This window comes from Leptothoe sp. LEGE 181152, from assembly GCF_032906605.1.
In the GTDB taxonomy this organism is placed as follows: Bacteria; Cyanobacteriota; Cyanobacteriia; order Phormidesmidales; family Phormidesmidaceae; genus Leptothoe; species Leptothoe turfae.
Map to the genome: position 1 here is coordinate 115,344 of NZ_JASATU010000062.1, position 57,671 is coordinate 173,014.

General features: G+C 48.2%; 44 protein-coding genes (2 of these 44 cut by a window edge). 19 read left to right on the forward strand and 25 right to left on the reverse strand.

The window, feature by feature from the left end:
• From QGP82_RS28060 to tmk, 10 genes are all read right to left on the reverse strand, one after another.
• Positions 1-1,317, reverse strand: the beginning of a protein-coding gene (locus QGP82_RS28060) for a two-partner secretion domain-containing protein (protein ID WP_499061670.1). 2,355 nt of this gene lie to the left of the window's left edge; the window shows 1,317 of its 3,672 coding nt (coding positions 1-1,317); it begins with the start codon at positions 1,315-1,317; the stop codon falls past the left edge of the window.
• 314 nt (positions 1,318-1,631) lie between these two features.
• Positions 1,632-3,665, reverse strand: coding sequence for an elongation factor G (locus QGP82_RS28065; RefSeq protein WP_163668007.1), 2,034 nt, complete (start codon positions 3,663-3,665; stop codon positions 1,632-1,634).
• A gap of 301 nt (positions 3,666-3,966) precedes the next feature.
• Positions 3,967-4,935, reverse strand: a complete 969-nt coding sequence (locus QGP82_RS28070; protein ID WP_163702625.1) for a sulfotransferase family protein — start codon at positions 4,933-4,935, stop codon at positions 3,967-3,969.
• 427 nt (positions 4,936-5,362) lie between these two features.
• Complete coding sequence (locus QGP82_RS28075; protein ID WP_499061671.1) at positions 5,363-5,845, reverse strand: T3SS (YopN, CesT) and YbjN peptide-binding chaperone 1; 483 nt, start codon at positions 5,843-5,845, stop codon at positions 5,363-5,365.
• Positions 5,846-5,858: 13 nt separating this feature from the next.
• Positions 5,859-6,647, reverse strand: a complete 789-nt coding sequence (locus QGP82_RS28080; RefSeq protein ID WP_499061672.1) for an ATP-binding cassette domain-containing protein — start codon at positions 6,645-6,647, stop codon at positions 5,859-5,861.
• A 35-nt stretch (positions 6,648-6,682) separates the two neighbouring features.
• Positions 6,683-7,852, reverse strand: coding sequence for an ABC transporter permease DevC (devC, locus tag QGP82_RS28085; RefSeq protein ID WP_163702628.1), 1,170 nt, complete (start codon positions 7,850-7,852; stop codon positions 6,683-6,685).
• Between the two features lie 11 nt (positions 7,853-7,863).
• A complete protein-coding gene (gene devC / locus QGP82_RS28090) occupies positions 7,864-9,009 on the reverse strand; it encodes an ABC transporter permease DevC (RefSeq protein ID WP_499061673.1) in 1,146 nt (381 codons plus the stop codon).
• A 2-nt stretch (positions 9,010-9,011) separates the two neighbouring features.
• The gene (locus tag QGP82_RS28095) at positions 9,012-10,190 is read right to left on the reverse strand and encodes an efflux RND transporter periplasmic adaptor subunit (protein WP_250565090.1); all 1,179 of its coding nucleotides are present in this window, start codon (positions 10,188-10,190) and stop codon (positions 9,012-9,014) included.
• 76 nt (positions 10,191-10,266) lie between these two features.
• Positions 10,267-11,250, reverse strand: coding sequence for a DNA polymerase III subunit delta' (locus tag QGP82_RS28100; RefSeq protein ID WP_499061674.1), 984 nt, complete (start codon positions 11,248-11,250; stop codon positions 10,267-10,269).
• A complete protein-coding gene (tmk, locus tag QGP82_RS28105; RefSeq protein ID WP_163668021.1) occupies positions 11,240-11,902 on the reverse strand; it encodes a dTMP kinase in 663 nt (220 codons plus the stop codon). Before tmk ends, QGP82_RS28100 begins: the two co-directional genes overlap by 11 nt.
• Positions 11,903-12,157: 255 nt before the next feature.
• On the opposite strand from tmk, the gene QGP82_RS28110 reads away from it, so the two are divergent.
• Positions 12,158-12,493 (forward strand): hypothetical protein, encoded by a 336-nt coding sequence (locus tag QGP82_RS28110; RefSeq protein ID WP_499061675.1) that lies wholly within the window; start codon positions 12,158-12,160, stop codon positions 12,491-12,493.
• 106 nt (positions 12,494-12,599) lie between these two features.
• Here QGP82_RS28110 and QGP82_RS28115 read toward each other — a convergent pair whose 3' ends face one another.
• Both QGP82_RS28115 and QGP82_RS28120 read right to left on the reverse strand, forming a co-directional pair.
• Entirely contained in the window at positions 12,600-13,037 is a 438-nt protein-coding gene (locus QGP82_RS28115; protein ID WP_006515552.1) for an FHA domain-containing protein, read from the reverse strand.
• A gap of 413 nt (positions 13,038-13,450) precedes the next feature.
• Positions 13,451-14,461 (reverse strand): phosphoribulokinase, encoded by a 1,011-nt coding sequence (locus QGP82_RS28120; protein WP_163668023.1) that lies wholly within the window; start codon positions 14,459-14,461, stop codon positions 13,451-13,453.
• Between the two features lie 509 nt (positions 14,462-14,970).
• Here QGP82_RS28120 and QGP82_RS28125 point away from each other — a divergent pair.
• The 4 genes from QGP82_RS28125 (at position 14,971) to ftsH (ending at position 19,581) form a co-directional block, all read left to right on the forward strand.
• A complete protein-coding gene (locus QGP82_RS28125) occupies positions 14,971-15,552 on the forward strand; it encodes a photosystem I assembly protein Ycf4 (RefSeq protein ID WP_499061676.1) in 582 nt (193 codons plus the stop codon).
• Between the two features lie 92 nt (positions 15,553-15,644).
• Positions 15,645-16,388 carry a peptidylprolyl isomerase gene (locus tag QGP82_RS28130; RefSeq protein WP_499061677.1) on the forward strand — a complete coding sequence of 248 codons (744 nt, stop codon included), beginning with the start codon at positions 15,645-15,647 and terminating at the stop codon, positions 16,386-16,388.
• Between the two features lie 29 nt (positions 16,389-16,417).
• Complete coding sequence (locus tag QGP82_RS28135) at positions 16,418-17,533, forward strand: beta-ketoacyl-ACP synthase (RefSeq protein WP_163668029.1); 1,116 nt, start codon at positions 16,418-16,420, stop codon at positions 17,531-17,533.
• 128 nt (positions 17,534-17,661) lie between these two features.
• Positions 17,662-19,581: an ATP-dependent zinc metalloprotease FtsH gene (gene ftsH, locus QGP82_RS28140; protein WP_499061678.1), complete on the forward strand. Its 1,920-nt coding sequence runs from the start codon at positions 17,662-17,664 to the stop codon at positions 19,579-19,581.
• Positions 19,582-19,713: 132 nt separating this feature from the next.
• Here the strand turns inward: ftsH and QGP82_RS28145 are convergent, their stop codons facing one another.
• Complete coding sequence (locus QGP82_RS28145; protein WP_163668033.1) at positions 19,714-20,004, reverse strand: hypothetical protein; 291 nt, start codon at positions 20,002-20,004, stop codon at positions 19,714-19,716.
• A gap of 224 nt (positions 20,005-20,228) precedes the next feature.
• Positions 20,229-20,918 (reverse strand): M23 family metallopeptidase, encoded by a 690-nt coding sequence (locus tag QGP82_RS28150; protein ID WP_163668035.1) that lies wholly within the window; start codon positions 20,916-20,918, stop codon positions 20,229-20,231.
• 356 nt (positions 20,919-21,274) lie between these two features.
• On the opposite strand from QGP82_RS28150, the gene QGP82_RS28155 reads away from it, so the two are divergent.
• The 3 genes from QGP82_RS28155 (at position 21,275) to mnmH (ending at position 25,108) form a co-directional block, all read left to right on the forward strand.
• Complete coding sequence (locus QGP82_RS28155) at positions 21,275-21,682, forward strand: tetratricopeptide repeat protein (RefSeq protein WP_163668038.1); 408 nt, start codon at positions 21,275-21,277, stop codon at positions 21,680-21,682.
• A gap of 116 nt (positions 21,683-21,798) precedes the next feature.
• Positions 21,799-24,036 (forward strand): selenide, water dikinase SelD, encoded by a 2,238-nt coding sequence (gene selD, locus QGP82_RS28160; RefSeq protein ID WP_163702631.1) that lies wholly within the window; start codon positions 21,799-21,801, stop codon positions 24,034-24,036.
• A gap of 40 nt (positions 24,037-24,076) precedes the next feature.
• On the forward strand, positions 24,077-25,108 hold the full coding sequence (mnmH, locus tag QGP82_RS28165; RefSeq protein ID WP_431732031.1) for a tRNA 2-selenouridine(34) synthase MnmH: 1,032 nt from the start codon (positions 24,077-24,079) through the stop codon (positions 25,106-25,108).
• 311 nt (positions 25,109-25,419) lie between these two features.
• On the opposite strand, the gene QGP82_RS28170 is transcribed toward mnmH, so the two are convergent.
• A complete protein-coding gene (locus QGP82_RS28170; RefSeq protein WP_163668042.1) occupies positions 25,420-27,081 on the reverse strand; it encodes a B12-binding domain-containing radical SAM protein in 1,662 nt (553 codons plus the stop codon).
• A gap of 247 nt (positions 27,082-27,328) precedes the next feature.
• Here QGP82_RS28170 and QGP82_RS28175 point away from each other — a divergent pair, with 247 nt between their 5' ends.
• Positions 27,329-28,360 (forward strand): tetratricopeptide repeat protein, encoded by a 1,032-nt coding sequence (locus QGP82_RS28175; RefSeq protein WP_163668044.1) that lies wholly within the window; start codon positions 27,329-27,331, stop codon positions 28,358-28,360.
• A 111-nt stretch (positions 28,361-28,471) separates the two neighbouring features.
• On the opposite strand, the gene QGP82_RS28180 is transcribed toward QGP82_RS28175, so the two are convergent.
• Positions 28,472-29,488, reverse strand: coding sequence for a type I glyceraldehyde-3-phosphate dehydrogenase (locus QGP82_RS28180; protein WP_163668046.1), 1,017 nt, complete (start codon positions 29,486-29,488; stop codon positions 28,472-28,474).
• 409 nt (positions 29,489-29,897) lie between these two features.
• Between QGP82_RS28180 and murC the strand changes: the two genes are divergently transcribed.
• The 4 genes from murC (at position 29,898) to QGP82_RS28200 (ending at position 33,345) form a co-directional block, all read left to right on the forward strand.
• A complete protein-coding gene (gene murC / locus QGP82_RS28185; RefSeq protein WP_499061679.1) occupies positions 29,898-31,349 on the forward strand; it encodes a UDP-N-acetylmuramate--L-alanine ligase in 1,452 nt (483 codons plus the stop codon).
• Positions 31,350-31,425: 76 nt separating this feature from the next.
• On the forward strand, positions 31,426-32,337 hold the full coding sequence (gene murB, locus QGP82_RS28190) for a UDP-N-acetylmuramate dehydrogenase (RefSeq protein WP_163668050.1): 912 nt from the start codon (positions 31,426-31,428) through the stop codon (positions 32,335-32,337).
• A gap of 97 nt (positions 32,338-32,434) precedes the next feature.
• Entirely contained in the window at positions 32,435-32,782 is a 348-nt protein-coding gene (locus tag QGP82_RS28195) for a YbaB/EbfC family nucleoid-associated protein (protein WP_163671767.1), read from the forward strand.
• Between the two features lie 95 nt (positions 32,783-32,877).
• Positions 32,878-33,345 carry a low molecular weight protein-tyrosine-phosphatase gene (locus QGP82_RS28200; protein ID WP_163668053.1) on the forward strand — a complete coding sequence of 156 codons (468 nt, stop codon included), beginning with the start codon at positions 32,878-32,880 and terminating at the stop codon, positions 33,343-33,345.
• Between the two features lie 6 nt (positions 33,346-33,351).
• Here QGP82_RS28200 and QGP82_RS28205 read toward each other — a convergent pair whose 3' ends face one another.
• The gene (locus QGP82_RS28205; protein ID WP_163668055.1) at positions 33,352-33,882 is read right to left on the reverse strand and encodes a hypothetical protein; all 531 of its coding nucleotides are present in this window, start codon (positions 33,880-33,882) and stop codon (positions 33,352-33,354) included.
• A gap of 159 nt (positions 33,883-34,041) precedes the next feature.
• Here QGP82_RS28205 and QGP82_RS28210 point away from each other — a divergent pair, with 159 nt between their 5' ends.
• The 3 genes from QGP82_RS28210 to QGP82_RS28220 all read left to right on the forward strand — a co-directional run bounded on the left by QGP82_RS28210 (position 34,042) and on the right by QGP82_RS28220 (position 39,185).
• A complete protein-coding gene (locus tag QGP82_RS28210; protein WP_499061680.1) occupies positions 34,042-35,682 on the forward strand; it encodes an FAD-binding domain-containing protein in 1,641 nt (546 codons plus the stop codon).
• 98 nt (positions 35,683-35,780) lie between these two features.
• A complete protein-coding gene (locus tag QGP82_RS28215) occupies positions 35,781-37,379 on the forward strand; it encodes a glycosyltransferase family 39 protein (protein ID WP_499061681.1) in 1,599 nt (532 codons plus the stop codon).
• A 702-nt stretch (positions 37,380-38,081) separates the two neighbouring features.
• Positions 38,082-39,185 carry a hypothetical protein gene (locus QGP82_RS28220; RefSeq protein WP_499061682.1) on the forward strand — a complete coding sequence of 368 codons (1,104 nt, stop codon included), beginning with the start codon at positions 38,082-38,084 and terminating at the stop codon, positions 39,183-39,185.
• A 289-nt stretch (positions 39,186-39,474) separates the two neighbouring features.
• On the opposite strand, the gene QGP82_RS28225 is transcribed toward QGP82_RS28220, so the two are convergent.
• A complete protein-coding gene (locus tag QGP82_RS28225; RefSeq protein ID WP_499061683.1) occupies positions 39,475-41,727 on the reverse strand; it encodes a glycosyltransferase in 2,253 nt (750 codons plus the stop codon).
• A gap of 344 nt (positions 41,728-42,071) precedes the next feature.
• Between QGP82_RS28225 and QGP82_RS28230 the strand changes: the two genes are divergently transcribed.
• On the forward strand, positions 42,072-42,773 hold the full coding sequence (locus QGP82_RS28230) for a DUF4079 domain-containing protein (protein ID WP_163668066.1): 702 nt from the start codon (positions 42,072-42,074) through the stop codon (positions 42,771-42,773).
• 607 nt (positions 42,774-43,380) lie between these two features.
• Here the strand turns inward: QGP82_RS28230 and QGP82_RS28235 are convergent.
• Complete coding sequence (locus tag QGP82_RS28235; RefSeq protein ID WP_499061684.1) at positions 43,381-48,003, reverse strand: NB-ARC domain-containing protein; 4,623 nt, start codon at positions 48,001-48,003, stop codon at positions 43,381-43,383.
• Positions 48,004-48,261: 258 nt separating this feature from the next.
• On the opposite strand from QGP82_RS28235, the gene QGP82_RS28240 reads away from it, so the two are divergent.
• Positions 48,262-48,537 carry an HNH endonuclease gene (locus tag QGP82_RS28240; protein WP_499061685.1) on the forward strand — a complete coding sequence of 92 codons (276 nt, stop codon included), beginning with the start codon at positions 48,262-48,264 and terminating at the stop codon, positions 48,535-48,537.
• 399 nt (positions 48,538-48,936) lie between these two features.
• Here QGP82_RS28240 and QGP82_RS28245 read toward each other — a convergent pair whose 3' ends face one another.
• From QGP82_RS28245 to QGP82_RS28260, 4 genes are all read right to left on the reverse strand, one after another.
• On the reverse strand, positions 48,937-50,049 hold the full coding sequence (locus QGP82_RS28245; protein WP_499061686.1) for an alkene reductase: 1,113 nt from the start codon (positions 50,047-50,049) through the stop codon (positions 48,937-48,939).
• Positions 50,050-50,196: 147 nt separating this feature from the next.
• Entirely contained in the window at positions 50,197-50,985 is a 789-nt protein-coding gene (locus QGP82_RS28250; protein WP_499061687.1) for an LmeA family phospholipid-binding protein, read from the reverse strand.
• A 54-nt stretch (positions 50,986-51,039) separates the two neighbouring features.
• Complete coding sequence (gene proS / locus QGP82_RS28255) at positions 51,040-52,845, reverse strand: proline--tRNA ligase (RefSeq protein ID WP_499061688.1); 1,806 nt, start codon at positions 52,843-52,845, stop codon at positions 51,040-51,042.
• Positions 52,846-52,969: 124 nt separating this feature from the next.
• Positions 52,970-54,268: a GAF domain-containing sensor histidine kinase gene (locus QGP82_RS28260; protein WP_499061689.1), complete on the reverse strand. Its 1,299-nt coding sequence runs from the start codon at positions 54,266-54,268 to the stop codon at positions 52,970-52,972.
• A gap of 908 nt (positions 54,269-55,176) precedes the next feature.
• Between QGP82_RS28260 and QGP82_RS28265 the strand changes: the two genes are divergently transcribed.
• Positions 55,177-55,932: a response regulator gene (locus QGP82_RS28265; RefSeq protein ID WP_499061690.1), complete on the forward strand. Its 756-nt coding sequence runs from the start codon at positions 55,177-55,179 to the stop codon at positions 55,930-55,932.
• 45 nt (positions 55,933-55,977) lie between these two features.
• On the opposite strand, the gene ybaK is transcribed toward QGP82_RS28265, so the two are convergent.
• A complete protein-coding gene (ybaK, locus tag QGP82_RS28270) occupies positions 55,978-56,445 on the reverse strand; it encodes a Cys-tRNA(Pro) deacylase (RefSeq protein ID WP_499061691.1) in 468 nt (155 codons plus the stop codon).
• A gap of 27 nt (positions 56,446-56,472) precedes the next feature.
• Positions 56,473-57,671: the 3' portion of a diguanylate cyclase domain-containing protein gene (locus tag QGP82_RS28275; protein WP_163670301.1), read on the reverse strand. The gene runs 484 nt beyond the window's last position; only the last 1,199 of its 1,683 coding nucleotides appear in the window; the start codon falls outside the window, past its right edge; the stop codon is at positions 56,473-56,475.

The window sequence follows — 57,671 nt, forward strand, 5'->3', positions numbered from 1 at the left end:
ACCAAGCACATTACTGTTAATCCTGGTATCAATGTCTTCTTCTAGTTGAGACATCGAGAAGTTGTCTGTGATGTTAGCGATAATTTTCCCAGTATTTCCATTTCCATAAGTGCTAGTGCTAAGCTGTCCTCCATTCTTTAAAATGAGTGACTCAGCAATAATAATAATATTACCACTGTTGCCTGTAGCATTTGGATTAACGTCATTTTCAACAATGCTAATAGGATCGGCAATTCTAACAGTTTCTAATGCATCAAAAACGATATCACCTGCTTGGCTTTGGATTGTTCCGAAATCAGTAGCCTGACTACCACAAGATGGAGTAGAACCAATACCTGCACAAATATCACTACCACCTAAAATATTAATATTGTTGGCATAAATATTGATGCTACCACCATTTCCACTAGTCACATCTAGGTCTGCAAAGCCATTGACCTCACCGGTCATTGTGAAGTCTATGCGGGAGATGTTTTCGGGTTGAGAAATACTGATAGCAGTTTTGTCCGTAGTGAGCCCGACTCTACCAACATTAGTTATCCCTCCAATCTCAATATTGCCTCCAGGTGCACGTAAACGTCCTTCTCGGATAACAATATTGCCAGTGGCGGTTTCGGTAGGATTAATGTTGCCACCGACCAAAACTAAGCTTCTTTGTTCTGGTAATGTTAGGGTTGCTCTACTCTCTATGGAATTGAGTGGCTGAGACGTATTGAGTTGATTAAACAGCAATGCTGATGGATCAATGACTAACTGCTGTGATGGAATCAGAGGTTTCGTTGCACTAAAAATGCCTTGTTCTCCGAATTCAATTTCGTTAGCCGTTGTAGCTACAAATGAACCACCAACATCAAGTTCTGCATTGGGACCAAACATAATCCCGTTAGGATTCATTAGATAGAGTGTTGCGTCGGTTCCATTATTGGGACAGTTACCTAGATTGCAGGTTCCGAGAATACCTTGGATATCTGAAAGTGAATTACCAGTGACTCGGGCAACAATGTTTGAGATCGCATCACTGTCGACCCCAAAGTAAACCGCATCACCATTCCCAATACTAAATTCACTAAAACTGTGAAAAAGGTTACTATCCCGTGTTGCTCCTCCTGAAATTTGAAAAGTGGAGCCACCTATGTTAACAATGCGAGACATTTCAGCCCCCAGAGTATCATCAGGAATAGGTATGACTTGAGCCGTAGCACTTGAGAAAACTACGCCTTGAAGCAGTATAGATACAGATAAGCTAATCCACTTAGAGAAACACCTAGATTGACCGATGAGATATCTAGAAAAATCACGAGCCGATACTAAAGTCATACAGAAGATTTGGCAAATTAAAAGCCGATAAAGAGGCTTTTGTAGTGAAACAACTTATTTCTTATCAAACCTGGCCTGGAGCATTGTAGTTTGATCAAGAAATAAGCTAGATTCTGCCAAAAATGTTCGTTAAAACATATAGACCATAGTCTAAAATCTGTAAAATAAGTAAAGCTGTGTTTACCCAAGTGTTATGCTCTGCGGTAGCGTGGCTGTAATGAGAAATATTGAGTAAGAGGAATAAAAACTATAGGTGCGCTGTTATTCAAATGAATAACAGCGCACCTATGCTCGAATCGTGAGAGTTTGTGCGGTTACTTATGGTTGCTAGCCTCAGCCACAATTTTCTCCTTTAATCTCTCAGGTACAGTATTCAGATGGTCGTACTGCCAGCTGAAGAAGCCCACACCCATACTCAACGAACGCAGTTCCAGGATCAGCGTTTGCATTTCAGCAACCGGTAGCTGTGCAGACACCTCATCCCAACCAGGCCAGTTAGCCTTGTTGGTATACCCCATCACCTGACCCCGACGACCGCTAATCAGAGTGAGCACGTTAGAGGTAAACCGATTCGGAACGGATATAGACAGAGAGGCAATCGGCTCTAACAGCGCAGGTTTGCACTCGGGTAGACCCGTTTGCATGGCAATGCGTGCAGCCTGCTTAAATGCCTGGTCAGAACTGTCTACATGGTGGTACGACCCGTTCTTAAGGGTGACCGAGACATCCACCACTGGGAAGCCTAATGGCCCTTGCTTGAGAAACTCTCTCACACCTGTTTCAACGCTGGGAATGTATTGTTTAGGAACAACACCGCCAACAATTTTCTCAGCGAACTTAAACCCTTCTCCGCGCGGTAGGGGCTGAATGTCGATGTAAATATCACCAAACTGTCCATGGCCGCCGGTCTGGTGCTTATAGCGTCCGCGAATGTCCTCTTTGGCATTGCGAATGGTCTCTTTATAGGCCACCTGGGGAACGTGAGTGACCATGGATAGATTGTACTTACGGCGGAGCCAGTCCATGGCAATTTTGAGATGGACGTCTCCTTGTCCCCACAAGATTACTTCGTGGGTGTCGCCATGTTGTTCCCAATGCAGAGCAGGATCTTCATCTACTAGCTTGTTGAGTGCTCCACTCAGCTTGACTTCGTCATCGCGCTTTTCGGGAGCAATGGCTAAGGAGTAAACCGCTGGCAGAATATCTGCGATAGGTAAGGTTTCGTCAGAGTTTTCTGCTGTGGTGAGGGTGTCGCCAGTCCTAGCGTGTTCTAGACGTGCGATCGCAACCACGCTACCTGCTTCCGCTGCACTGAGTGCCTGCTGCTGACTGCCCATCAAAGAATACAAACCGCCCATGCGATCTAGCCCTAGGTTGGCTCCATCCTTGAGGGTGCCTCGCCACAGCCGAGCTAAAGACAGTTTGCCGCCTTGGGGACTGTAGTAGGTTTTGAGAATCTGAACCAAAGGCTCAGTAGAGTTCAGATCAATACCACGTCGTTCTGCAGTGACCTGAGGCTCAGGCGTTTCTCGTACTAATGCATCCAGCAGTGGACGAACGCCATAGTCCTTAGAGGCTACACCGACAAAGACGGGCACCACTAGGTCTGCGCCCAGTTCCATTTTGAGATCCTGGATAATCTCGTCCTCCGGTGGATCAATTTCTTCCAGTAGCTCTTCTAAGAGGTGATCATCGAAGTCTGCCAGGGTCTCTAGCATTTCCGTGCGGGCTATTGCTTCTTCGACCGCCAACTCCTGAGGCAATGGCACTGGATCGGCGGCGGCTCCTGCGTGGTAGTGATAGGCCTGCTCACTGACTAAATCAATGAACCCGACCAAGTCTGCTCCAGCGCCGATGGGATATTGATGGGGGACCAGGGGCCGACTGGAGACTGATTTTAAGGCTTCTAAGACGTCAGAAAATGGTGCACTGGCCCGATCCATTTTGTTGAGCCAGAGAACATGGGGAATTTCCCATTTATCTAGAAAATGCAGCAGTGGCGATACGGTAAGTACTCGGCTAGGGTCAGGTTCGCACACGACGATGGCGGCGTCTACTCCCATCAATATATGTAGCGGTTCTTGGAGCAGCTCGATGGAACCTGGGCAGTCAAGGAATGTAAAACGAATGCCGCCGTACTCAGTACAGGCGGCATTCGTTTCGACCGTCATTTGGCGATTGCGGGCTTCAGGTGTATGGTCTCCAATCGTATTACCTTCAGGAATGGATCCTTTTCGAGAAATCGTATCGGTGACCGAAAGTAGACTTTCAAGTAATGTGGTTTTACCACTGGAATATGGGCCTACAATCGCCACGTTTCGTGAACGAGAGACAGCAGCTTTTGCCATTAGGTTTACCCCTTTTTCTAAAGAGACGACTATTGGCCAAGCTCAGATTGACTTGTTAGGTTATAGGGCGTCTGAGCTGGTAGAGCGGGGAAAACAACCTCTTAACGGAAATTAAGGGCGAAACGATTGGTTAAGAAGTGTATAACCCCTTGGTTTATATAGCCAGCCTAACGCTGCTGCAAACCTTTAATGACAAGGGGTTTGAAAAAGTTCACTAGGTTAAGAAGCATGAGCAACCTTGAAGTTTTGAGTGGTAAATGTTGAGTTTTGAATTGAGCTTAGAAGGTATCCAACTGGACAACTAAGTTAACGAATAACCGAGTCGCGTTAGGGTTTTTCCGGCAGATTGATGCCACAGGTCGATATGTTCTTGCGATAAGGCTGTTTTCCAGTTGTTAATATTTCCCTTGTTGATATGTTGGCCAATGCCTTTATTCTTAATGTTTTCAATATTGTAGGATTCTATAATTTGGCTCAGTTCTGTAGTCGTAATCTCTAAATCAATAAAGTTGCAGATTTGATTGAGTTGAGCGATCGGATCTTCTCGAAGTTCCTCATATTTGATTGAATACATACGAGCTGAAAAGGCTGGATCTAGAGAAAGTTTTTCACTTAAAGCAATGCATCTTTCCCATTGGGAAATTATGGTTCTTGTGTCGTATTCAGCCCATCGCTTTGTTGTAGCTCTGGCTTGTAAAGACGCACAAACATCCCGACCATCTCGGACTATGTTGATGATTCTGGCTTCGGGCCAACTATTTAAGATGACATCAGCATATTTAATGTGAAATGGAGTTTTTTCGAGAAAAAACTGTTGTGGCTGTCCGCCCACCTGTTCAAAAAAAATATCGATAATAAGCTGGATTAGGTACTGGGCCTTCTCTAGATCTGAATCTGAGTTTTGTCTTACTTGGTGGATTAAGGTTTTAAGTTGTTGATAGCTAATGAGATGATGTAAACCGATATCGTTGTTTTTTTGATAAATTTGATAGCTCTTCAAGATACTGTTCCAAACATTTGAAGAGGTTGCTCCAAACAGCAAAGCAGTGATGCCAAAATGTCTTGCGAAGCGTGGCCAGTCTTGCCAACGGCGTTGTGCATTTAATTTAGTGATATAGGTGAATGGCTCATAGATAAGCCGATAAATATGACTCTCATTTTTTACGGGAATCACATTTCTATGATTAGAGAGCATTTTCTGTAACCACGTAGTGCCCGAGCGAGGACAACCAACAATAAAAATCTTTTTGTAAGAAATCTGAGCTTCCATTTAAGCCTGCTTTATCGAGAAGTAAGGGCATCAATTTAAGCTGGGAAAGCTTGGCTGAGTGGGAGTTAGAAGCTCATGAATTCTGGCTTCTGACTCCTGACTTCTATGCTTGGAGACCTGTCCCGCTCTGACTTGATACCCGAATTAAACCTATAGGTTCGGTGAAATGAGAAACAGCTAGTCCAAACGGACTAGCTGTTTTCTATAGGTAAAATTCCCCTAAAGCGATGCGCGCTAACGGAAAATCACGAACTAGGCAACATGTTTCATATCTCTGTTATTTCTTATTTCCAATTTTTATTCACGCCAATGAGATTGCCAAATAACATGATGAAACCACTAGCCAAAATAATGATGGCCAAAGCTACAAAAATACCGTCGTAGGTTGCTAGGTCTTCCATAGTGCGGAGTGAAGGTTTTTATACTCTTATAGTTTAGAGGTTGGTGTTGAGTTGCGGGCACGCTGACCGTCAAACTTGTCAAGCATGATGTCGCTATAATGACTTGTGATCGCACCCACCGACAGCAAACATACTTCTAGCTCTGTTGGGTCCATATGTTGGCCACCCAAAATCCGGTTAGCAAAAAATACAGTACCGGCTTCATCGGTTTGAAAGGAGCCAAATCGCATTTTTCGGTTTTCGTCCAGTAAAAACCTCAGTAAATCTAACTCTGGGCCACAGCCGATGGCCACACAACTGCTGGCTCGCACAATGGCCAGTTCCTTATCGGGGTAAGGATGCGCCTCCCATGGCAATATGTATAGCTCAATCAGCGTTGTATTTTGGTAAATTAAGTCAAAATAAGGCTTTTCATCACTTGCCCGCACTGTTTCCTTAAATATGCTGCCACTTAGATAGTCTTGAACCCGTTCATAGGTTAGTTCTTGGGCATCATTTGTAAATTTCATAGGTGTTTACCACTTACATGATGAACATGTCGGCGCTGACTTCTGTCATGGCACCTTTTGTCTTGCTTTGGACAAAGGCATTGGGAGTGGTATCTGATTCCAAACGACCGTCCACCAGGTTAATAATCCGATCGGCTACGTCTAAAATACGGTTGTCATGGGTAACCATCAGCACGGTGCAACCCTCTTGTCGCGATAGGGTGTGGAGATAGTTGACCACGTCCCGACCAGACTTTTTATCTAAGGCCGCTGTGGGTTCATCAGCCAAAATTAGCTTTGGATGGTTGACTAGGGCTCGGGCAATTGCCACCCGTTGTTTTTGTCCCCCAGACAGCGAATGGGGTTTATAATCGACTCGATCAGCGAGTCCCAGTGCACTGAGCATGGCTACGGCCTGCTCTCGCTTTGAAACAAAGTCTCCTGTCAGTTCCACGGCCATTTCTACATTTTGGCTGGCGGTCAGAGACTCAAATAAATTGTGAGCTTGAAAGATAAAGCCGATATTGCGTCGGACACTGACCATGGCGCGTTCGCTCATGCCAACGAGTTCTTGGTCCAGTATGCGCAGACTGCCGTCCTGTAAATGTCGCAAAGCCCCCGCCAGGGTGAGCAGTGTTGTCTTACCGGAACCTGATGGGCCGGTCAGGATAACAATCTGACCCTTGGGTAGCTCCAGGGAAATGTCGAACAGCACCTGCTTACTCAGGTCGCCGATACCAAAGTAATAGTTAAGATGCTGAATATGGACGGCTAGGTCGTCCTGTGGAGGGTCAAACGTAGATTGTTGCTGAGTTTTGAACATGCTATTAACCTAATTCAACGCCACTATAAAAGTTGCTAAAACACGTCTGCTGGGTCGGTGGTTTGGACTTTGCGGACTGCGATCGCCCCCGACACTAAACACATAATGAATGTGGCCACTAGCAAATTCAGGACGCGTTCGGGGGTCATTTGAAAAAATAGACCAGTGGCATTACCTGCTGCCTGATAGAGCAGCTGACTGACCAGAACCCCTGGAATAAATCCCAATACAGATAAGATCAAGGCTTCTTGCATCACGACCCCCAGTAGATAGCCATTTTTGTAGCCCATGGCCTTGAGCGTGGCATATTCAGCCCAGTGGTCTGCTACATCGGTGTAGAGAATCTGGTAGACCAGGATAATGCCGACAAAAAAGCCCATGCTGGTCAGCAGCGAAAACACAAAGCCGATGTTGGTGTTTTCTTGCCAATATTTACGTTCGCGAATGACAAAACCGTTCTCCCCATCGCGAGCCATGACCAACACATCATTGGGTAGATTGTCCTGCAGCGTTTTCACGATGCGATCGACATTGGTTCCTGGTTCAAGTTTGACGACACCTATATCCACCGTGGCAAAGCTACGCTTATCCTCCTCAGGACCTCGGTCAGCAAAGTAGCGCAGAAAATTTTGGTCGCTCATGATCAGGTTGCCATTGCCTGAGGCAAAGTCAGTGCCCATGGTAAAGGTGCCGACCAAACGAATGCGTCGATCGGCCAATTCACTCACTACTCCAGCTTCCACTGGCCCTACCTCTGCCCGTGATTGGGTATCCATGAGCGCGGTTTCTGGGAGCTTCAAAACCTGGCGATGGGCCTTGATTTCAGGAATATTGAGGACTGGTTCATCGGGGTTGATGGCAATGACCCTGACACCACGCGACGTACGATTGTCTGGATTTTTCCAGTTCACTTCACTGACGTATATGGCGAAGGCGTCCTGGACACCTTCGAAGGCACGGGCCTGGTACAGCCGCCTGCGGGCAAAGGCCCGAGGCACAAACATGTTGGTACGCAATCGATTGACGATTATTACCTCACCGTTAAACCGATTGAGTAGCTGGAGCTGACTGTCGTACAGGGCATTCATAAACCCGTTGAACATAAACATCAGCAGCACAGCAAAGCCTACACCCGCTAACGACGTGGCAAAACGTCTGCGGTCGTGGGTCAGGTTGAGCCAGGCTAGGGGAATTCGTTTGATCATGGCTTTCCCCTCTAAAAGATTTCTGCTGGGTCAGCTTTCACCGCTTTGCGTACGGAAATCAGACCCGATAGGCAGCACATGACTAATGTTAGGATCAGCACAAAGATGACTCGACCACCGTTCATGGCGACGGGTAACGTGCCAGCGGTGGCGGTGGCGGTGAGATGGTAGAGCCCGAGAGCCGCTGCTAGCCCCGGAATATAGCCCAATAATGCCAATAAAATTGCTTCCTGCAGCACGATTTTGAATAAGTACTGGGAGCGATACCCCATGGCTTTCATGGTGGCGTACTCAGGCAGGTGATCGCGAATGTCAGTGAACAAGATCTGATAGACAATCACAGCCCCCACTACAAATGAAACCATTACACCCATGCTGAAAATAAAGCCAATGGATGTGGCTTCTAGCCAGTAGGTGGAGTCATGCTCGATGATGCCTGCCTTGGTGTACACATCCACATCGGCGGGTAGGACTGAGCGCATGGTTTCTGCCACTTTTTCTGCCGAGACTCCCGGCTGGAGTTTGACGAGGCCCACATTGACCAGACTCAACGGTCGTGGTTCTAGATACCTGACAAAATTTTGATCGCTCATGATCAGGGTGCCATCGGCAGCAAATCCACCTCCTAGAAAATAGGTGCCGCCGATGGTGGCGCGACGACGATCCGCTTCAGTGGTGGTGCCAATGTCTTGGGGGCCAAACTCGGGGCGTGAGAATCTGTCCATAAATACGGTGTCGGGTCGACTGAGGATGCGACGGGCCTCTTCACCCTGTAACTCAGGCATCAGAAATACGGGGTCATTGGGATTGACGCCATAGACAAAGATGGCGCGGCTGACACCGGTTTCTGGGTTACGCCACAGTAGATATTCGCTGTAGAGGGGCATGATGCGCTCTACACCATCCACGCCAGCGACCTGGTACAGTCGCTCCCGTGGAAAGGCGGTAGAGGTGCTAATTTCCAGTGTTTCTGGCGAAATTAAGAAGAGCTCGGCATTGAACTGTTCATAGAAATTGGTGGCAGTGGAGATCAGGGCTCCCATGAACCCAAGGTTCATAAAAATTAGAATGACGGCGAAAGCCACACCTGCGATCGCAACCACTAACCTGGTACGCTCGTGCATTAAGTTGGCCCAAGCCACCGACACCCTGGCCATCGCTAGTTCTCCTCAGCTTGGATGTCGATCAGCACATCCACCTGAAGATTAGTCAGCATGGCGACGGCATCATCTTGATCGACTGCAATGCGCACCTCCACAATGCGGGCATCGGCATTGGCAGCCGGGTCATCGTCCAACACATCATTTTTAAAGATTTGCAGACCGATCGTTTCTACGGTGCCGGTCAGTTCTCCTGCAAAGGCTCCGTTACGGCTAGTAATCATCGCCTTTTGTCCCGCTTTCACCAGGCCCACATCCGTTTCATAGACCTCGGCGACTACATACATTTCCTGCGTATCGCCCATGGAAAGCAGCCGATTGTTAGACACAGTCTCCCCTGGGCGCACATAGATATCGAGAATTTGACCCGCAGCTGGTGCTTTGATCACGGTGCGATTAAGTCTCGCTTCGGCCAGGGCTAAATTCTGCTGAGCCGCTTCTACGCCAGTTTCTACGGAGGCCAGTTGTAAATCTGCCTCTGCCATGGAAACTTGGGCAGCCGCATTGTCTAAGGCGGTATTTCGAGCTAGTTCTAGCTGGGTTTTGGTGGCCACAGCATTGGCAATGTCGCTGGTGAGTTCGTCGACCTCGGTTTGCTGACGGTCCAAATCTTGACGGGTAATGGCCCCTTGGCTAAACAAATCCTTAAACCGAGCCAGATCGGTTTCCGCCAGAGCCAGGCGAGCTTCTAAGCTGCGAATCTGAGCTGCCTGGGCCTCAATCGCCTGAATCTGCGGCTGATCAATTTGCCCCGCTTTGGTGTTAGCTTCGGTAATCCGGGCCGCGCCTAGACTGCGCTCCGCCGCTAAGGTTTGCTGAGCTTCCGCCAGCTGACTGGCGGCATAGTCCCGCTCAGCTTTACGGATTTCGTACATATCTAGCTCAGCTAAGACTTGGCCAGACTTTACCTGCACGCCTTCTTGCACCAGTAATTTAGCGAGCACTCCAGTCTCAGCGGCGGCCACATCAATCACTTCGCTTTTGGGTTCAATCCGCCCCAGGGCAGCGACATCTACTCGTTCGGGGGGTGGTTTAGCAGCTTCTTCCAGGGCTGCCTGTCGTGCCTGCCGTGCAGACCGTAGGGCTAGTAAGGATGCAGTGGCAATGAATAAAAGTAATGTAGCCCCAATCCAGACGCTGGTTTTTCTCAGGGGACGTTGCGCAGACTGTGGAACCATATGGATCATTAAGTTCTTTCTCTATGGTGCTGGGGTTAGAGAAAATTGGCTGAATTGTACTGTTTAGTTTAATTCTTCAATAAATCAAGTTCATTAACGTCACTTCCCATACCAAACGCGGTTGCACATATCTGAGCAGCTGCTTGCGTGCTAATTCCAGGTGTTCCATGCCTTGGGCATGGCCTTGCCGCCAGCGGCTTTGTTGGAGATAGTCTAGTAACCAAAGCTGGGATTCTGGTGCGAGGATTTGTACGATTTGGCGGGCGAGTTCTAGGGCGCTACGGACGTTGCTAATGGGTTGGCTGACCTGTTGTATTAGCTCTGGTGGGATGGACTGTAGCTGTTGCCAACTTGCGATCGCACTACCCGGACATCCTTGGGCCAGGGAGAGTGCTTCAGGGGAGTCCAAAATCTCCTGGTGACCCACCTTAGTCAATACTTGAGCCATGTCAGCTGGGCTCAATCGCCGAAATGGAATGGTCTGACAACGTGAAATTAATGTGGGTAGCAGTGCCTGTTGGTCGGGGGCAATTAAGATAACTGACGCCTGCCCCGGCTCTTCCAGGGTTTTTAATAGGCCGTTGGCGGCTGCTTCTGCAATTAGCTCGGCTGCTTCAATCACCACTATGGCTTTGGAGGCTTCTAAGGGTGGACGACTTAAAAACCGAGCAATGTCTCGAATCTGGTCAAGACGAACCTGGGGACGACCCCGTCGTTTAATACCAGCTGCTTGGGCTTCAGCGACGGTCAATAGCTTGTTTTGGTGCAAATAAGTGGGCTCAACCCACAATAAATCAGGATGATTGCGAGACTGAATACGACGTTGAAGGTTATTTGGGGCGGTGTGTTGATCGCCAAGCAGCATAGTGGCAAAGGCTTTGGCAGCTAGGCTACGCCCAATGCCATCGGGGCCTATAAATAAGTAGCCAGGGGCAATCCGTTGGCGAGTGACGGCCTGAACCAGTAGGTCAACGGCCTGGGACTGCCCAACAATGTCAGCAAAGTGCTGCATCAACGGCTGCTTTTGCCCCATTGAGGCTGAGGACAACTTAGAAGGCATACCACTGTTGTAAATACTTGGAGACGATTGCTTGAATTTGCTCAGCCACTGCTTCTGGGTTGAGGCTAGCATCCACGGTAACGAACTCATCCCCTTCGGCTTGGATGCTGAAACCCTTATGGACCCTACGATGAAACTCAACTCCGGCCTGTTCGATCCGATCGGCTTCGCCACGGTTGGCTATGCGTTTAAGCCCTTGCATGACGTCTAGCTTGAGCCATAGGGTAAGATCGCTGGTCAAACCACCAGTGGCAATGGCGTTAAGGTTGTTGATCAGATTTAGGTCTAGCTGTCTGCCATAGCCTTGGTAAGCAACCGTTGATGCGGTGTAGCGATCGCAAAGTACCAGATGTCCAGTTTCAAGGGCAGGAATCAAAATTCGTTCCACATGCTGTGTACGATCAGCCGCATACAGCAACAGCTCAGTCCGACTAGTTAGACTCTCAGCATTTTTTGACGACTGTAATAAAATCTGTCTGATTTCTTGGCCAATGCTGGTGCCCCCTGGTTGTCGAGTGACAATCACCCCCGTTGGATAGTCAGATGGACCACTGCTGAGAAGCGTGTGCTCTAACCACTGACGCAGATGCTGAATTTGCGTAGTTTTACCACTACCTTCAATTCCCTCAAAGACGATAAGTTTACCGCGCATCCTTTTCCTCAGCAGCAGAATATCATTACACTAACCCAACAGGGATGCTCTGGGAATTTAACCTACATTTATCCTGAAAAGCTTACTGTTTTCGAGAAGGGTAAAGGTAGATGCAGATTTATATCTAGATCTAGTGACATAGTATATCTGGACAAAAAATTGCAAGTTTGTGACTTATTGTTTAGTCTAAATTTACTGCTCCCTATCTTAAACACCCTTAGATTCTGAAATTGTGCAATAGCTCCAGAATTTTCTATGGCCCGGTATACCAACATTTTTGTAAGCGTTCTACCCGCAAATAACTTGCGTGAATCCCTACCAGATGTACTACAGTCCTGTGGTCTTCATTTGGTCTATCAGGATGGAGACTACATGATGGCTAAAGAACGCCCTGGTCTGGTTTCCTTCAGCAAGCTAGCTACGGTTGAGGTTTTGATCGGTTCTACCGATGAAACTGAGCTATTAACCCAACATAGTGCTGCAACTGTGAATCTGGTAGTGAAGAATGAAGAGCTGCCGTTACAGGTCAATAACCATTGTCACAAGGTTTTTCAGCAAGTTAATCAGGCCCTCGAAAGCAAAGCAGGTTAACCCGCTTATCAACAAGCCAGTAATAATTAATACACAGGGGCCTGCAAAACTTCCATAGACCCCTTTTGAGTTTTGCGCAATGGGATACGGTCAGAAAGCACTTAAACTACCCGTTTAATTCACTTTCCTCTTCTTCGTCAATCATGTTGGGGCTGATCAACGTGATATCGAATTCGTCGGGGGGGACAGTTGATGTGGTATCCCGTTTCAACTGATAGTAAATGGCCCGTGCTTGTGGCCCAAAGACAATCTCGTCTTCATTTTTTAGATCATGGGCCTGTAGCTTACGCCCGTTAATGAGCATGCCATTGGCACTAGGCTTACCTTTCAGGTTTCCATCTACAATCCGATAGTAGTAGGTCTCGTCGTCCCTAGGAAGCTGCACTAGTGTGGCGTGGTGCCGAGAAACAAACTGTGAAGCTAAGCGAATATCACATTTTGCATCGCGACCAACAGAATAGACGGAGCTATCTAGGACAATCTCCCGTCGACCTTGACTATCTTCGACTATAAGAATACTGCTGAGATGAGAACCTGAAGCCATGCTAACCGTGAAATGATAAACCTTCGAGAAAAAATCAGGCCGTCAATAATTTCTTTACTATATTATTCCGCCAGTATTTGGGGCCTTCAGGATTCTCCCATGCTCTTCAGCTTGATTCGATGGGGACACCATGTCTGTAGATGAATTCCGCTGTCTTCATAAGAGGTTGAATTAACCCAATAACAGCAAGATGTTACTGCTCATCAAATATTCATGAAGGCACAGCAGCCAATATAGCATTCCCGGCGGAATACTGGAATATGACAGTCCTTATCCTGTAGTCATTCAGTATCCCGTTTTAGAAAAATCCTGCCCATATCCAGAAAAATGCCATTTTGCTGAACCAGCAAAATGGCATCGAACTGATAGTACTTTGACTGATTAAGCAAGTGTCTTCAGCTTAAATAAGCGTCTTAAGCGACGACGGCGGCACTAACACCAGCTCGCGTATTCGTTAGACGTTCGTAAGTAGCGCGCATTTTCAATCCAACCAGCACTTGGAAGAGGCCGGTACCGTTGTTAGAGCCAGGATATTCCCGATGCTTTAACAACAGCTCAGTCATTTCACCGTAGCTACGGGTGGAGATATTACTGAGGTGCTCTTCAACATAGATTAGCTCCTCCAGCTTCTCAAACTGGCCATCAATTTCTAGAACTGACACCTCATTGCCCATATAGGTATCAGGACCATAGGTCATACGGATACCAGGATAGGAGCAGGTCAGTTTGCGACCACAGGGCACCCAGTTAATGGTAGAACCTTCATCAAATAGGTAGGCGGGCTCAAAGCCTTCAATGCCTTCCTTCTGAATCATTTGTACCCGTAAAATCTTGCGCTCTTTGTCCTCCTTAATCAGGTTAGTGGGTAGAACCTGTAGAACGACATCGGCATATTGCTTCTGAACGTCGATATAGGCTTCAAAGTCAGGTTTACGAGCTTGAATAGAGGCTAGAACATCCTCATAGGTGTGGCCCCGCTCAGCCATATCACGCTGGATTTTCCAGGCAATTTTTACTTCGTCGCTAATGTCAAGATAAACGCTGAAATCTAGCAGATCACGAACTCGCCCATCGTAAAGGGGGTGCAGACCTTCAATAACGACCACATGATTTGGATCAATACGTTCAGGCGGATCAATGAAACCAGTTTCGTGGTTGTAAATTGGCTTATCGATAGATTGTCCTGACTTAAGAGCCTTAATTTGCTCGTACATCAGATCGAAATTGTTCGCTTTTGGGTTGAGGGCCGTCACCCCAGCTTGCTTGCGTTGCTGACGATCCAGACTATGGTAGTCATCCAAACAGATGACGGTCATAAATTCTTCACCGAACAGATCGCTGAGGCGTTTCAAAAATGTAGACTTTCCACATCCTGAATCACCGGCAACACCGATTAAAACCACGCGGTCGGGCTGACTGGTCATGGAATCCTCTTCTGAAAATAGTTGACAAATTGATCTAAAACCAATCAACGAGTCTATGAACCCTGACTCATTTGGGTATCACTAGTGGGTTGTAAACGTTGCAAAAGTTAAGGTTGATCCTATCAGAATCTGTATTCTTTTGGAAGGCTGAAGTAGGGGCTGTGCTTATGAAATCGCTAAGTTAATTAAAAAGGTTGTTTGCCTGAAATAATAGATGACCTGATAGGGACTCCGTTAGCTCAAAAACAGCAAATCTGTAGTGGTTTTATCTCATTTGCTCAGTCATCATTTATTGAGAGTGCTGTTAACAGTTACTCCGTACCAGTCAGATAATGGTTCCTGATGATTTTGGGTGTGGGATTTATACCGTTTGTTAACCTTAGACTTTAAACTGACTATAGGCTTAATCATTGCCTGGTTAATAGTTTTCTAGTTTAAAGCGATGCTTTGGCAATGCTGACTATTCAGTCAGTCTGCCAACCTCATTTCAATACTCTTTCTAAATCAACATGGCTGTTTCTAAAGCAACTGTTTCTGACACAACCAATAAGGATAGTGTCCTGCGTCGTGAAATTTTAGGAGCTCGTCGTTGGAGCAACTATTGGTGGGCCGTGGTAACGACCATTGGGGGAACGGGATTTTTGCTGGCAGGCATTTCTAGCTACATGGGGATTAACCTTTTGCCTTTTGCAGATCCCACACAGCTTATCTTTATCCCACAAGGGTTGGTGATGTGTTTCTATGGCACAGCGGCTTTGCTGCTATCGCTTTACCTTTGGTTAATCTGTGCTTGGAATGTTGGAGGTGGCTATAACCTCTTTGATAAGAAGAGCGAGGAAGTGCAGATTTTTCGCTGGGGTTTTCCGGGTAAAAACCGCAAGATTGACTTCAAATATCCTTTGGCGTCTGTCACGGCGATTCGTGTTGATATTCGAGAAGGATTAAGTCCTAAGCGTGCGCTTTATCTGAAGGTTAAAGGTAAAGGAGATATTCCATTGACCCGTGTTGGTCAACCGATGTCGCTGGCATCTGTGGAAAATCAGGGTGCTGAGTTGGCTCGCTTTCTGCAGGTTCCCCTAGAAGGTCTGTAATAAATAGTGCCGAATGTCCAGGAGGCTCCCTATTGAAAAGGGTGTTTCCCTGTGACAAGATATGGTGCCCTTAGTGAACAAAGGAATTAATCATGGTTTTCGGTTTCCGGATGCAATGGGCCATTGGTTTGGTAGTGGCTTTGTTTATGGTGGGCTGTACGGCTGGGGCCACTGACCCATCTGAGTCGAGCACCACTTCGCTAGCTGAGCCTGCTGAGTCAACGGAGTTGGCTGTGACTCCTTCTATACCTGAGGGTCTGGCTCGTCTAGAGGGTAAGGCCACTGTTGAGTTGACGGTGAATGGGGAGCGAGTTCTGGTGGAGGTTGATGGTACTCAAGCTCCAATTACAGCTGGTAACTTTGTTGACTTAGTTGAACGCGGTGTTTATGACGGCACTGTCTTCCATCGAGTAGTGCGTGAGCCTCAACCGTTTGTGGTGCAGGGGGGAGATCCACAGAGCAAGGATCCTACTGTGCCTGTTCAGCAACTTGGTACGGGTGGTTTTGTTGATCCTGATACCCAGGAAAAACGCCTGATTCCTTTGGAGATAACCCCTGCGGGCTCAGAGCAACCTATCTATGGTCAAACCCTTGAAAATTCTCAGCCTGCTTTGCAGCATACCCACGGTGCAGTGGCTATGGCACGCTCACAATTTCCTGATTCGGCCTCTTCCCAGTTTTACTTTGCACTGGCAGATTTGCCTTTCTTAGACGGTAGCTATGCTGTCTTTGGGTATGTCACTGAAGGTCTGGATACTGTGGATGCTATTCAACAGGGAGATGTGGTTGAATCGGCCACGGTGCTTGAGGGCTTGGACAACTTGGTGGCTGAATAGTGTAGGGAACGTCTTGGTAAGTTTGCTTGATGGTTGATGTCGATATTACCGGCATTGGTTTATGGACAGCCTTGGGGAAAACAACCAAGACAACCTGGGCCAACTTACTAGCGGGTAAAAGTGCGATCGCACTACGCCAGCCTTTTCCCTCATTGCCTGTCATGCCCGTGGGCATGGCAGGCAAATTGCCTTCTGACCCAGAAGATATTGCGATTACCGCTGTCAAAGCCGCCATGGCGGATGCCGGTCTCCCATCATCGTCACTGGTGGATTGTGGGGTGGTGGTGGGTTCTAGCCGTAGTTATTTAAACCGTTGGGAGGCCATGGCACGGGGTGATATGGCAATGCATCATTGGCTCGCTGCATTGCCCTGCGGTTTGTCGCATCAGATCGCTCAAGCAGTGGGTAGCCAAGGGCCTGTGCTGGCTCCGATGGCGGCCTGCGCCACAGGTTTGTGGGCTCTGTTCCAGGGCTATATGTTGCTCCAGGCAGGGCAATGTGAGCGAGTGGTGGTGGTGGCTGTGGATGCGCCGATTACGCCCTTAACGCTGGCAGGGTTTCGACGGATGGGGGCGATGGCGAAGGATGGCTGCTATCCCTTTGATTGCGATCGCAGTGGATTAGTCCTGGGAGAAGGCGCAGCGGCTGTAGTTTTAGAAATTAGGGGGACAAGCACACGCCCGTCTAATTACTACGGCCAAATATTGGGTTTTGGCCTGAGTAATGACGCGTACCACATTAGTTCTTCCCGTCCAGATGGAACCTTATCTGTGGCCCACCAATGTTTACAGCGTAGTGGTTTACATCCAGATGACATTGACTACATCCATACCCATGGCACGGGTACTCGCCTTAATGATGCCAACGAGGCATACATGATTCAGCAGCTGTTTCCTGAGGCTGCCGTCAGTTCCACTAAAGGAGCCACGGGCCATACCCTGGGTGCCGCTGGGTTGATGGGCGTTGTGTTTAGTGTGTTAAGCCTGCAACAGCAGTGTTTACCCCCCTGTGTTGGTCTCAGTAAGCCTGAGTTTGATCTGAATTTTGTGCGAGTTGCTTCCCCTGACGCTAAAACCGTGAACCATGTGTTGTGTAGTAGTTTTGGGTTTGGTGGGCAGAATGGCATTGTTGCGATCGCCCGATAAATTCCTATCGGTTCAGGGATGTCTATCATCGCCCCCTGGTTAGCAGATTAGAACGCTAAACTGAGGATATTGATTTGACAAAGACCCACTGGCTTACTAGCTGTATTTTTAGTTCTACGTTCTCTTCTATGAATAAGCCCACCCCCCCCTCGTCCCATAAATCTGCCCTTAGCCGTCGGGCTGCTCGGACTTTGGCCACTGGATGGTTTGTGTTGCAAACTCTGATTGCAGCCCCCATGGTGGCAACTCAGCCAGTCCTTGCCCAGGCAGAAGGGGATGAAGAAACTAAAATTACCTATGGCCAGCTGTTAGAGAAACTGGAGCAGGGTGATGTGCAGCGGGTTGAGCTGGACAACCTGCGGGGTGTAGCCAATGTGCGCATTAAAGGCGATGACGATAATGCGCCGCTACATGAGGTGACCCTGTTTGCCAATGATGTTTACAACCAACCTTTGCTACAAAAGCTGCGCGGCAGCAGTGATGTTGAATATGAAGTTCTAGAACGCTCAGATAATAGTGCGCTGACGGGATTAGCCGTGAATGCCTTGTTAGCCCTGATTGTGGTGTTTGCGCTGTTAATGATCCTGCGGCGGTCTGCTAATTCGGCTAGCGGTGCCATGAATTTTGGCCGCTCCCGTGCCCGGTTTCAAATGGAAGCTAAGACCGGGGTCATGTTTGATGATGTGGCCGGGATTGAGGAAGCGAAGGAAGAGCTACAGGAAGTGGTGGTCTTCCTCAAAAATCCTGAGAAGTTTACGGCCATTGGAGCCCGTATTCCAAAAGGTGTGTTGCTGGTGGGCCAGCCTGGCACCGGTAAAACCCTCCTAGCTAAAGCAATTGCTGGTGAGGCCGGTGTGCCGTTCTTTAGTATCTCAGGCTCTGAATTTGTGGAAATGTTTGTGGGGGTGGGGGCTTCCCGTGTCCGTGACCTGTTTAAGAAAGCCAAGGAAAACTCCCCTTGCATCGTCTTTATTGATGAAATCGATGCCGTTGGTCGTCAGCGTGGAGCCGGTATTGGTGGCGGTAATGATGAACGTGAACAAACCCTAAACCAGCTACTGACGGAGATGGATGGTTTTGAAGGTAACAGCGGCATCATTGTGATTGCTGCCACAAATCGTCCCGATGTTCTGGATGCTGCATTGTTGCGTCCCGGTCGATTTGATCGTCAAATTACCGTTGATTTGCCTGGCTATAAAGGGCGTTTGGGTATTTTGGATGTGCATGCGCGGGATAAGAAGATTTCGGATGATGTCAACCTGGATGCGATCGCACGTCGCACCCCTGGTTTTTCCGGTGCTCAGTTGGCTAATTTGCTGAATGAAGCCGCTATTCTGACAGCCCGCCGTCGCAAAGATGCCGTCACCATGGCAGAAATTGATGACGCCATCGACCGACTGACCATTGGACTCACCCTGACACCGCTACTCGATAGTAAAAAGAAGCGGTTGATAGCCTATCACGAAGTCGGGCATGCGTTGGTCAGCACCATGCTGAAGCATTCCGATCCCCTAGCAAAGGTGACAATCATTCCTCGATCTGGCGGTGTGGGTGGTTTTGCCAGCTATCTGCCCAAGGAAGATCGGGTGGATGATGGCTTGATTTCCTATGCGGAATTGATTGACCGCATCACTATGGCCCTCGGAGGGCGTGCGGCTGAAGAGATTGTTTTTGGATCTGATGAGGTAACCCAGGGGGCTGCTAACGATATTCAGCAGGTGACCAATATCGCCCGTCAGATGATTACGCGTTTCGGCATGTCAGAGCTGGGGTCATTTGCCATGGAATCTCCCAGCAGTGCCGTATTCTTGGGGCGTAGCGACCTGATGCAGCGCTCGGAATACTCAGAGGAAATGGCTGCCAAAATTGACCAACGTGTGCGGGAAATTGCCATGACGGCGTACATTAAAGCGCGCTCAATGCTGAAGACCAATCGCTCACTACTCGATCGCTTAGTCGATCGGTTGGTTGAAAAAGAGACGATCGATGGTGAAGAGTTTCGCGGCATTGTGAGTGAATACGTAGACCTGCCGACCCCTCATCAATGAGCGAGGGAATAAAGGCGAGGCTGTAGCCCTATCAGCGCCTCAAGTTCGCCCTAAAACGTACCCTTGTAGTAGCCAAGGGTACGTTAACTAAACCTAACTGCGGTCTCAAGGCTTGAGTAACAGCGCGGAGGTCTATTCGAGTGGTGCGCCGTCCAGCAATTCAATCCGACCGGAGGTGCGTAGACACTCTAAGCGCCAGCGCTGACCGGATACTCTACCGGGAAGAAAACCTGAGATGGTGAGATGATTTTCACCGCGGTCAGTTTTAACTTTGACCAGCAAGTCATCTTTACTCTGACTGACGATGAGTGCCTCGATTTCGAACTCACCTTCACGATTCCAAGGCAGCTCATATTGTGAATTGGGCTCTTGAGAACGAAGAACAGCGCGAGTGTTTTCAGCTTCAGACATTGGAGCAGTCATAGTTTAAGTGGGTGGTTGTCGAACAGGGGTACAGCTGTAATGTACCCAGCCACTCGCAATGATGGCCTTAGCTAGACGATAGCATCTCGGCTGGTTGATAGATTGTGCTACAGATCATAAAGACTCAAGAGTGCAAATCATGAAGCCCGGTGAGAGTCGGAACTTGTAGAGAACGTTAACCGTCCGCTCGGTGCTTGTAGCCGCCCATGGCAATGCATTCAAACCTATCGAATGGCCTGCTGATCGTCATACATTGCTCGTAAAACCATCGCTGGATCTACCCAGCTATTTTCAAACTTTAAGCCCCAGTGTAAGTGAGGGCCGGTGGTGCGTCCTGTCATACCGACACGACCAATGGGCTGGCCAGTGCCGATATTGGCCCCTTCTCGAATACGAATATTGCCATCGGGATCTACCATAACCCGTCTCCCTTCTTCATAGGAGACATAGCCTTGCATATGGCAATAAATGTGCAGCCACTCTCCTGATTCAATGACCACGGAGGTGCCGCAGGCGCTATCGTCTGAGATTTCCACCACATGGCCTTCCCACCAGTTGCGGATATAGCTGCCCAGCGGAGCAGCGATGTCTAACCCATAGTGGAATTGTTCGCCTCCATAGGGGGATTGGCGATAACCAAAGGGAGAGGTGTAGGCTTGAAAATTCTCTACTGGAAATGAAGCAAAACTCCAAGGATTTGAAGCTCTGGCGAGTTCTACTTCGGCAGCCTTGGCGGTTTTGCGTTGGGCCGGCAAGACCAGACCGATGATCATCCATAAAGACAGAACCCCCAAAAGTAAAACCCTGGTGTAAGCAGTACGTCGGCGTCGGGATTGCATGAGTTTTTTAAAGCGACCCATAAGAGTTTGGGTAAACCCCTTGAGAGGAATGGATTTAAAAGAACTCGATTTCATATATCCCGAAAACGCAGAACGATTGGTTTTGAAAGACTGGCCTTTACAATGTTTTCCTAGGTCAATGGGTAAATCAGTTTAGGGCGGAACTGAATTAGCCTAGGGCAGCCTCAATATTACGGAGCTTTAATTACGGAGATTTAATAAAGTGCGTCTATGACTGAAAGTCATTGATCGATCGCATTAGTTTGCCCAACTGCTGCTCATAGTATTGCCCGCTAATGTACATCAATTTCTTGAAATTGCATACATTTGTTTTTCTGATTAGTGTCAAGGATGTTTTTAGGTGGTTGTAATAAAACATATGGGTTGGCCTATGCAGTCTTGAGAGTGAATTGGAGAGGGGGATGGGATCGATGGATGAGCAATTACAAACTCCGGTGGATTGGTATCAAAAAGGTGTTTTCTTGGATGAGCAGGGGCAATCCCAAAACGCGATCGCATGCTACACCGAGGCCATTGACCTCCAGGCTGATTATTACGAAGCCTGGGTGCGACGTGGTCTGGCCCTGATGTTGCTGGAAGAGTTTCGGCCTGCGATCGCAAATTTTAATCAGGCGGTGGCGCTAAAAATGGATCTGGATTTAGCCTGGTATCTCAAGGCCTACTGCCATGCCCAGATGCAGGCGGATGATTTTGCCCTGTTGGCCTTACAAAAGGCCTTTGCCCTCAATCCTACGCAGTGGATTGCCATGGCGAATAAGGAGCCTGCATTTGATGGGCTGCGGGGCGATCCACGCTTTCAGGAATTAGGGGGTAATTAGCGCTGCTGTCGCTGAAGTCTGGCACCAGCTCTTCAGGAAAAATTCACGCGTCACCCTATTTTTTCTGCTATCTATAGTGGGCGCGGTGCGCGGTTTTTATTGGCTCCCTGATGGCTATGCAGGCGACAACTTCGATTCATACGGATTTATTTTTTGTGGGGGGAGGGCACACCCACGCTATTGTGCTACGCAAAATTGGCATGAACGGTCTACCGGCGGGGGTGCGGCTGACGCTGATTACCAACCTGGTGGATACTCCTTATTCTGGGATGTTGCCTTGCCATATTTCAGGGCTCTATGACTTTGACCAGTCCCATATTGATTTGCGGCCGCTGACTCGGTTTGCCAATTGCCGATTGATTATGGATGAGGTGGTTGATATTGATGTGAATCAACAGCTGATTCACTGTCACCATCATCCGCCGATGCGCTATGACGCTCTGTCCATCGATATTGGTAGTACACCGGGGACAGTGTCGGTGCCGGGGGCGAAAGAATATGCAATTCCGGCCAAACCTGTGCCCAACTTGTTACGAGCCTGGCATCACTATTTAGAAGGATTAGATCAGGCGCAGTCGGCCACCATTGGCATTGTCGGTGGTGGTGTCGGTGGAGTGGAGCTAGCCCTCAACATGCAGGTGCGGCTACAGCAGGTTGTGGGTGAAGCGGCAAATATCCATGTGTTTCATCGAGGGGCGCGATTAGCAACGGGGCGTAACCGGACGACGCAACGCCAGCTGGCTAAGATTTTTCGAGATCGCAATATCCATACCCATTTATCAGAATCGGTTTGTGCATTGGAGCCGGCGACAGCGGGGGCTGTCCAGGTGCACTGTGAGTCGGGGTTAAAGGTGAGTTGCGATCGCGTGTTTTGGGTTACCAGTGCCAGTGCCGCACCCTGGCTGGCTCGTACGGGGCTATCAACGGATAAAGATGGGTTTATTTTGGTCCAAGATACGCTGCAAACCTTGTCCCACTCCAATATATTTGCTGTGGGGGATGTGGCTACCATGGCGAACCATCGCCGTCCTAAGGCTGGGGTATTTGCTGTGCGACAAGGCCCCCCCCTATATAACAATCTGCAGCGTTATTTCTCTGGAAAATCCCTCAAGCCCTTTAAGCCCCAGCGTCAGTTTCTCAACATAATTGATTTGGGCATGGGGGGGGCGATCGCATCTCGCGGTCGCTGGTCTGCTGAATCTATATGGTTTCGGCGCTGGAAACATCAGATCGATGGCAAATTTATGGCGCTGTTTGATCAGTTCCCCCCCATGGTAAGCGGTAGCAAGATGACACCGGAGAGTGCAACCATGACGCTCCACTGTGCCGGATGCGGCTCCAAGGTCAGTAGTTCAGTGCTGAGTCGGGCCTTAAACCGCGCCAGGGCAGAATTTCCAGAGATGGAGCACTGGTCGAACCCCGTCAAGGTCGGTTTAGATGCACCGGATGATGCTGCCGTAGTTGCCATGCCCGCTGACAAGCTAGCCGTGCAAACGGTGGATCAGTTTCGAGCCATTGTGGATGATCCCTACACGTTTGCGCAGATCTGTGTGAACCACTGTTTAAGCGATCTCTTTGCCATGGGGGCAACGCCCCAAACGGTTTTAGCGCTGGCTACATTGCCCTACGGAACAGATACTCTCCAAACGGAGACCCTTTATCAATTGATGGCAGGGACCTACCAGGCATTGGCCCCTGCCCAGACCTGGCTCGTGGGCGGGCACACCACCGAAGGTCCAGAGCTATCTCTAGGTTTTGCCTGTAACGGTTGGGTTGCTGCCGATCAGATTTTGACCAAACAAAACTTGCGACCTGGTTTAGGCTTAATTTTGACTAAGCCCCTGGGGACGGGGGTATTATTTGCGGCAGATATGCAGCGGGCGGCTAAAGGGCGGTGGATCGAAGCTGCTGTGGCCACTATGGTGCAGTCAAATCAGATGGCTGCCACGTGTTTCCAAAAACATGGTGTAGTGGCCTGTACGGATGTGACTGGATTTGGTTTATTGGGCCATCTCCATGAAATGTTGCGGCCTGAGGTAGCGATAGATTTGAATCTGGATGCTTTGCCTGTATTGCCCGGCGCGCACACCTGTTTTGAGGCAGGCTATCTTAGCTCTCTCCAAAAACGTAATCAGCAGATTGAACAGCACTTACATAATCCTCACCCCCATCACTCCAATTACCCACTCTTGTTTGACCCTCAAACCTCTGGAGGACTCGTGGCAGCCATTCCCCAGAACCGTGTCAATGATTGCTTGAGTGCTTTAAAGACTCAGGGATATAGCCATAGCCGTCACATTGGCAATGTTGTCCCTGCTGTGGAGGGACAAGCGCCTTTTACAATCAGAGGGTGAAATCCTGAGAGGTTTCATTTGTTTTTTCAGTAACTATGTGGTGACCCAACTTCTCCCAATTTCTGACTTTTGGCAGGCCCCCGGTCCGATTTTAGATGTGCGTAGTCCTGGGGAGTATGCCCAGGGGCATCTGCCTGAAGCCTTGAGCTTTCCTCTGTTTTCGGATGAAGAACGGGCTCAGGTGGGCACTTGCTACAAACAGCAGGGACAAGAGACTGCCGTTGAATTGGGGTTGGAGTTAGTGGCTCCTAAAATGGTGGGTTTAGTTAAACAGGCTAAGGCTTTGGCTCCGGAGCGTCAGGTCAGGGTGCACTGCTGGCGTGGTGGGATGCGCAGTGGGTCTGTTGGCTGGCTTTTAGAGACCAGTGGTTTAGAGGTCAAGTTGTTGAAAGGGGGCTACAAGGCTTTTCGCCACTGGGTGAGAACCACGTTAGCCACCCCTCGAACCCTGATTGTGGTGGGCGGTATGACTGGCACAGGCAAAACCGATATTCTCCATGCCCTTAGAAAGTTAGGAGAACAGGTTTTAGACCTAGAAGGTTTAGCCAATCATCGTGGCAGCAGCTATGGAGCCCTGATGTTGCCCCCCCAGCCCAGTACTGAGCAGTTTGAAAATCTGATTGCTGAGCAATGGGCAACCTTTAACCCTCAGCGCCCTGTTTGGGTTGAGGCGGAAAGTCGCCGTGTGGGTACCTGCCGAGTACCGGAGGAAATTGTGGACCAGATGGAAGCGGCTCCCACCCTGGAGGTGGTTCGCTCCGAGGCAGAACGGTTGGCAATTTTGGTGGATGTTTATGGTCAAGCAAACTTAGATGAGTTAACAGCCGCTACTGAGCGTCTCCGCAAGCGTTTGGGGGGACTACGTACCCAGGAGGCCGTTCAGCACATTAAGAAGGGGGAACTGGCAGCTGCGGCTGCAATTATCTTGACTTATTATGATCGTACTTACCGTCATGACTTGGTGCGTCGCGGTCAAGAAATTCCCAAAATTGATATTGCTGAGATGTCAGTTTTGCAGGCGGCCCAGCATTTACTGGGCCAGGTGAATCATTGGGGGTGGTATAACAGTTGACTTCTGTGGAGAGGTGAGTGAGCGTATAGTTTCTATGCTTATCGACTGTTGGCTTTCTGTGTCTATGCTCTGAAATATCTGATAAGTATCTGATTTGATTATGAGCTACTTGTACTACCTATTGCCCGCTAGTGTCACTTTCTTAATTGCGTCATATGCATTTTTTAAGGATACCGATGCTTCCAAAGCAAGTGTACTTAACTGGTCTTTTGTCATCATTTCAGGGGTACTTTGGCCAATTACGTTGCCGTTTATTGTTTGGAAAAAGATAGTGTCACGTTTTAGCGTAAACAGTGATGTTGCCTTTGAGTTCAAACGGATCCACATACGTTAGCTGTGGGCATAGAACGACACAACCTAGGTTCATCCATGTAAGACTCTGCTGTCTGTAGATGTTTGATCAGTGTGGGTTTAGGCAGAGGCCCTTCTAGGTGGTCCCAGGGTAAGGGCTGCTCTGTTGACCAATCTGTATAGACATAGAACTCTAGGGGGGGAAGTTGCCCTTTTAGTTCCTTAAATGCCCGACGGTAGCTGCCCAAGGAATCTCCGTAGTGGCGGGTGAGTTCTAATAGCTGGCCAATGCGTCGATCGCCTCTGGAAATCAAAGTTTGAATAACTGACCAGTTGTAACTTTCTGGTCTGAAATCGATGCCTTGCGATCGCAGCTTCTTCTGTAAAAACTTCAGCCGCTTTTCTGCTTTAGGGTTCACGCCGTACCACTGAAATGGGGTGTGGGACTTAGGGACAAACGTACTACAGCCTAGGGTGAGCCGCACTCCCTTAGCCGCCTTCTTTAATTGCAGCATCATGTTGGCCGTATCCTCTAAATCGGTCTCCGTTTCACCGGGGATACCGGCCATACCGTAGAGCTTAACGCTGCTGAGACCGCCCGCTTTAGCATTGACGACAGCACGTTCAATATCAGCGGTTTCAAGCTTTTTATTAATGGTTTCACGAACCCGTTCTGAACCACTTTCCACGGCAATGGTGATGGACTTGGTCCCGTGGTTAACCAGCGTATGGGCTAGTTTCTCATTGACGGTATTGGTGCGCACCGAAGCAATACTTAGCCGTACATCATCGTATTCGGGCCGATTAATATAGTCCAGTAGCTCTTCAAACCCTGGGTGCTGAGTTACCGAGGCCCCCAATAGCCCTAACCGTTTGGTGACTGCCAAGCCACGGTCAATGGCAGGAATGAGCGATTCATCCAGACTAGCTGTACGAAACGGTAGCGTTAGATAGCTGGCCAGGCAAAATCGACACATCTCGGGGCAGCTGCGCACCACCTCCACCATAAAAATATTTTCCCAGGCAGCCTTTTCTGTAACCACCGTTGAGGCTAGCAGCACATTGCCTCGATATGTTTGTTTTTTGACAACGGCGGGGACACCATCGGCGGGTTCTACTCGACTGATGGGTCCGGTGGGGGCGTCGTATATGGGCTGATAGAGGCTGGGTATGTAGATGCCAGGGACCTGGGCCAGAGCCTTCAACTGTTCCCATCGGCTGGCGTCCCGTACAGTTTGATAGGTGTCTATAAAAGTGGGAATCAGATCTTCACCATCGCCCAAAAGAACAATATCAAAGAAGTCAGCAAAGGGTTCAGGGTTAGCGGTGAGGACCGGACCGCCGCCAAAAATGAGGGGATGATCGGAGGTGCGATCGCTGCTACGAACAGGAATCTGCTGCTGCTCTAGCAAATTTAAGATATTGATATAGTCCAATTCCCAGGACACCGAAAACCCCATGAGCTCAGGCTTGGCAGGCAGACCACTGGCCAAGTCTGTAAACAGACGGCCCACGGCCAGATCGCTGCGCTGGGCCAACATGGCCCAAATTACCTGATACCCCAAACTCGTAATCCCAACGGAATATTCGTTGGGAAACGCGAAAATAACGGGAACTGCATCGGAGTGGGGGGCAGCGGGCTCAAAAAGTAGATGTTCGGCTGCAAATACGGACGCGGTCAAAATAATTGCCTATAGCGATGGGTGTCTCTTTCCATCATAGGGATTAACTGACGGCCCATATTATGGTCAGCTATTTAGCTGAACTAGAGACCGTGGCAATCAACTAGGGGTTAGTACGGTTATGGGGCTTTCAACGAGCACATTAGTATAGATGCGTACGTAGATTCATGCTCGCATTGCGCTGACTACCTGAGCTAACTACCTGAGCTGACTAACTGGGCTGACTAAGCTTCCTGGAGATTTGAGTATGCACAATAAGGATTCGCCAATAGTGATCTCCGGTAGTCAACTGCCTGCGGCGCAGAGTAGTGCAGATAAGATAGCTGATCACTATCTCAAGGAAGGATTGGCTTACCATCGTCAGGGTCGATACTCGTCTGCATTAGACACATTGCAAATTGCCTTGCATAGCCTGAATCCAACGGGTGATTGCCTCTTAGAAGGCAAAATTTATCATGCCATCGCGCTGACTCAGTATAGTCAAAAGCGTTATCTCTGGGCCTTAGACTCGGCTCGCAGAGCCCTTGATATTGCTAACGCCTCTAACTATGTTTATTTGCAAATGTCAGCTCTAGATCAAATTGGTAATAGCTATCGCCACCTGAATGATCTAGATAAAGCGCTCAATGCTCTGTGGCAAGGTTATGAGCTAGCTAAAGAACTGAATAACGATAAGGTGCTGAGCCGTTGCCTTAACAACTTGGGTTTAGCCTATAAAGCAAAAAGTCAGTATCCTCAGGCCATTGATTGTTATGAACAAAGCTTGCAATTAGCACAATCACATCAAGGTTCCAAAGATATAGCTCAAATCTTACGCAATATTGGCAACCTCTATCATCGTATCGGTGACTATGGCAAAACTGTTGAATACTACAGCAGACTTTTAGATATAGACAATCCTAGGTTGGATAAATCGGCAGCGATCAAAATTTTGCGTAACTTAGCGACTGCTTGCTACGCATTAGGCCGTTATCAATTGGCGGTTGGCTATCTGAAACAACGTCTCCAATTAGCCCGAGAATTAAGTGATTTAAGGGCTCAAGAACAAAGTTTAGACAGTTTAAGCATTAACTATGATGCTTTAGGTCAGACGGATGACGTTGTTCGCTATCAAGAACAACGACTTCAGGTGTGTTTAGCACTGCAAAACTTGAATTTGCAACAGCAGGCACTCAACACCTTGAAAACGACCTGTTTAGCTTTAGGAGACTTTGATCGTATTCTTAAATACCAACATTTGTTCAATCGCTATAGGTCTCAAGTAGAGCAGACCGTATAACATTTAAGTCTTGAGACATGGGAACCACTATCCACTGGATGTGTTATTTATAGACAAAGCCCGCTGCATACAAGATACAGCGGGCTTTGAATGCTTAGAAAGCTATGTGGGTTATGCTTGCCAATTAGCCGCAACAACCTCAGCTAGATCAACAACGCGTTGGCTATAGCCCCACTCATTGTCATACCAAGCAACAACCTTAACCATGTCACCATCCATAACTAACGTTAGGCTGGAGTCAACAATCGAAGATTCATCAGTCTTACGATAGTCGATGGAAACAAGAGGCTCTTCTGTATAGCCCAGAATTCCCTTCATAGAGCCACTAGCAGCAGCTTTCATGGCCTCGTTAACTTCTTCCTTGATTGTCTTCTTCTCAACCTGAACAACCAAGTCAACGACGGAAACGTTGGGTGTGGGGACGCGCATTGCAATACCGTTAAGCTTACCCTTCATATCAGGAATAACTAGAGCCACGGCCTTAGCAGCACCGGTGGATGTCGGCACAATGTTGATGGCAGCTGCACGGGCACGGCGCAAATCACGGTGGCTAGCATCTAAAATGCGCTGATCACCTGTATAGCTATGGGTAGTGGTCATTGTTCCTTTGATGATGCCAAAGGCGTCGTTAACGACCTTAACTACGGGAGCTAAGCAGTTAGTGGTGCAGCTAGCGTTGCTGATGATGGGATTCTTGCCGTGAACATACTGGTCAGCATTAACGCCAACCACATATGTATCAATGTTGCCACCTTTACCAGGAGCTGTAATCAGAACCTGCTTAGCTCCCGCCTCTAAGTGGCGGCGTGCGCCCTCTTCACTAACAAAAACGCCTGTGGATTCAATTACAAGATCAATATCCCAAGCGCCCCAAGGCAAATTGTTGGGGTTGCGATCAGAACAGCATTTGATAGTCTTATTGCCGACGGTAATGGTGTCGTCGGTGAAGCTAACATCTGCATCCAAACGTCCCAACAAGGAGTCATACTTCAGCAAATGACAAGCTGTTTTAGGATCCGAGGTATTGTTGATTGCAACAATGTCAAATCCTGAATTTTCTCTGGTTAACCAACAGCGTAGGAAGTTGCGTCCAATGCGCCCAAAACCGTTGATAGCTACTCTAATCACTGCGCTTACCCTCTGTCGTACAACTGCGTCAAATTAGCGTTTGCGTTAGCAAAATCAATGATATCCCATTGTCTAAACAGCCCGGGCTCGTAGATATCACAGTCAAGCCTGTGCCAAATTCATGTGATAAAGGGATGCCCGGGCTTAACAAATGGATTATCGTTCTATATTGAAATTAAGTATAATTGCTCACGGTATTGGCTTACAAGTCAGTCTCAGGAATCTGCGTGAAGTTCTGACGAAGATCCAGCATATATCGCTTTCCTGGAATCAATGTTGAAGTTTTAAGGATTGGTACCTAGTAAATTGCGCGAAATGGCGAACCCTGGGAGTTGGGTGTGTAGCCATTCTATAGATTCCTGGTATTATACGCCTGAAATATCTGTGTGTGGTGTGTGAGGTAAGTTTTATGCCAATGGCAGTAGATTTTAATGGCAGACCATTACACTTTATTGGTGTTGGTGGCATTGGTATGTCAGCTTTGGCCTATGTACTGGCCGAAAGGCAGTTACCAGTGTCTGGGTCTGACTGCCATTTAACTCACATTACTCGGCGCTTGCAAGAGAAAGGTGTCCACATTTTTTGGAGTCAAGAAGCTGACAATATTGCTCAGGCAACCCAGACGCTAGCGGACGATACGCAGGTCTTGCCCCAAGTGGTTTGTTCTACGGCAATTGGTCCTAGTAACCCTGAATATAAGGCTGCTATGGATGCTGGCTGTCCTATGTTCCATCGCTCTGATATTTTGGCTGCCCTGATGAATGAAAGTCAGGGTATTGCGATCGCAGGCACCCATGGCAAAACCACCACTAGCAGCATGGTGGGGTATCTGCTGCTTAAGGCCGGCATCGATCCTTCTATCGTTATCGGAGGTGAGGTCGCGGCATGGCAGGGGAACGCCCATGTGGGGACCAGCGATTATATGGTGGCTGAAGCAGATGAGTCTGATGGCTCCCTAGTGAAACTGTCAGCTGAAATTGGTGTTATCACTAACATTGAACTAGATCATCCGGATCACTACAGCACTCTGGATGAGGTAGTAGGCATTTTCAAACACTTTGCACATCAGTGCGATGTGGTGATTGGTAGCGCTGATTGTGAGACGGTTATGAACCAGATTCAGCCTAACGTCACCTACAGTTTGCGGCCCGAGTCAGGGGCTGATTATATTGCCACAGATATTTGTGAAACATCGCAAGGGACAACGGCGGAGATTTGGGAAAGAGGCCAGCGTCTGGGGGAATTACACCTGGCGATTTTAGGGCGTCATAACTTAAGTAATGCTTTGGCGGCAATTGCTGTGGCTCGCCGATTAGGGGTAGAGTTTGATGTGATCTCCACCATCATGGCTACCTTTGAAGGTGCTAAGCGTCGCTTTGATCACCGTGGGTTTCACAACAACATATTGTTTATTGATGACTATGCCCACCATCCTAGTGAAATTAAGGTAACCCTGGCAGCGGCCAAAGTAAAAAGTACGGAGAGTCTAGAAGGTGTTAACCAACGCCTTGTAGTAGCTGTGTTTCAGCCCCATCGCTATAGCCGCATTACAACGCTACTGCAGGAGTTTTCAATGGCATTTGCCGAGGCAGACCAGGTGATTGTCACTGACATTTATAGTGCTGGAGAGAAAAATCCCTCGGGAATTACGGGCGAAGATGTCACTAGTGCCATTGGTGAACACCATACCCAGGTAAGTTATGCAGCTACTCTAGATGACGTGAAAGCAAAGTTGGCGGCGTTGTTGCAGCCGGGCGATCTGGTTATTTTTCTAACGGCAGGTAATCTAAACCAGGTCATTCCAGATGTGATGGACTATCAAGCCAAGCAATCTGAAAAAACCGCCCTGACAAGTGTTTAGGACACAGCCAGCAATCATGTTGTGCCAAGATGAAAATTTCGGCTGGCAACAACTTCTCTAATCCGTATTTTTAGCAATGGCCATTGAAAAGCAACTTACGAGTACCGGCTGTATCGCTAAGGCCCAGTATCCCCTGGCAAGTCTGACCACATTTAAGGTGGGTGGGCCAGCGGAGTGGTTTGCTGCCCCCCGCAGTGTCAGCGAGCTACAGGCCTGTGTTCAGTGGGCAAATGCTGAAGGGTTACCCATTACTCGTCTGGGGGCTGGCTCCAACTTGCTGATTAGCGATCGCGGTTTACCCGGTCTGGTAATTTGTACCCGCTATCTGCGGCAAACTCAGTTTGATGAGGCAGGTCGAGTCACTGTCGCTGCCGGTATGCCCATGGCCACATTAGCTTGGAAAGTGGCTAAACGCGGCTGGAGGGGGCTGGTGTGGACTGTAGGAATTCCAGGAACCGTTGGTGGAGCGGTTGTCATGAATGCGGGAGCCCATGGCAGTGATACCCAAGAAATTTTGGTGAGTACTCAGGTGTTAAATCCAGATGGCTCTCTAGAAACCCTGGTTCCTGAGCAGCTGCAGTTTCAATATCGAACCTCTGTTCTACAAGCCGATCCACGGATTGTGACCCAGGCCACGTTTCAACTACAGCCTGGCCATGAGCCAAAAGTAGTTCGGGCAGAGACCTCTGCCGATCTAGAGCAGCGCCGATCCACCCAGCCTTATCATTTACCCAGCTGTGGCAGTGTATTTCGCAATCCTCAGCCCAAAAGTGCAGGCTGGCTGATTGAACAATCAGGTCTGAAGGGATTCAAAGTGGGGCAAGCTCAAGTGGCAGAGCGGCATGCCAACTTTATTCTCAACTGTGGTGGTGCAACCGCTAGCGATATTTTCAAGCTGATCCGACATATTCAGGGCATTGTAGATGACAAATGGTCTTTGCAACTAAGGCCTGAGGTGCAGATTCTAGGAGACTTTCAGGCTGTATGAGCCAATGGACAGTTGCCGATACTGTGTGAGTAGCGATTGCAATTCCTGCCAAGGCGACGTATAGTTTGACAGTTCATTTAGTAAAATCACGCCGCCAATTATGAGCAAAGGGCAAGGTTTTGGCTTCGGTCTTGGAAAAATGAAAGAGCTGAGCGAAGCCTTTAAAAAGGCTCAGCAAGTTCAAGAGGGAGCTAAGAAACTCCAGGAAGAACTTGAACTAATGGAAATTGAAGGCCAGTCTGGCGGTGGCTTGGTTAAAGTTATCCTCAGTGGCAATCAGGAGCCCAAACGGGTTTCTATTTCCCCTGAAGCGATGAATGAAGGGGCAGAGGTTCTCTCTGACCTAGTATCAGCCGCTATGCGTGACGCTTATCTCAAATCTACAGAGACCATGCGTGAGCGTATGGAAGAGTTGACGGGTGGTTTACAGCTTCCAGGCCTCTAAGTCCATAGAAATAGTTTTTGCCCAAAGGCGGCTAGCGTAATGATCGCTAGTCGTTTTTGTATAGCCAATTTCTCTACGTTCATCGAGTTTCTGCCATGACGACCCGACTCTTATTTGTCTGCCTAGGCAATATCTGCCGATCTCCATCAGCAGAAAACATCATGAACCACCTGTTGGAGCAACGAGGTTTGCAATCGAAGGTGGTTTGTGATTCTGCAGGAACATCGAGCTATCACATCGGCAGCTCTCCAGATAGCCGTATGACAGCTGCTGCTAAAAAGCGCGGCATTAAACTAGTCGGTCGGGCAAGACAGTTTACAGTGTCTGACCTGGATCAATTTGATCTGGTGCTAGCCATGGACGACAGTAACTATCGCGATATTTTGGCCCTTGACCCGTCTGGGAAATACGCGCACAAAGTAAAGCGGATGTGCGATTTTTGCCAGACACATTCTGACCGGGAAGTGCCTGACCCCTATTATGGTGGGTCAGATGGGTTTGACTATGTGATTAATTTATTGATGGATGCCTGTGATGGCCTGCTGCGAGAGTTGAATATGTAGTAGCTGCTAATCGACTTTGAAGACAAAGTCGTAGCTTTTATAGAGGCCTTGCTCGTAATTGACGACAAACCAGGTGTCTGGGTCAAACTCTAAGGGATAGGCCTCGCTTTGCTTGCTTTGATTTGCTTTAGACAATGTGCAATAGGGGCTAGAAATGGTTTCATGGACGATTGTCTGGGCTGAATCTTGGGCAATCACTAAAAATTTAGTTAATTGGCCACGGGAAAGACGCTGGTCGGCATTTACGACTGTCTCGCATGTTTGAGTCGCCTTGGTGCGATTCAGATACCATGGCTGCACAGACTGTGACTGGGTAGGCTGAGTAGAGATCGGCATGGAAATGCGCGACCATATATCTTGGGGAATAAGTGCTAAGGTCGCTAGTGCAATGCTGCCAAATAGCCAATTGGGTCGCTGCGATGACCGGGATGAACGTGCTTTGACGTAATAACCTGCGGGGTGTCTTTCATGACGTCTTTGGGGCCGTCTTTGGGGTGCTGGACGACGGCGTGGTGTATACAGATCAGACCGAGACATAGGACAAACGTTCTAATGGTTGTGACATCAATAATAGTACATTTGAACTAAAAAGAGGCTAGTCTAGGGCCATAAAACAAAAAAGTTTTTATCATTTAGGCAGCGAATTATAGCGAGCACCAAAGGTATGGATGTAATCTGCTGGGCTAGGAGGCGCTGATGAATCGGACCCTAGTGTGGTTCCGTCGTGACCTGCGGATATATGACCATGAGCCCCTTTATCGAGCCGCACGTCGTGGCGCAGTCATACCGGTGTTTGTGTTTGATCGTGCGTTGCTAAAGCATCCAGAAACGGGGGCTGCTCGAGTCGCTTTTATGGTGGACTGTTTGCGTCATCTGCATCAGGATTTGCGCCATCTTGGGGGGCGCTTAATTTTGCGTAGTGGTAACCCAGTGGATGTGTTGCCCCGTCTGATTAGGGAAACTCAGGCTGAGGGCATTTATAGCTATACCGACTGTGAGCGCATCTATGGTCGAGTTCGCGATGCCAATCTCCATAGAGTGCTAGCCGCTCAGCAGATGAAAATTCGCTGGTTTGAACCACCTGCTAGCCGGTCAGAGTTGATGGCCTATCCTCGGTACCGTCAATGGTGGTACCAAGAGATGGCAATGCCATTGGTGCCTGCGCCATCTTGGGTAGAGGTGCCTGCTGAAGTGGTCAGTGATGAGCTGCCTGATCTAGAACAGCTGGGGCATAGTTTGGATGATAAGCCGATTCCCATAGGCAGTACTCAGGCAGCGCGACGGCAACTACAGCAGTTTTTAGCCGAGAAAGCCGATCGCTACTATTGGCAACTGTCTTACCCCAGTGCGGAAATTACAACGGGGCTAAGCCCGCATATCAAGTTTGGGGTAATTTCTGTCCGGGAGTGTGTACAGACTATTCAACGGGCTGATGACCGGGGTGACCGCCGTATTCAACGTAGCTACCATCAGCTGATTTCTCGATTGCGTTGGGGAAATGGGTTTACCCAGCGTTTTCGCTATCTGCCTCAATTGGAGCTGCGATCGCTATACAAAATTTTTGACGACGACGGCTGGGACTTCGACGAGGACCTTTACCAGGCTTGGCAGCATGGGCAGACCGGATTTCCCATGGTGGATGCGGCGGCGCGCTGTTTGCAGGCCACTGGTGGGTATTTATCCCTCAATTTTCGATCGCGGGCTATTTATTCCAGTTTTCTCAGCAATCTGCTGGGCATGGACTGGCGTTATGGAGCGTTGCACTTTATGCGTCACCTAATTGATGGTGACTGCCCGATTGACCATTATCAGTGGGCTATGCAGTCGGGCGTGACCCACTGTGTGGATAAGACCTGGACGCGTATTTATAACCCTCAGCAGGTGGCCGTTGACCGCTGTGATCCAGAAGGGCTGTTTATTAAGCACTGGGTGCCAGAACTGGCCCACTTACCCCCAGAACAGCTAGGGACACCGCCGCCCACCAAGGGATATCCAGAGCCAATTTTGGACTATCGGCAAACGAGATCTCGCCGTGTACAACAATTAGAACAACAACGGGAAAAATTCTTACACAGCGATAATGTTGTGCCCTATTTAGGGCGTATGCCCAAAAATGTGATGCCTTTTGGCGTTGAACGCTACCCTAGTGAGACAGATTGGGCCGCTACTGAGGCCCCCAACCTGTTCCCGACCGCACTAGAGTTAGACAATTTGGACGCTCAGCAGTGTAGTGATTTACGTACATGGTTTGTCGCCCATGGGAACATTACACCCCCTAAAAAACGCAAACAAAAATCGTCGGATTCGCCGGATTTACAACAGCTACGCCTACTCTAGATCTAGCTACAGTGCTTATATAGCTGCGAGCGCCAGGAAAGTAGCGTATGCTTGATAACTTAACAACTGATGGTTGCAATTAATTGCAAACCTAAGCCGTGGTTAGTTCTCGTTCAATTGCAGTCATTAAAAGGCGATTGCAGATTTTGTTGGTTGTCTGTCTGTTGGTGGGCATTACATTGCGCTGCACTAATGCCGCCCACAAAGTTTACTGGCATGACGAAGTATACACAACAATTCGAGTATTAGGCCACTCAGGCAAAGCGCTTGAAAAGCAAGTGACTCAAGCGCCTGTAATATCAGCATCTGAGCTACAGGAACTGCAGCAATTTCCTCAGCCCAGACGTTGGGGCGATACCTGGTCTGCTCTGGTCAGCCACCCAGAACATCCACCCTTGTTTTATCTGTTAGAACGCTTGTGGGTAGGAGTTTTATCACCTTCCATAACATCGTTTCGAGCATTGGCTATTGTATTTGGTTTAGCCTTATTGCCGTTAACCTACTGGCTTTGTCAGCAACTTTGGCAAGATCACTGGGCTGGCCTAATTGCCACCTGTCTTATGGCGCTGTCACCCGTACAGCTGCTCTACGCTCAAGAGGCTCGAGAATATAGTCTGTGGGCTTGTTTGATTTTGGTGGCCAACGGCTTTTTAATCAGAGCAATGCGTTCTTCTGGCCGATACTCCAGCAGTGCTATCGTGGTCCGTTCTTCCTTGGCAACGGTTGTACGTCCGTGGGGGTTTTACGGTCTCAGTGTTGCATTGATGTTATACACGACGCTGTTGAGTATTTTGGTGATAGTAGCCCACAGCTTGTATGTGTTGATCAGTGGTTCACGACAACATTGGCAACGGTTTGCGATCGCTCTTGGTGGAGCATTTTTAGCCTTTATTCCTTGGCTATTGGTCATATTGAGTAACAGGGCCAAGTTAGAGTCAGCAACTGAATGGACCTCGTTTCGACAACCGTTAGGCCAGCTAATCAAATTGTGGGGACTGCATCTCAGCTCAACCGTGATTGATCTGGGGTTGTCGCTGGAACATTCGTACACTTACTGGGTGCCCCCTATTGTGTTGGCATTGTTGTTGATGGCTCTATGGCAGTTGCTGTTGGTGACTCCGCCCCCTACAATGGCCTTCTGCATAATGACCCTGATGGTGCCTGCTTTAGGGTTGATTTTGCCTGATTTGATTAATGGTGGGCAGTTATCTATCAGTACCCGATACTTTATGCCATCCTTGCTGATGGTGACGTTAATATTGGCAGGTTGGTTACGACAGCTGATGTTGTCTGACCGGGGACTATATCGGTTTTGGGGGCAGGGTATTTTAGTCCTGTTGTTGGTTATGGGATTAGTCTCTAACACCCTCAGTGCAGCATCCTTTACCTGGTGGAATAAGAATATTAATTATCACGGTAATGTGATGGGAGAGGTTATTCGGCAAACTACAAAACCCTTGGTAATTGCTGAATTGGGATCGACGGGGTTAGGCAGCATGATTTCATTGAGTTATGCAGTGACGCCTGAAACTGACTTTGTTTTGTTTAAACCTGGTCAGCTACCTGACATTCCAGCAGGATATAGTGATTATTTTGTTCCCTATGCAACCGGGGAATTGTTAGATGCGATCGCATCTAAAACTGGCCGTTCTCCCGTACTAGCTGGAGGAGACTATCCTTTGTGGCGACTAGAATAGTTTTGTGGCTACTTTATTCTCAAACCGTAGCTATGAAAATAAACATCTTTTAGATAAGAGAATGTGAGGTTTCAAATAAGAGTTGAGTCTTAGCTGCTTCAAAAACAGGAATGGCAATTCTCTAATCACTGACACCACCAGAGAGTATTCATATCGATCGATACCTACTGTGTAGATGGTCTAACTCAATAAATGTTCCCCTTAGATCTTCTAGCGTCGATCCTCTAGTGCCTAAATAAAGCTACTCGGTGCTGATGCGAAATCCTGCCTGATAGTGTCCGGTGCCCGGTGCAGTGTCCGGTGCCCGGTATCAATGAATTCGGATTGGGGATTACTTATGCCGAGTAACTTTTAAAGCTTCTTTTTGGAACAAATAAAAGGATAGATGCTGTGTTTAAATAGCTCTTTAAAGGTTGTTTGAATTGGAACAATAATTCTTGATTTGTATGCCTTGAATTTGATAAAGAGATGGCAAAAATTCTACTAACTTTTGGTGAAAAGCACTGCTTATAGGGATTAAGTAGATTACTTTGAATAGAAGGTAATAGCAAGCTGTTTTATCTTATCCTCAAGATGAATTGTTTTGCTGACAGTTGATGCATAGCAACAATGAGAGATAGAACTATCTTCTAATTGAGCTAACGCTCAATAGTCTGAGTGAGGTATCTGAGGAATCATTCTACGTAGCAAAGATTATCTAATATGCTAAATAGCTCTCATCGCTCCCAGGTAGAAACAGTTAGCCATTTAGGTGATGTTTGGGCCGCACGTTATCGCCCTGATTTTTCTGCGTTAGAAGCCAGTGCAAGATCTTTGATTATTGGAGAGATATATCAATCATTGCAAGCACCGGGCTGTAGAAAAGTATCGGAAAAACTAAATGACCAAAGGGTTGTGGAGTCATGCAAGCTTGCTGCGGTCAGAGCTAAAGACTTCTATGTCCAGTTTGATGACTTAGACTTGCAGGAGATTACAAGCCTGGCTAGACTAGCGAGCTGTGTTTACCGGCAATTGCTGGAGTTTTATCAAGCCTATCCAGCTGTACTAACGGTCTCAGAGTGGGAATTAGAGCATTTTCCATTAGATCGTTTGGGCCAACTTTTTAAGGTTCCTAATCTGAATGAACTGTCGTGTATTTTAGAGCCGCTTCTCGATCGGTTTGGGGCTCAGAGCATTCGCTCAGATGGTGGGAAGAATTTGGGGTTTATGACAACACAGATAAACTTGACGAATACGTTGCTATTGCAAGATTTAGACCCGGTAGAGCAAGCTTTGATGAGTCCTTACCTTCACTTTTTAGAGGACCACATTGCTGTGCCATGGCGCAGGCTATGTGTTGCCGCAGGAAACCATAGGGTAGGCGGACCCGTGTTTGGGGTGGTTGAACGCATGTTGCCCATGATTTCTGACATTTCCAGGGCAACGTATACACCATGGAGTCAGGACTTTCCCTATTATTGTGGCCGTAGAGGTCGCCTGGATAATCCCGATGTGAGGCATTCTTCGCTGCGGGATTTCAACATGTTTCAGGTCTATCTATGGCTTAGCTTTTTGCAGAGCAATTCAAAAGTAATTGTAGAGGAGTTGGTACCTCTGTGTCGGGTGGTATATGGTCAAATCGGCATTTCTTGGGAAATGACAATGCAAGGAACAAAGCTGCTAATAGATAAGCTGCTGAGTTGTTTAGAGCCCCATGAACTTAGTTTGGTGAGCCCATTTGCATCCAATATGATCAATGCATTTATCGATAGTAGTGCTGTGGATGTTACACCTATCAGCGCGCTGCGTTATCCACTATTTAGGTGATGCTGGTTTCAGTTCTTGGTGCTCTTAGTTCTCGGTGCTTAGTTCCAGGTGCTTAGTTCCAGGTGCTTAGTTTTGAGTGGGGCATGTTCCTAAGGATAGTACTCGGAAGTAATACGAATTCGGATGTCTTAAACCTGATTAACAATGGACAATCCTGTCGGGGCATTCCCTTGTGGGGTTCGGCTGAGGCTTCGACGATGAGCTCAGCCGAACCGCTCACCGTCGAAGCTATGCCCTGCGATGACTAGCCAAAATTTCCTGACTTACGTGATACCCATTTAGTGCTGATTTATCCTTTGGCTACAGTCATTGCTTTAACTCGGATGTCACCTGTGAGTACCCGTGGTCGGAAGAGCGTTTTGATTAAAATCCAGAGGGATTGCAGCTCACCTGGTGTATTCCAACGTTTCCACTGACCGGGACGACAATACAAAAGCTCAACCATTTTGCGAGTTTCGGGTAGGGTGACATTTTGGAACTGCACGTTAACGCAGGGAAATTCCCCATCATTGCTCACACTGGTTAATACCCCGCGTAGAGAAATCAGGTCTTCGCTAATGGAGAGTTGTACTGGTCGAGTTTCCCCAGGTGCCAATTGGGGTAATCCTCGCTGAGTAAGGGTAATCTGAGCTCCAATTTCTGAAATAGCTGTTGTGGTGCCCCACCAGATGCGATCGCCAATTTGTAGACGCACCACCCGACGCAGATCAAACCAATCGTAAGGGTTAGGGCGAGGAACATCTAGCAACACCAGCAAAGCCGCACCCAGCATCATCAGGTTGTACAAGCTCCAGATCCAGCCGATGCCGAGACCCCGTAAATGGGCTACAGCCTCAGGCGTTACTTCCAATGCCCAGTTGCCGCGTGCCAAACATTCTCCCAAATTTAACCAGATGCTACAGGCCGTCAGCACAAACATGAGCATTAGAGGCCAGGCTAGGCTCCAGTTAAACCGAAAGCTTTGACTGGATGTGCCCTTGGGAGTGACCTTAAACCCTGTGCCAAAGGGTGACAGCAGTGCCTGAATGACCGTTGCTGCCAGAGGAAATGCTAGCACTAGCGAATAGACATCCGAAAGAATGGCGGAACGCGAATGGTGGTTTAGCCAGGAAAAAACGGTGATCTGCACAAAGTAATAGGGCAAGAAGAAATAGATAATTTCTTCGGGGGTGGAACGAATGGGAATCACACCGAATGCATAAAATAGGGGTGCAATTAAGAAAATAATCCTGGATATGCTGGTAAACCAGTGCAAAATACCTTCCAGGTGCCCCAGGCGTTGGATCAGCTTTAATCCTGGAATTGTCAGTGGATTCGTTTCAATAAAGAAAGATTGCAGTGTACCCCGAGCCCAGCGTAGTCTCTGAATGGCGTGGGCTGTAATATTCTCAGCCGCTAGACCGGCACTTAGCTTCTCATCCAGGTAAATAATTTTGTGACCCTTGGAGGCCAGACGAACTGCCGTAAAGTAGTCTTCGCTTAGAGAGTCGGTGACAAATCCTCCGGCTGCTTCCAGGGCGTTGCGTCGGGCAACAAAAGATGTACCAGAGCAGACGACACTGCCCACGCCGTCTCGCATCGGTTGGATTTGCCGATAAAATACTTCCTCTTCAGGCGTGAGAATATCTTCTAGACCCAGGTTACGGGCGATGGGATCAGGGTTATAAAAACTCTGGGGAGTTTGTGCCAAAGCTACGGTTGGATCTTGGAAAAAACCAACCGTGCGCAGGAGAAAGTTGCGGGTAGGGACAAAATCGGCATCAAAGGAGGCGATTAAGTCGCTGTCGGTGTTTGAGATCGCACTATTCAAATTCCCCGCCTTAGCATGGAGATTATTGGGACGAGTCTGATATTCGCAGCCTAGCTTAGCCGCCAAGGCCTGAATCTCAGGCCGCCGTGTATCATCCAGCAGATAGACTTTTTTATTTGGGTAATCCATCGCCTGGCAGCCAATGATGGTGCGCCGCAAAATAAACTCCGGCTCATCATAGGTGGGAATAAACACCGCCACCGATGGCAGGAACGTCTGATCCATTACCGCCTGCTGCACTTGATCCGCCTGGGCATGGCGGTCTCGCACCCGCAGCAGCAGCACCAGTTGGATAATGCTCACTAGCAATCCCAGCATTTCCATGGCAAACAGCACCGTGCTAGCCAGACCATTGAGGGGATCATCAAAATTTAAGGTAGACAGGCTGCGCCACGACACATAGCGAATTACCAAGATGAGCAAGACAGCCACCACCAGGGTGCGTGACCAGGGTTTGGGTTGGGGTGAAATTCGAGTGATCGCTACTGCAAACAAAAACAGGGCGACCGTTGGAAAAATTAAATAGTGGCCTGCCACCATGGGGGCCTCTAGCCACATGGGTGGAGATTGCTGTAACAAATTAAGCTGGGCAAAAATCCGGCTGATTTTCCCCTCGCCTGTAAACCATGCAAAGGCCATGGCGAGAGCGATCGCAACTACGGCTACCATCACTACCGTCGCGTTAGAAATAGAAAGCGGTCGTTGCAAGGCTGGTTTACTGATCCGAACCATGGATTCTTCCACGAGTAATACGCATTAATAGAATTAAGTCTATGTAAGGTTACGAATACGGCACGAATTTGGATGTATGCCACGCTCAACTTACACATATAGGTGTTGCCCCAACTGTTCAATAAGTTGCATACTGGGCTGAAAATTTGCTGAGAGCTCAGTGAATTGTCATCTTTAAACTTTTCAGCTAGTCATCAGCTACTATTTTTAGTTTCATCATGCAGCGGGTTTCTAGTCCGTTTACAGTGATCCTGAAATTCAGAAATCCGGCACAGTAGTTTTCCTGAACTATTGCAAAATACTAGTTGTTATCCAGCAGACATTAACCAGCAAGTGAGAGAACGATGACCATCAACGATTGGCTTAGACTCATGCATCCGATACTGGCGGTAAGTGTGGTATTCCCGCTTATTGGTATGGTGTCCTATTTTGCACTTCAGACTCGGCAGCGTCGTCTAGCGGTGCAGGCAAAAGAAAAATCCAAAATTCCACCCGTAGTCGGTAAAGAGCATGTCAATTTAGGCAAGTGGCTAACGGGTGCTGTTGTGGGTCTAACCTTAGTTGGAGTAGGGCATCCAATCATCAAGAACATCGTTAAGAAAGCGGCGACAGATAGCCCAGTACCGCAGGGCACAGTGATATTTATCGCGATCATGTTTTTGTTCACCATAGGCTCATTAGTGTGTTTATACCGGGCAACAGCTCCACAAAAGCTCTGGCGTGGTCTGTTTGCTGCCCTGACCACTGCAGGCCTATGGATTTTGGGTAGTCAGGATGGCGTGTTTCGTCGTACCTATGAGTGGCAAGTGTCTCACTATTACTACGGCATGATTGCGGCGACGCTGATGATCATTTCGTTAGCAATTTTGCCAGAGATTTATAAATCTAAGACCTGGCGAAAAGTCCATATTGCTTTGAACTGTATTGCTCTGTTGTTTTTTATTGGTCAGGGAATTACGGGTACCAGGGATTTGTTAGAGATTCCCCTCAGCTGGCAGGAGCCCTTTGTGTTTGGGTGTGACTTTGTTAATAAAACCTGTGGATGATGGGGGCAGTAGGGGCGCACAGCAGTACACCCCTACCGAGCCATATGTGAAGCTACGGTCCTTTTTTATAAAGTTACGGTTTGCTGTGTGCTGCAATCTGGGGAATATCTCTAGATGGGTCTGTTAAACCCCTTGTGCGCTCAAGTTGATCTAACAGAATGGGACGAGTAAATCGGCGACTGGGATGGTTGGCAGGCTTACTAGTGCTAGCCGTGGGCACTAATCACCCTGCCCAAGCATTCTCGGATGATTGGTTTCTCGTCCTATTCTCCTCATAGGTGATCCGCTGTTTTCATTGATGGTCAGATTAGCTTTTGTCAGTGCTCTCTGGCTGAGATTATTCTGAAGGAGTTGGTTCAGGATTCCCGCCGGGCGATGGGTGTAAGGGGACGAAAGTTTACCTCTTTTTCTGCTATGGGCTTAAGTTGCACGTCTCAATTTTTATGGTCAAGAGATCCGATAGAGGAACTAACGTAGCTACATGAGTTGTTGATTGAGTCTATTGCCAAGTTGTTGCCTGGTGATCCGTAGGCGACTGTTGTTTTTATTTCTCAAGAAGAAGAGAGATTGGTCTGCGTTTACGTTGAGTGGGGCGAACTAGTGGGAGTTATCTCCACTGGCTACAGACGTCTTTCATGGCATCGACTACGCCGCGCATTGCTTCTTCGCCGCCGAGGTGGATGATGGCGGGATAGAGAGTGACGAGGTCTTGCATTAGGTAGCTGCGTTTGCGGTAGGCAAGGAGGTGGAGGAATGATTTCCAGTTGGTATAGGATAAGTTGGCAAGAGGGAAGTGGACGAGACTGTTGCTAAGAGCTTTTGCTGCTGTGGGTTTATGGGTAATGTCAGTAATTGCTGTTTTGAGATTGAGTAGACGATCGTTAGGAACTTGTTGCGCTAACTGACTTAAAATATCGGCCCGTCTGTTTTCACTCTGAATCTGACGGGCGGCTTCCAATGCCTCTTCAAAGTAAGCCTCATCCTGTTGCGCTAACTGGCTTAAAACATTGGCCCGACTGTCTTCACTCTGAATCTGACGGGCGGCTTCCAATGCCTCTTCAAAGTAAGCCTCATCCTGTTGCGCTAACTGGCTTAAAATATCGGCCCGTCTATCTTCATCTTGAATCTGACGAGCAGCTTCCAATACCTTGTCTAAATTAGCCCCACTCTGTTGCGCTAACTGACTTAAAATATCGGCCCGTCTGTTTTCACTCTGAATCTGACGGGCGGTTTCCAATGCCTCTTCAAAGTAAGCCTTATCCTGTTGCGCTAACTGGCTTAAAACAAAGGCCCGACTGTCTTCATCTTGAAGCTGACGAGCAGCTTCCAATACCTTGTCTAAATTAGCCCCACTCTGTTGCGCTAACTCATTCAAAACATTGGCCCGACTGTATTTATTCTGAATCTGACGAGCAGTCTCCAATGCCTCTTCAAAGTAAGCCTTATCCTGTTGTGCTAACTGGCTTAAAACATCGGCCCGACTGTATTCATCCTGAATTTGACGGGCAGCCTTCAATGCCTCTTCAAAGTAAGCCTTATCCTGTTGTGCTAACTGGCTTAAAACATCGGCCCGACTGTATTCATCCTGAATTTGACGGGCAGCCTCTAATACCTTGTCTAAATTGGCCCCATCCTGTTGTGCTAACTGGCTTAAAACATCGGCCCGTCCTTTCTCCCATCTATCCTCATCCTGAAGTTGGCAGGCAGCCTCCAATGCCTCTTCAAAGTAGGCCTCGTCCTGTCGCGCTAACTGGCTTAAAACATTGGCCCGACTGTATTTATTCTGAATCTGACGAGCAGCCTCCAATGCCTCTTCAAAGTAAGCCTTATCCTTTTGCGCTAACTGGCTTAAAACATTGGCCCGACTGTCTTCATCCTGAATCTGACGGGCAGCCTCCAATACCTTGTCTAAATTAGCCCCACTCTGTTGCGCTAACTCATTCAAAATAGAGGCCCGACTGTCCTTATTCTGAAGCTGGCGAGCAGCCTCTAATGCCTCTTCAAAGTAAGCCTCATTCTGTTGTGCTAACTGGCTTAAAATAGAGGCTCGATTATCCTCATTCTGAAGTTGGCGGGTAGTCTCCAATGCTTCCTCAAAATAAGCCTTATTCTGTTGCGCTAATTGGCTTAAAACAAAGGCTCGCCTGTCTTCATCCTGAATTTGACGGGCAGCCTCTAATACCTTGTCTAAATTGGCCCCACTCTGTTGTGCTAACTGGCTTAAAACAAAGGCCCGCCTGTCTTCATTCTGAATCTGACGAGCAGCCTCCAATGCCTCCTCAAAGTAAGCCTCATTCTGTTGCGCTAGCTGGCTCAGAACAGAGGCCCGTCTGTACTCAGACTGAATCTGGCGGGCAGTCTCCAATGCTTCCTCAAAGTAAACCTCGTCTTGTTGCGCTAACTGGCTCAGAACAGAGGCTCGTCTGTACTCAGACTGAATCTGGTGGGCAACTTCCAATACCTTGTCTAAATTGGCCCCACTCTGTTGTGCTAACTCACTTAAAACAAAAACTAGCCTGTCCTTATTCTGAAGTTTGCAGGCAGCCTCCAATGCTTCCTCAAAGTAAGCTCCATCCTGCTGCGCTAGCTTGCTCAAAATACTAATCCGCCTGTCCTTATTCTGAAGCTGACGGGCAGCCTCCAATGCTTCTTCCAAGTAGGCCTTATCCTGTTGTGCTAATTGGCTCAAAATAGAGGCCCGCCTGTCCTCATTCTGAAGCTGACGGGCAGCCTCCAATGCTTCCTCAACGTAGGTCTCATCCCGTTGTGCTAATTGGCTCAAAATAGAGGCCCGCCTGTCCTCATTCTGAAGCTGACGGGCAGCCTCCAATGCTTCCTTAACGTAGGCCTCGTCCTGTTGCGCTAACTGGCTTAAAACATCGACCCGTTTGTACTTAGACTGAAGACTAAGAGTAGCTTCCAATACTTTGTCTAAATCACCCCCATCCTGTTGCGCTAATTGACTCAAAACATCGGCTCGTATGTACTCAGTCTGAATTCCATAGGCATTCTCAATTGCAACTAGAAATAGCGATTTTGATAAGTAGGATGCTAATACCTGAATTGCTGTAAAAATTCTTGCTTCATTCTGCATCTGCTCTACATAGACCCATGCTTGTTCCACCGACCAAAAGCTTTGTTTTACAAACTCCGCCATTATGTCAATGGGCAAGTTCGCAATCAAGCTGTTAAGCGTTGCTGTCATTAGGGCATACCGACATTCCAGCTCAATTGAACGAGTTCTTTCCTGGTTGTAGCTTTGCTCCGTCAGCCGCCAACTCCGCGCCAAATCCTCTACAAAAATTGCCGGTTGTCCAATCCTGTCACATGCTTCAAACCATGCATTACGTCCCTTAACATCCGACATTACCATCAGTGAATGAATTTCATCAATCCAATCTCCCTGCTCCATGTGCCAGGTCAAATGACGATGAATATAATCATCCTTGGGTAAGGTATACCAGCATTTATTAGTGCAAGTGTCGCGATATCTTTCCAAGAGTTGCCGGTGGGCTAATGTAAGATTCTGTTGTTTGTTACCAGCAAGGTCACACTGCTTATCAACGGAGAGTTCCAGATTACCCTGCTCAATCAAATTGCGGGCCATATTGTGCATCAGGTCATGCACCCGATAAGTGGGTTCTCCCTCGCTCGTAGTAATCCCACTAGTCAAAAAGGAGCGCTCATACAGCGTTAATAAAGTCTCTTCCGATTCCCAATCCTCCGCATCCCAAAGCGTTGTCGCCATCTGCTGTTGGAGTATCACATCCTCTGGCAAAATTCCCAGCCATACAAACCGTTCAAAATACTCTAGGCTATCCTCTTTTAGTCGCTCCAAACTCACCTGAAAGCATGCCTGCAAGCTATATTTTCGCTGTTCCTCTTCCGAGAGATCTTTTAGGCGCACACTAGGATAGTCCAGTGCTTGCAGCCCCTTCGCAGCTTTTAAAAATGCCTTTTTCAGAGTTGCCCACTTCCGCCCCCGTGCCACCTGAACGGCCATCAATCGTACTGCCAATGGCAGGTATCCCACCATCCGCGCAAACTCTAGCGCAGGTTCTTCCATCTCTGCTGTCCACTTTGTTCCTAGTTCCCCTTTAACCAGGTTCAGTGCCTCCTGCGGCGTCATCAAATCCAAGCTGTATCGCTCTGCTCCAGCAATCACAGCCTCTCTTGTTGTTACCAACACCTGACAGCCAGAACCACCCGCCCGAAACCACTCCACATGAGCTGCATTCCACACATCATCCACCACCAGTAACATTCGCCGCTCAGCCAACAAATTTCCCAAATACCGCGAAGCCGCTGCCAACGTATTTGCAGAAAAACTCTCCCGCGACTTATCCAACTCTCGAATCCAATCCCCCAACATGGTCAACAGGTCAGGGTTTTGTCCTAACGTGACCCACAAAATCCCATCCGAAAAACGAGCCTGTATCTCTTGATCCAGAACTAAAGCCGTCGCTAAGACCGATTTTCCTAAACCCCCTAATCCGGAAATCGCACTTACCACCAGCGTGCGCTCATCCTCTGCCAGCAGCATGTCTTTCACTGCCTTCATCGCGTCCGGGCGCTCCACATAGTTCTCCGGTAACCGCACCCTAGGAAACGGAGCCCCCAGCTTTAACCCAGTCTGCGACCTTGCCAGTTCCGGCTCATCCACCTCCGTAAATGCATCCGGCCACAGTACAGGCATATCCGAATCACCCGCACCCTGTAGCTCCATCGCTGTTTTGCCAAACTCAAAGGCAAACTCTACCGGTCGTCCACTACCTAGAGCATCGTAAAACCCCACCGCAAACTCAATCGCTGCTTGCTCCTTCACCGCCCGACGCATACCAATCACATAGGGAACATGCTCAGCAATGGCAGCTGCCTGCTCCAGGGAATAACAACCGTTCAGAACAACACATTTGCACTCTTGTTTGAACAATTTGAACAGTTTAGCCAGTGCATCCCCAGTTACTAATTTGGCATTTCCCACCTCATCCTCAAAGACCAGACCAGCCGTCCCCTCACTATGGCCCGTAAAATGCACAATCTGCGGCGACTCATCCAACATGGCCCGCTGTAGATCGCGAGGTCGCACCGCCCACCGCTGTACAATCTCAAACTCATCCCGCTTTTTTGCTCGTTCCAGGCCCTCACGAATATCCCGAGCTTCCTCATCTAACCGACGGCGGGTGACATCTTTAGGGTTAGCTGCCAGAATTAGGATTTTTTTGCGCATTGACGGTCCAGGATCAGCAGTGAGGCTAAGTAACCTGCATGCTCAGTAGGCTTACTTTTTAGGATTGCTCATAGTCTAGCCATTCACAGCTGAATTCCAAGGATATTTCACAAAAAGTACCCCTGGAAGGTTGTGGCTGTAAGCTGCCCTAATTCAGGGGATTAGTGATGTAAATTCAAATTTTTTGAGGGGGCACGCTTCATAGCATAGCAGTCGCGTCAACACTACCATGGAGGATAGTTCTGCTTGTTTTCTTCCATGTCTCAGTGTGAACTTTGCCAGCGTGATTGCCCCAAACTAACGGAGCATCACCTTGTACCCCGTCAGCAGACTAAGCGAAAAAAGCAAGACCCAGGACCAACGACAGATATTTGTGCCCCCTGCCATAAGCAAATTCACACTCTGTTTACCAATAAAGAATTAGCCCAAGATTTAAATACGGTGGACCGATTGAGGTCCCATCCGAAAATGGAGAAATTTTTGGGCTGGATTCAGAAGCAAGATCCGTATAAGAAGGTGCGAACTTATCGTTAGTGGGGGATATAGCCTCAGGGCTTGTGAAGAATGAGTTTATCGTTCTCTCTAGAGCATTCAAGAAATATAGCTATCAAAACTGGTAAATAGGGATGGGGGTTGCTCAGGGCTTTCCTCCCTGAAACCCTCCATTCGTGGGGGCCTAAACTCCCCCACACCCCCCGACAAGGTGATCGTTCGTAGCAAATATGCAGGTTTGGTGTGGGTTACGGTGAGGTCGATTATCAGGGTTCACTAGCATTCAGTGATGACCCTAATGAACGATCACTATAGCCATTAACTCCACCAAATCCGATTCAGTATCTGATTCAAAATGGATAATCTCGTAGGGGCTGTGCCTTGTGCCAGCCCCGCGATACCGAAGATTATCAACCAGGATTTAATATTATTGGTCTTCCGTTAAGCCGCCAACGCTGGATAGTCCACATAGCCCCTGCGATCGTGGGTATAAAACGTAGCTGAATCTGCTTCATTTAGAGGCGCACCTTGCTTAAAACGCTCGACCAAATCAGGGTTAGCAATAAAGGGAATACCGTAGGCAATGGCGTCTGCTTCATTATTCTGAAGGGCCGCTGTTCCCGTTTCTGCGCCATAGCCTCCATTCAGAAGGATGGGCCCCTTAAAGGCCTGACGCAGATGGGGGGTGACTCGCTCAACGCCGTCTGCGGCTGCCATAAAATGACCTGGTAAGGCTTCTATGACATGGAGATAAGCTAGATTAAATCGGTTCAAAGCTGTTGCCACATAGGTAAACGTAGCCAGAGGATTGCTGTCTTTCATGCCGTTGAAGGCGACATAGGGCGATAATCGCACACCGACGCGATCGCAACTCCATGCCTTCACCACCGCCTCTGTAATCTCTAGCAAAAACCGAGCCCGATTTTCCACACTACCGCCATACCTATCAGTACGCTGATTAGAGCCATCTCGTAAGAATTGATCGATCAGATAACCATTGGCTGCATGGATTTCTACACCGTCAAATCCGGCTGCTTTGGCATTGAGAGTGGCTGTGACATACTGCTCAACGACACCTGGAATCTCTTCTAACGTCAGAGAGCGGGGAGCGACATAGGGCTTTTTGCCAAGGGGCGTATGAATCTCTCCTTGCAGGGCAATGGCCGAGGCAGATACCGGTAACTCACCATTGGGTTGAAAGTCAGGGTGAGACGCCCGCCCGGTATGCCACAGCTGTAGAACAATCTTGCCACCTCGCTGATGGACAGTCTCGGTAATCTTTTGCCAACTGGCGATCTGTTCAGCAGTGTAAATGCCGGGGGATTGTTGCCAGCCAGCTGCCTGCTCAGAAATTTGCGTGGCTTCAGAAATAATCAGACCGGCACTGGCTCGTTGGTTGTAATACTCCAGCATCAGGTCGTTGGGGATGCGAGACACCCCAGACCGGGCGCGGGTTAACGGAGCCATGATAATGCGGTTGGAAATTGCGATCGCGCCCAGTTGCAGAGGTTGAAAAAGCGCGGCTAATGCTGGGTCAGCTGTGGCGGTAACCATAAAAAACTTTCCTTATTCAATGGTTCGAAAGTTCCGAATAATTGAACTATAGCTTGGTAATCGAAAAATCGGCAACTGTGATTCGGGGGTGGTTACTTCAAAATTTGGGTTGATGGCATAGGAGATTGTCCTTGCCGACCGTAACGCCTACTGTGTAAAACTTGGGTCAATGCTAACCCACATCACCAGATCAAATTGCTCGGGCTGAATCGATGCGTCCAAGATCCGCATAGTAATGCCGGACTCTTCCAGGCGACGTAGGCTCAGGCGATCACCCAAATTCTTGGTGAATGCTTCCAGCAACTGTTCTGGTGCTTCGCTGTCATTGACCGACATTTCCGGGTCTATCAAAATCAAGCGATGACCATTTTCAATGGTAAAGCCAGTCTGAGCCTTGATTTTTAATCCTTCTCCCAGGCTCGGCTCAGAGAGATCCAGCTCTAGCAGCAGGCGGTTGTCGGGTAAGAAAGTGGCCTTAGGATTACTAAACTGATAGCGGCTGGCTTCACGGGACTGGGCCGCATTTCCTAAGTTGATTTCGATGTTGTTAAGTCGTTCTGTAAACTCTGGTGACAGCAGATACTCGTTGAGATCTTCTGGTGTAATTACCAAATGAAGTGCGCCATTTAACGGTTCATCCAGGACTACCTTGCCACGTCTGAGTTTATTGAAATCTAGATCAATGGGGTCAGTGTCCAGGTCTGCGATCGCAACCCGAAACCCTTCCACCGGATACATGCCCCGCACACCCACCTGTAGCCGGTCGATCTTACCCTTCAGCAAGTTCAAATTCGACCCATTATCCACCCGTACCTGAATATCTTCCACGCCATTGAGCCGAGCCCGCAGCGCATTTTCGGCCAGGGTATCCAGGCCCAAGCCAATGGGCGAACCGATAAAGATCAGGCTAGAAAGCAGGATTGAAATAAATTCCATGGCCTACAAAAATAATTGCCATCAAAACTGTAGGGGTATCCCAGGGTGAGGGAATCACCCAATGGCATCATCAACCCATTGCTTGATGGTGCTGACCACCTCGTCTACGGCCAGCTCAACCGATTCGCCATCAGCCCGCTTGACCGCTTCTACCTTACCCTCTTTCAATGAGCGCCCGGTCACTACCCGGAAAGGAATACCGATGAGCTCAGAATCTTTGAACTTCACACCGGCCCGTTCTTTACGGTCATCTAGCAACGTTTCTACACCGGCTGCATTTAGCTCTTCGTAAAGCTTCTCAGCGGCGGCCATCTGGTCAGTATCGTTGATGTTGGGCACGACAACGACGGCCTGGTAAGGTGCGATCGCAACTGGCCAAATAATGCCATTCTTGTCATAGGACTGCTCCACCGCAGCCTGGGCCAGACGGGATACGCCGATGCCGTAGCAACCCATGACCAATGGCTGAGACTTACCACCTTCATCGGTGTACGTTGCGCCCATGGCAGTAGAATATTTGGTGCCCAGCTGGAAAATGTGGCCGATTTCGATGCCCCGTGCAGTTTGAATGGTTTGGCTAGGGTCGTGGACAGCGCGATCACCGGCATTGGCCTTGCGGATATCTATCACGATCTCGGGCAAGGTGAACTGGTCACCCCAGTTAGCACCGACCACGTGGTAGCCCTTCTCATTGGCCCCAGTGGCAAAATTCTTGAGGTCTACAGCCGTTTCATCCACCAGCCGCAGAAACTTGGGCGCTACATTGTCCAGCGTTTGAATGTAGTCATCGGAAATATCGGGGGCAATGTAGCCCAGGGGTAACGGCTTGGCCGCCCATTTGGCTTGGGCCTCGGGGTCGGGCACTTCTAAGGACAATAGAGTAGACGCATCATAATCTGCCGCTAGATTAGTCAGGGCATTTTGCAACTTAGTATCGTTGACGTCCTGGTCTCCCCGGATATTGATCAACACCAGTACCGTTTTGCCATTGTCATAGACCGCCTGGTACAGAACGTTTTTGACGATCTGGGTGGGTGAGCAGTCTAGAAACTTCGCCATGGTCTCAATGGTGGACGTGTTAGGTGTCTCTAGTTTTTTGTATTCGCTAAATTCTGAAGGAACTGCATCAGCGGGTACAGACACTGCCTTTTCTACGTTGGCCGCGTATTTGCCATCCTCGGTGTACAGCACCTCATCTTCGCCAGCCTCAGCCAATACCATAAACTCATGGGATCCCGAACCACCAATGGCACCAGAGTCCGCTTCCACAGCGCGAAACTTAAGTCCACAGCGACTCAAAATATTGCTGTAGGCCTGGTACATATCCCCATAGGTGGCCTTGAGGCTATCCATATCCGCATGGAATGAATAGCCGTCTTTCATAATGAATTCGCGCCCCCGCATCAGGCCAAAACGAGGCCGAATTTCATCGCGAAATTTGGTTTGTATTTGATATAAATGGGTGGGCAGTTGCCGATAAGAGCGCACCATATCCCGCGCCACCATGGTGATGACTTCCTCGTGGGTAGGCCCCAGGGCCACTTCCTGCTGGCGACGATCCGTCAGGGCAAACATAATGCCTTCTGCCTTGGTGTAGGTGTCCCACCGCCCGGACTCTTGCCACAGTTCCGCAGGCTGTAGCTGAGGCAGCAAACACTCTTGGGCTCCAGTCCCATTCATTTCGTCGCGCACAATGGCCGATACCTTATTTAGAACCCGCAGCATCAGCGGCAAATAGGCAAATACACCGCTGGAAATTCGTCGGATATAACCCGCCCGTAGCATTAGCTTGTGGCTGGGAATCTCTGCTTCAGCAGGATCCTCACGCAGCGTGACAAACAGCATCTGGGACAGGCGCATAATTCAGCAGGTTTTCACAACATCAACACAGTCTAGTGTATTAGGGTAAAGGGTTGCTGCATTGGGGCGAAAAATTTTAGAAGAGGGTAGGCACTGCCCATCCTCCTCTGATTCGGGTATGCTTCTACCTCGGTAGTTGCACGGTAAATGTTGTCTTTTGCTTGGTGCTCTTAAACCCAATGTTTCCACCCAAATTGCTCACCAACTGCTTGACTAAAGCCAGACCCAGACCGCTACCGCCATAGTTCTGCTGGTCCAGTTCAGGTACTCGATAAAACCTCTCGAAAATGTGGGGTTGATGATTGGCTGGAATCTGTACGCCTGTGTTTGCGATCGCAATTTCCACTGCTTTATCCGTTGCCTGGACTGCGATTTTGATGGTTTTTTTAGGAGGCGTATACTTGATTGCGTTGGTCACTAACTCGGTGATGGTACGTTCTAGCTGAGTGATGTCGCATTCCACTAACAGAGGTTCAGCAGGAATGTTGGTTTTTAGGGTTAACTCTTCTTGCTCTAATCTAGTCTCGAATGTGCGCAACAGTGAGGGTAGCCAATCGCTGAGGTTCATCAACATGGGTTCTGATGTTTTCTGATGTTCAGGAAACATCAGGGTGATGAGATTGTCGACAAACTGTTTTTGTCTGCGACATTCTTGGCTAAGTAAGCTCAACACTTTTAGTACAGTGCTGCGCTGGGGCACCTTTCGCCATGAGACGTCTTTGAAGATTCTTTCTAAGGTTTGGGTGGAGAGTTGGATATTCCCTAGGGGAACAAATAGTTCGTGGGAGATGAGCTGTAGAAATTCATCCTTGGCTTGGCGTAATTGATGAATTTCTGTTTTCTGGATGTTAACTGTCTGGGTCAGTTGGGCTTGGTGCAATGCGATCGCAAGACAATCAACAATCTGTTGTAACTCCTTGATTTCAGTCTCATCAAAGGTTTCACCCTTACGGCGGATTGCCCAAACACTACCCAGCAAAGTTGTTTGATGTAACATTGGACAGCCTAGCCAAGGTAAAGACGTTGTTGCACCATTTTCTATGCCTAGTTGTTGAGTGTTCAGCAGCAAGGACTTACCCAGTTTGGAAGGCTTATAAAATTCCCAAACTTTGTCGAGGTTACGGGAATGGTTAAGTGGAATTGACCAACCAGTACCCACATTGCCAACCAAGGTGGCAGTGCGTTGGTTCTCATCCACTAGTTCTATTTGGCAACCCTTCAGCTTGAAGTTCTCGGCGATGGCTGTCGGTAACCAGTGAATCAACTCTTCAAAAGTACCCCCTTGGAGAGTCGTGAATAAAATCTTTTGCATCAGGGTTTGATAACTGCGGGCAGTATGGGAACCTGCAAAAGCCACGTTGAACCGGTCTGAATCAATCGTTTCAGACTGCAATGGATTGCCTTCGAATCCGTTACTTATCAAAAGTCGACCTAGCCTCCTAAATCCAAGTCGCTTTCAGCTAGTAGCCATGTCATACCTACTAGCTACCTGTTATTAAAACATATGTAAAAGTTAGACATCCACAAAAGTCTTAGCTTCTTGGATAGCTAAGACATCATTGCATAGATTATCTAGTGTATTAATGGGGTGTTTTAATCAATAGTTATAAACCTGATATGAGTTAGGTATTACCCTGGTCCATATCTGCATGGAAATGTTTATCGAGAAATCAGTTTACTAGAAAGTAGTACATCAAAAAAATGGTGACAAATATCCCTATAACTCACTGAGCAATAATGTATCTAAAGACTTTCATCAATATGACTCTGTGGGCAAAATTAAGGGAGCAATCAACGGGCCTTTCAAGGTTAAAAAACTCAAAACAATAACAATTACTAGCCCTTTAACTAATCATTTAAACCTTTATTTTAACTTGCCAAACATATAGAGAACAAGGCGACCGATTTATAACCTCGCATGAAACTCGCTAAAAGTATTAGACTTCAGTGCATGGCGAACGTCGATTGAGCGACACATTAGTTTAAAAATGTATCGAATTGTTAAGGGCCTCTCTCATTAGTGAGGGATTAGGATTTAATCAGACCTTTCAAATGCTAAAGTAGCTAACTAGTAAGACTTCATCAATATAGGCAGATTTAGCAAGATTAAGGGGACTTGGATGCAGCAAACAAGTAATTAAGTCACTTTTAGTTCCTCTTTGAGGAAATTTTTTTCTTCGGTACTATGGCGTATGAGTAAGTGTTATTTCCTTACTCATAGGTTAGTTATTTGGCTAGTTATTCAGTGTTTATCTAGCTATCTACGAGTGCCCAAATCGCTTTTGCCGATTTATCCTCCACGATGCTCCGAATGAGCAAAATTAACGCCCTGTGGCGCTCATTTTGCGGGGCTGTGTATTGAGGTTATATCAGGTGGGTAACTTTAAGGCTGTCATCCTAATTGCTGAGGATGAGGTTCACATCCGCAATGCTTTACAGCGAAATCTCATTAAGGCTGGATTTGATGTGATTCTGGCCTCAGATGGCGAGGAAACCATGGCTCAATTTAGGGCTAATGTGGTTGACCTTGTTGTCTTGGATGTGCTGATGCCTAAGTTAGATGGCTTGCAGGTGTGTCAGCTGATTCGGCAAGAATCGGATGTGCCGATCATTATGGCCACTGTCTTAGGGAGTCCAGCAGATCGAGTGACTGGCTTAGATCTGGGGGCTAATGACTACATTGTTAAGCCATTTTCGAGTCGAGAGCTGATTGCGCGCATTCGATCGATACTTAGGCGAGTATCTCCAGATGTTCGTGGTAAATTAGCGAACCGAAGTGTTGATACGACTGTGGTTTCTGTCGGTGATCTTGTTCTCTATCCCCAAACTCGAAAAGTCTATGGGCAAAATGCATATATTCGGCTGACTGAAATAGAGTTTCATATTCTATATTTTTTGGTTCAAACTCCAGGTCAAATTTTGACGCGAGAGAATATTTTGCAACAGGTATGGGGATATACTGCGGATGCTGATTTGAATACTAAGGCCCTAGATGTTCACATTTCGCGCCTGAGAACAAAGCTAGGTAATAGCACGGTGCGAATTATGACTATTCAAGGACACGGTTATATGTTGCTTGACCGTTAGGGGCGATTTATTCCTGGTGTAGGGAACGCGTTGCTGCCTACATACCTACATGGTTATAGCTCCCACGGTGGCCTGGGTTGCCTTGATGTAATCCTGGGGAGTTAGCCATAGCATGGCCCCACGCATACCTGCGGATACGGCAATGTGGTCGTGGGCCTCAATCCATTCGTCTATGTAGGTGGGATATTGCTTTTTGCAGGCAAGGGCAGTAACGCCGCCTCGGATATAGCCGGTTAGAGGCTGCACTTCTTTGAGGGGAACCGGCAGTACTTTCCGGTCTTTGGTGAGTTTAGCTAAGGCTTTGAGGTTGAGTTGGGCATTGGCAGCCAGCACAGCCAAGCAAATACCGTTGCGATCGCCACGAATGACTAGAGTCTTAAATACTTGATCATGGGGCAGGCCTAGTTTGTCGGCTGTAGCGCCAGCCACTAAATTATTGGGATCTACCGGGTAGGTCAGGATCCCATAGTCAATGTCCAAAGCGTCTAGAAGACGAGCCGCATTGGTTTTCATCTTTGGTGTGCAATCAATGGTGCCAAATCATTGTTGCTGGGATATCTCCACATGTCCAATGGCAAATTGATTGCGACCGTTGGATTTTGCTTGATAAAGCCCCTGATCGGCGGCGGCAATGATTGCTTCGTAAGTGCCTTGGTCGGTGGATGTCACACTGCCAATGCCTAGACTGACCGTCAGCCATGGGCTAACGTCTGAAAGATGATGTTCAATGTGCAGTGCATGGACAGCCGCTCGAATTGTCTCTGCCACGTGTTGTGCCCCTTTCCCAATTGTATTGGGTAGCACGACCGCAAATTCCTCTCCACCATAGCGAGCGACAAAGTCAGGTTCGCGCTTGACAGCCGTTTTGAGTGCTTGAGCCACCTCTTGGAGACAGGCATCTCCCGCCTGGTGACCATAGGTGTCGTTGTAGAGTTTGAAATAATCGATATCGCAAAGAATCAGCGTTAGGGGGGTGTTGTTACGAGCTTTCCATGCCTTGTCGAGAAATTCATCAAAAGCCCGACGATTGGCGATTTGAGTGAGGCCATCTACCCGTGCCAGGGCTGTCAGTGCCTGGTTCTGCTGTTGCAGTGCCTGGGCATTTTCCTTATGGGCTGTAATGTCCGTGGCTGTTCCTAGCAACTGTTGTGGCGTACCGTCTGAATTCCATTGAAAAATAGTTTCTCGGCATAACATCCACAACCAATCGCCTTGTTTATGGCGAAAGCGATATTCATTCTCCACAATCTCACCCCGGGTTGACTTTGCCAGACGCTTGCGGGTTTGGTGAATGGCTTGGATAGTTTCAGCATGGGCCAGTCTTTCTAAAAACTGGGCTCCAAATTTTTGAATTTCTTCAGGAGAATACCCCAGAATATTCTTCATGTAACCGTTAATGTAGTAGTTTTCACCACTGGCAAAATCGTTTACATACAGAATATTAGTACTGGCATTCAGGATGCCTTGAATAAAGTGCTGACTCTCATGCCAGGCTTGTTCAGCCTGCTGCCGCTCAATCATTTCGAGCTTGAGTTGACGTTTTTGTTTGCTTAAAATTTTTTGTTTTTTTTGTTCGCTGGCATGGCTAATAGCTAGAGCAATGAGACCAGCGGCTGTAATCATGAAATGCTTATCGGCTGCCTGCCAGACCCTGGGAGATTCTTGCTGATTACAGCAGAGGACGCCAATTATTTGGGTTTGATGGTAAATGGGAATTTCAATTAAGGCGGTAATGGTCT

Excerpts from the sequence above, each read along its gene's own strand:
- QGP82_RS28065 (WP_163668007.1), bottom strand. The coding sequence starts at position 3,665 with ATGGCAAAAGCTGCTGTCTCTCGTTCACGAAACGTGGCGATTGTAGGC.
- QGP82_RS28070 (WP_163702625.1), bottom strand. The coding sequence starts at position 4,935 with ATGGAAGCTCAGATTTCTTACAAAAAGATTTTTATTGTTGGTTGTCCT.
- QGP82_RS28075 (WP_499061671.1), bottom strand. The coding sequence starts at position 5,845 with ATGAAATTTACAAATGATGCCCAAGAACTAACCTATGAACGGGTTCAA.
- QGP82_RS28080 (WP_499061672.1), bottom strand. The coding sequence starts at position 6,647 with ATGTTCAAAACTCAGCAACAATCTACGTTTGACCCTCCACAGGACGAC.
- devC (WP_163702628.1), bottom strand. The coding sequence starts at position 7,852 with ATGATCAAACGAATTCCCCTAGCCTGGCTCAACCTGACCCACGACCGC.
- devC (WP_499061673.1), bottom strand. The coding sequence starts at position 9,009 with ATGGCCAGGGTGTCGGTGGCTTGGGCCAACTTAATGCACGAGCGTACC.
- QGP82_RS28095 (WP_250565090.1), bottom strand. The coding sequence starts at position 10,190 with ATGGTTCCACAGTCTGCGCAACGTCCCCTGAGAAAAACCAGCGTCTGG.
- QGP82_RS28100 (WP_499061674.1), bottom strand. The coding sequence starts at position 11,250 with ATGCCTTCTAAGTTGTCCTCAGCCTCAATGGGGCAAAAGCAGCCGTTG.
- tmk (WP_163668021.1), bottom strand. The coding sequence starts at position 11,902 with ATGCGCGGTAAACTTATCGTCTTTGAGGGAATTGAAGGTAGTGGTAAA.
- QGP82_RS28110 (WP_499061675.1), top strand. The coding sequence starts at position 12,158 with ATGGCCCGGTATACCAACATTTTTGTAAGCGTTCTACCCGCAAATAAC.
- QGP82_RS28115 (WP_006515552.1), bottom strand. The coding sequence starts at position 13,037 with ATGGCTTCAGGTTCTCATCTCAGCAGTATTCTTATAGTCGAAGATAGT.
- QGP82_RS28120 (WP_163668023.1), bottom strand. The coding sequence starts at position 14,461 with ATGACCAGTCAGCCCGACCGCGTGGTTTTAATCGGTGTTGCCGGTGAT.
- QGP82_RS28125 (WP_499061676.1), top strand. The coding sequence starts at position 14,971 with ATGGCTGTTTCTAAAGCAACTGTTTCTGACACAACCAATAAGGATAGT.
- QGP82_RS28130 (WP_499061677.1), top strand. The coding sequence starts at position 15,645 with ATGGTTTTCGGTTTCCGGATGCAATGGGCCATTGGTTTGGTAGTGGCT.
- QGP82_RS28135 (WP_163668029.1), top strand. The coding sequence starts at position 16,418 with ATGGTTGATGTCGATATTACCGGCATTGGTTTATGGACAGCCTTGGGG.
- ftsH (WP_499061678.1), top strand. The coding sequence starts at position 17,662 with ATGAATAAGCCCACCCCCCCCTCGTCCCATAAATCTGCCCTTAGCCGT.
- QGP82_RS28145 (WP_163668033.1), bottom strand. The coding sequence starts at position 20,004 with ATGACTGCTCCAATGTCTGAAGCTGAAAACACTCGCGCTGTTCTTCGT.
- QGP82_RS28150 (WP_163668035.1), bottom strand. The coding sequence starts at position 20,918 with ATGAAATCGAGTTCTTTTAAATCCATTCCTCTCAAGGGGTTTACCCAA.
- QGP82_RS28155 (WP_163668038.1), top strand. The coding sequence starts at position 21,275 with ATGGATGAGCAATTACAAACTCCGGTGGATTGGTATCAAAAAGGTGTT.
- selD (WP_163702631.1), top strand. The coding sequence starts at position 21,799 with ATGCAGGCGACAACTTCGATTCATACGGATTTATTTTTTGTGGGGGGA.
- QGP82_RS28175 (WP_163668044.1), top strand. The coding sequence starts at position 27,329 with ATGCACAATAAGGATTCGCCAATAGTGATCTCCGGTAGTCAACTGCCT.
- murC (WP_499061679.1), top strand. The coding sequence starts at position 29,898 with ATGCCAATGGCAGTAGATTTTAATGGCAGACCATTACACTTTATTGGT.
- murB (WP_163668050.1), top strand. The coding sequence starts at position 31,426 with ATGGCCATTGAAAAGCAACTTACGAGTACCGGCTGTATCGCTAAGGCC.
- QGP82_RS28200 (WP_163668053.1), top strand. The coding sequence starts at position 32,878 with ATGACGACCCGACTCTTATTTGTCTGCCTAGGCAATATCTGCCGATCT.
- QGP82_RS28205 (WP_163668055.1), bottom strand. The coding sequence starts at position 33,882 with ATGTCTCGGTCTGATCTGTATACACCACGCCGTCGTCCAGCACCCCAA.
- QGP82_RS28210 (WP_499061680.1), top strand. The coding sequence starts at position 34,042 with ATGAATCGGACCCTAGTGTGGTTCCGTCGTGACCTGCGGATATATGAC.
- QGP82_RS28220 (WP_499061682.1), top strand. The coding sequence starts at position 38,082 with ATGCTAAATAGCTCTCATCGCTCCCAGGTAGAAACAGTTAGCCATTTA.
- QGP82_RS28225 (WP_499061683.1), bottom strand. The coding sequence starts at position 41,727 with ATGGTTCGGATCAGTAAACCAGCCTTGCAACGACCGCTTTCTATTTCT.
- QGP82_RS28230 (WP_163668066.1), top strand. The coding sequence starts at position 42,072 with ATGACCATCAACGATTGGCTTAGACTCATGCATCCGATACTGGCGGTA.
- QGP82_RS28235 (WP_499061684.1), bottom strand. The coding sequence starts at position 48,003 with ATGCGCAAAAAAATCCTAATTCTGGCAGCTAACCCTAAAGATGTCACC.
- QGP82_RS28240 (WP_499061685.1), top strand. The coding sequence starts at position 48,262 with ATGTCTCAGTGTGAACTTTGCCAGCGTGATTGCCCCAAACTAACGGAG.
- QGP82_RS28245 (WP_499061686.1), bottom strand. The coding sequence starts at position 50,049 with ATGGTTACCGCCACAGCTGACCCAGCATTAGCCGCGCTTTTTCAACCT.
- QGP82_RS28250 (WP_499061687.1), bottom strand. The coding sequence starts at position 50,985 with ATGGAATTTATTTCAATCCTGCTTTCTAGCCTGATCTTTATCGGTTCG.
- proS (WP_499061688.1), bottom strand. The coding sequence starts at position 52,845 with ATGCGCCTGTCCCAGATGCTGTTTGTCACGCTGCGTGAGGATCCTGCT.
- ybaK (WP_499061691.1), bottom strand. The coding sequence starts at position 56,445 with ATGAAAACCAATGCGGCTCGTCTTCTAGACGCTTTGGACATTGACTAT.